50 protein-coding genes and 3 pseudogenes (1 of these 53 running past the window's edge) are annotated in these 57,116 nt (G+C 67.3%); 21 read left to right on the forward strand and 32 right to left on the reverse strand.

The genetic code is table 11. From position 1 onward, the window contains the following. Positions 1-1,488, reverse strand: a 1,488-nt coding sequence (locus tag AC5Y5Z_RS14050; protein WP_499925673.1) for an acyl-CoA carboxylase subunit beta, incomplete at its 3' end; no start/stop codon positions are given. Between the two features lie 113 nt (positions 1,489-1,601). Between AC5Y5Z_RS14050 and AC5Y5Z_RS14055 the strand changes: the two genes are divergently transcribed. From AC5Y5Z_RS14055 to AC5Y5Z_RS14075, 5 genes are read left to right on the forward strand one after another with little or no spacing between them, the layout of a single operon-like run. Beyond that, complete coding sequence (locus AC5Y5Z_RS14055) at positions 1,602-2,621, forward strand: LLM class F420-dependent oxidoreductase (RefSeq protein ID WP_499925675.1); 1,020 nt, start codon at positions 1,602-1,604, stop codon at positions 2,619-2,621. 11 nt (positions 2,622-2,632) lie between these two features. After that, complete coding sequence (locus AC5Y5Z_RS14060; RefSeq protein WP_499925907.1) at positions 2,633-3,853, forward strand: cytochrome P450; 1,221 nt, start codon at positions 2,633-2,635, stop codon at positions 3,851-3,853. 59 nt (positions 3,854-3,912) lie between these two features. Next, a complete protein-coding gene (locus tag AC5Y5Z_RS14065) occupies positions 3,913-4,740 on the forward strand; it encodes an SDR family NAD(P)-dependent oxidoreductase (protein ID WP_499925677.1) in 828 nt (275 codons plus the stop codon). A 3-nt stretch (positions 4,741-4,743) separates the two neighbouring features. Beyond that, positions 4,744-4,887 carry a VOC family protein gene (locus tag AC5Y5Z_RS14070; RefSeq protein ID WP_499925679.1) on the forward strand — a complete coding sequence of 48 codons (144 nt, stop codon included), beginning with the start codon at positions 4,744-4,746 and terminating at the stop codon, positions 4,885-4,887. Beyond that, the gene (locus AC5Y5Z_RS14075) at positions 4,884-5,681 is read left to right on the forward strand and encodes an SDR family NAD(P)-dependent oxidoreductase (RefSeq protein ID WP_463826532.1); all 798 of its coding nucleotides are present in this window, start codon (positions 4,884-4,886) and stop codon (positions 5,679-5,681) included. Before AC5Y5Z_RS14070 ends, AC5Y5Z_RS14075 begins: the two co-directional genes overlap by 4 nt. Before the next feature lie 84 nt (positions 5,682-5,765). Here AC5Y5Z_RS14075 and AC5Y5Z_RS14080 read toward each other — a convergent pair whose 3' ends face one another. Both AC5Y5Z_RS14080 and AC5Y5Z_RS14085 read right to left on the reverse strand, forming a co-directional pair. Beyond that, the gene (locus AC5Y5Z_RS14080) at positions 5,766-6,923 is read right to left on the reverse strand and encodes a Zn-dependent alcohol dehydrogenase (RefSeq protein WP_499925681.1); all 1,158 of its coding nucleotides are present in this window, start codon (positions 6,921-6,923) and stop codon (positions 5,766-5,768) included. Then, positions 6,920-8,149: a cytochrome P450 gene (locus AC5Y5Z_RS14085; RefSeq protein ID WP_499925683.1), complete on the reverse strand. Its 1,230-nt coding sequence runs from the start codon at positions 8,147-8,149 to the stop codon at positions 6,920-6,922. The genes AC5Y5Z_RS14080 and AC5Y5Z_RS14085 overlap by 4 nt, the downstream gene beginning before the upstream one ends. 117 nt (positions 8,150-8,266) lie before the next feature. Between AC5Y5Z_RS14085 and AC5Y5Z_RS14090 the strand changes: the two genes are divergently transcribed. The 4 genes from AC5Y5Z_RS14090 to AC5Y5Z_RS14105 all read left to right on the forward strand — a co-directional run bounded on the left by AC5Y5Z_RS14090 (position 8,267) and on the right by AC5Y5Z_RS14105 (position 11,914). Continuing rightward, complete coding sequence (locus tag AC5Y5Z_RS14090; RefSeq protein WP_499925685.1) at positions 8,267-8,626, forward strand: Rieske (2Fe-2S) protein; 360 nt, start codon at positions 8,267-8,269, stop codon at positions 8,624-8,626. Further along, the gene (locus AC5Y5Z_RS14095) at positions 8,623-9,690 is read left to right on the forward strand and encodes an amidohydrolase family protein (RefSeq protein ID WP_499925687.1); all 1,068 of its coding nucleotides are present in this window, start codon (positions 8,623-8,625) and stop codon (positions 9,688-9,690) included. Before AC5Y5Z_RS14090 ends, AC5Y5Z_RS14095 begins: the two co-directional genes overlap by 4 nt. Continuing rightward, the gene (locus tag AC5Y5Z_RS14100) at positions 9,687-10,874 is read left to right on the forward strand and encodes an amidohydrolase family protein (RefSeq protein ID WP_463826527.1); all 1,188 of its coding nucleotides are present in this window, start codon (positions 9,687-9,689) and stop codon (positions 10,872-10,874) included. Before AC5Y5Z_RS14095 ends, AC5Y5Z_RS14100 begins: the two co-directional genes overlap by 4 nt. Before the next feature lie 80 nt (positions 10,875-10,954). Further along, positions 10,955-11,914 carry an alpha/beta hydrolase gene (locus tag AC5Y5Z_RS14105; RefSeq protein ID WP_463826526.1) on the forward strand — a complete coding sequence of 320 codons (960 nt, stop codon included), beginning with the start codon at positions 10,955-10,957 and terminating at the stop codon, positions 11,912-11,914. Between the two features lie 15 nt (positions 11,915-11,929). On the opposite strand, the gene AC5Y5Z_RS14110 is transcribed toward AC5Y5Z_RS14105, so the two are convergent. Further along, positions 11,930-12,499 (reverse strand): hypothetical protein, encoded by a 570-nt coding sequence (locus AC5Y5Z_RS14110; protein ID WP_499925909.1) that lies wholly within the window; start codon positions 12,497-12,499, stop codon positions 11,930-11,932. Positions 12,500-12,882: 383 nt separating this feature from the next. Next, a complete protein-coding gene (locus tag AC5Y5Z_RS14115) occupies positions 12,883-13,713 on the reverse strand; it encodes an Rv1363c family protein (RefSeq protein ID WP_463826525.1) in 831 nt (276 codons plus the stop codon). A 181-nt stretch (positions 13,714-13,894) separates the two neighbouring features. Between AC5Y5Z_RS14115 and AC5Y5Z_RS14120 the strand changes: the two genes are divergently transcribed. Then, on the forward strand, positions 13,895-15,031 hold the full coding sequence (locus AC5Y5Z_RS14120) for an acyl-CoA dehydrogenase family protein (RefSeq protein WP_499925690.1): 1,137 nt from the start codon (positions 13,895-13,897) through the stop codon (positions 15,029-15,031). Then, complete coding sequence (locus tag AC5Y5Z_RS14125) at positions 15,028-16,260, forward strand: acyl-CoA dehydrogenase family protein (protein WP_499925692.1); 1,233 nt, start codon at positions 15,028-15,030, stop codon at positions 16,258-16,260. The genes AC5Y5Z_RS14120 and AC5Y5Z_RS14125 overlap by 4 nt, the downstream gene beginning before the upstream one ends. A 9-nt stretch (positions 16,261-16,269) precedes the next feature. On the opposite strand, the gene AC5Y5Z_RS14130 is transcribed toward AC5Y5Z_RS14125, so the two are convergent. The 3 genes from AC5Y5Z_RS14130 to AC5Y5Z_RS14140 form a co-directional block, all read right to left on the reverse strand. Further along, positions 16,270-18,213 carry a SpoIIE family protein phosphatase gene (locus AC5Y5Z_RS14130; protein ID WP_499925694.1) on the reverse strand — a complete coding sequence of 648 codons (1,944 nt, stop codon included), beginning with the start codon at positions 18,211-18,213 and terminating at the stop codon, positions 16,270-16,272. A 142-nt stretch (positions 18,214-18,355) separates the two neighbouring features. Beyond that, a complete protein-coding gene (locus AC5Y5Z_RS14135) occupies positions 18,356-18,781 on the reverse strand; it encodes an anti-sigma factor antagonist (RefSeq protein ID WP_463826521.1) in 426 nt (141 codons plus the stop codon). A 139-nt stretch (positions 18,782-18,920) separates the two neighbouring features. Beyond that, positions 18,921-19,949 carry a hotdog fold thioesterase gene (locus tag AC5Y5Z_RS14140; protein ID WP_499925696.1) on the reverse strand — a complete coding sequence of 343 codons (1,029 nt, stop codon included), beginning with the start codon at positions 19,947-19,949 and terminating at the stop codon, positions 18,921-18,923. A gap of 94 nt (positions 19,950-20,043) precedes the next feature. On the opposite strand from AC5Y5Z_RS14140, the gene AC5Y5Z_RS14145 reads away from it, so the two are divergent. The 3 genes from AC5Y5Z_RS14145 to AC5Y5Z_RS14155 are packed head-to-tail and all read left to right on the forward strand — an operon-like array spanning position 20,044 to position 22,859. Then, entirely contained in the window at positions 20,044-20,865 is an 822-nt protein-coding gene (locus AC5Y5Z_RS14145) for a hypothetical protein (RefSeq protein ID WP_499925698.1), read from the forward strand. Continuing rightward, the gene (locus AC5Y5Z_RS14150; RefSeq protein ID WP_499925699.1) at positions 20,866-21,354 is read left to right on the forward strand and encodes a hypothetical protein; all 489 of its coding nucleotides are present in this window, start codon (positions 20,866-20,868) and stop codon (positions 21,352-21,354) included. Between the two features lie 29 nt (positions 21,355-21,383). Continuing rightward, positions 21,384-22,859 (forward strand): 9-bladed beta-propeller domain-containing protein, encoded by a 1,476-nt coding sequence (locus AC5Y5Z_RS14155; RefSeq protein ID WP_499925701.1) that lies wholly within the window; start codon positions 21,384-21,386, stop codon positions 22,857-22,859. Between the two features lie 39 nt (positions 22,860-22,898). On the opposite strand, the gene AC5Y5Z_RS14160 is transcribed toward AC5Y5Z_RS14155, so the two are convergent. From AC5Y5Z_RS14160 to AC5Y5Z_RS14200, 9 genes and pseudogenes are all read right to left on the reverse strand, one after another. Then, positions 22,899-23,672, reverse strand: a complete 774-nt coding sequence (locus AC5Y5Z_RS14160) for an ESX secretion-associated protein EspG (protein WP_463826516.1) — start codon at positions 23,670-23,672, stop codon at positions 22,899-22,901. A 22-nt stretch (positions 23,673-23,694) separates the two neighbouring features. Next, positions 23,695-25,068: a hypothetical protein gene (locus AC5Y5Z_RS14165; protein WP_499925703.1), complete on the reverse strand. Its 1,374-nt coding sequence runs from the start codon at positions 25,066-25,068 to the stop codon at positions 23,695-23,697. Between the two features lie 37 nt (positions 25,069-25,105). Further along, the gene (locus AC5Y5Z_RS14170) at positions 25,106-25,468 is read right to left on the reverse strand and encodes a hypothetical protein (protein ID WP_463826514.1); all 363 of its coding nucleotides are present in this window, start codon (positions 25,466-25,468) and stop codon (positions 25,106-25,108) included. 236 nt (positions 25,469-25,704) lie between these two features. Beyond that, positions 25,705-26,112, reverse strand: coding sequence for a hypothetical protein (locus AC5Y5Z_RS14175; protein WP_463826513.1), 408 nt, complete (start codon positions 26,110-26,112; stop codon positions 25,705-25,707). Continuing rightward, on the reverse strand, positions 26,109-27,623 hold the full coding sequence (locus AC5Y5Z_RS14180) for a hypothetical protein (protein WP_499925706.1): 1,515 nt from the start codon (positions 27,621-27,623) through the stop codon (positions 26,109-26,111). Before AC5Y5Z_RS14180 ends, AC5Y5Z_RS14175 begins: the two co-directional genes overlap by 4 nt. 61 nt (positions 27,624-27,684) lie before the next feature. After that, positions 27,685-28,104, reverse strand: a complete 420-nt coding sequence (locus AC5Y5Z_RS14185; RefSeq protein WP_463826511.1) for a hypothetical protein — start codon at positions 28,102-28,104, stop codon at positions 27,685-27,687. Next, on the reverse strand, positions 28,101-30,650 hold the full coding sequence (locus AC5Y5Z_RS14190) for an alpha/beta hydrolase (RefSeq protein WP_499925910.1): 2,550 nt from the start codon (positions 30,648-30,650) through the stop codon (positions 28,101-28,103). The genes AC5Y5Z_RS14185 and AC5Y5Z_RS14190 overlap by 4 nt, the downstream gene beginning before the upstream one ends. Next, positions 30,593-31,117, reverse strand: a complete 525-nt coding sequence (locus tag AC5Y5Z_RS14195; protein WP_463826830.1) for an SUKH-4 family immunity protein — start codon at positions 31,115-31,117, stop codon at positions 30,593-30,595. The genes AC5Y5Z_RS14190 and AC5Y5Z_RS14195 overlap by 58 nt, the downstream gene beginning before the upstream one ends. Before the next feature lie 124 nt (positions 31,118-31,241). Next, a pseudogene (locus AC5Y5Z_RS14200) lies at positions 31,242-32,435 on the reverse strand (toxin glutamine deamidase domain-containing protein); the annotation flags it as partial. A gap of 145 nt (positions 32,436-32,580) precedes the next feature. Here AC5Y5Z_RS14200 and AC5Y5Z_RS14205 point away from each other — a divergent pair. Further along, a complete protein-coding gene (locus AC5Y5Z_RS14205) occupies positions 32,581-32,952 on the forward strand; it encodes a hypothetical protein (RefSeq protein ID WP_463826829.1) in 372 nt (123 codons plus the stop codon). A 635-nt stretch (positions 32,953-33,587) separates the two neighbouring features. Here the strand turns inward: AC5Y5Z_RS14205 and AC5Y5Z_RS14210 are convergent. The 4 genes and pseudogenes from AC5Y5Z_RS14210 to AC5Y5Z_RS14225 all read right to left on the reverse strand — a co-directional run. Continuing rightward, a pseudogene (locus AC5Y5Z_RS14210) lies at positions 33,588-33,950 on the reverse strand (WXG100-like domain-containing protein); the annotation flags it as partial. Between the two features lie 41 nt (positions 33,951-33,991). Continuing rightward, positions 33,992-34,285: a hypothetical protein gene (locus tag AC5Y5Z_RS14215; RefSeq protein ID WP_499925708.1), complete on the reverse strand. Its 294-nt coding sequence runs from the start codon at positions 34,283-34,285 to the stop codon at positions 33,992-33,994. Between the two features lie 22 nt (positions 34,286-34,307). Beyond that, entirely contained in the window at positions 34,308-34,835 is a 528-nt protein-coding gene (locus tag AC5Y5Z_RS14220) for a YbaB/EbfC family nucleoid-associated protein (protein ID WP_499925710.1), read from the reverse strand. Positions 34,836-34,920: 85 nt separating this feature from the next. Beyond that, positions 34,921-35,238: a WhiB family transcriptional regulator gene (locus AC5Y5Z_RS14225; protein WP_463826508.1), complete on the reverse strand. Its 318-nt coding sequence runs from the start codon at positions 35,236-35,238 to the stop codon at positions 34,921-34,923. A 344-nt stretch (positions 35,239-35,582) separates the two neighbouring features. On the opposite strand from AC5Y5Z_RS14225, the gene AC5Y5Z_RS14230 reads away from it, so the two are divergent. Then, positions 35,583-36,716, forward strand: coding sequence for an FHA domain-containing protein (locus tag AC5Y5Z_RS14230; RefSeq protein ID WP_463826507.1), 1,134 nt, complete (start codon positions 35,583-35,585; stop codon positions 36,714-36,716). A gap of 7 nt (positions 36,717-36,723) precedes the next feature. Here the strand turns inward: AC5Y5Z_RS14230 and AC5Y5Z_RS14235 are convergent, their stop codons facing one another. Continuing rightward, positions 36,724-37,500: a DUF5336 domain-containing protein gene (locus AC5Y5Z_RS14235; RefSeq protein WP_499925713.1), complete on the reverse strand. Its 777-nt coding sequence runs from the start codon at positions 37,498-37,500 to the stop codon at positions 36,724-36,726. A 90-nt stretch (positions 37,501-37,590) separates the two neighbouring features. Further along, entirely contained in the window at positions 37,591-39,300 is a 1,710-nt protein-coding gene (gene eccE, locus AC5Y5Z_RS14240; protein WP_499925714.1) for a type VII secretion protein EccE, read from the reverse strand. A gap of 108 nt (positions 39,301-39,408) precedes the next feature. Between eccE and eccB the strand changes: the two genes are divergently transcribed. Further along, a complete protein-coding gene (gene eccB / locus AC5Y5Z_RS14245; protein ID WP_463826504.1) occupies positions 39,409-40,911 on the forward strand; it encodes a type VII secretion protein EccB in 1,503 nt (500 codons plus the stop codon). Positions 40,912-40,915: 4 nt separating this feature from the next. Here the strand turns inward: eccB and eccD (AC5Y5Z_RS14250) are convergent, their stop codons facing one another. Beyond that, the gene (gene eccD / locus AC5Y5Z_RS14250) at positions 40,916-42,403 is read right to left on the reverse strand and encodes a type VII secretion integral membrane protein EccD (protein WP_499925717.1); all 1,488 of its coding nucleotides are present in this window, start codon (positions 42,401-42,403) and stop codon (positions 40,916-40,918) included. Between the two features lie 113 nt (positions 42,404-42,516). Between eccD (AC5Y5Z_RS14250) and eccCa the strand changes: the two genes are divergently transcribed. The 4 genes and pseudogenes from eccCa to AC5Y5Z_RS14270 all read left to right on the forward strand — a co-directional run. After that, positions 42,517-46,542, forward strand: a complete 4,026-nt coding sequence (gene eccCa / locus AC5Y5Z_RS14255) for a type VII secretion protein EccCa (protein WP_499925719.1) — start codon at positions 42,517-42,519, stop codon at positions 46,540-46,542. Next, positions 46,539-48,014: a type VII secretion integral membrane protein EccD gene (eccD, locus tag AC5Y5Z_RS14260; protein ID WP_499925721.1), complete on the forward strand. Its 1,476-nt coding sequence runs from the start codon at positions 46,539-46,541 to the stop codon at positions 48,012-48,014. The genes eccCa and eccD (AC5Y5Z_RS14260) overlap by 4 nt, the downstream gene beginning before the upstream one ends. Beyond that, positions 48,014-49,423 carry a type VII secretion-associated serine protease mycosin gene (gene mycP, locus AC5Y5Z_RS14265; protein WP_499925723.1) on the forward strand — a complete coding sequence of 470 codons (1,410 nt, stop codon included), beginning with the start codon at positions 48,014-48,016 and terminating at the stop codon, positions 49,421-49,423. Before eccD (AC5Y5Z_RS14260) ends, mycP begins: the two co-directional genes overlap by 1 nt. Before the next feature lie 1,052 nt (positions 49,424-50,475). Further along, a pseudogene (locus AC5Y5Z_RS14270) lies at positions 50,476-51,897 on the forward strand (MinD/ParA family ATP-binding protein); the annotation flags it as partial. 301 nt (positions 51,898-52,198) lie between these two features. On the opposite strand, the gene AC5Y5Z_RS14275 reads toward AC5Y5Z_RS14270, so the two are convergent. The 8 genes from AC5Y5Z_RS14275 to AC5Y5Z_RS14310 form a co-directional block, all read right to left on the reverse strand. Then, the gene (locus AC5Y5Z_RS14275; RefSeq protein WP_463826499.1) at positions 52,199-52,495 is read right to left on the reverse strand and encodes a hypothetical protein; all 297 of its coding nucleotides are present in this window, start codon (positions 52,493-52,495) and stop codon (positions 52,199-52,201) included. 18 nt (positions 52,496-52,513) lie between these two features. Next, positions 52,514-52,783 carry a hypothetical protein gene (locus AC5Y5Z_RS14280; protein ID WP_463826498.1) on the reverse strand — a complete coding sequence of 90 codons (270 nt, stop codon included), beginning with the start codon at positions 52,781-52,783 and terminating at the stop codon, positions 52,514-52,516. 68 nt (positions 52,784-52,851) lie between these two features. After that, positions 52,852-53,670 carry an ESX secretion-associated protein EspG gene (locus AC5Y5Z_RS14285; RefSeq protein ID WP_463826497.1) on the reverse strand — a complete coding sequence of 273 codons (819 nt, stop codon included), beginning with the start codon at positions 53,668-53,670 and terminating at the stop codon, positions 52,852-52,854. Next, positions 53,667-54,740: a PPE domain-containing protein gene (locus tag AC5Y5Z_RS14290; RefSeq protein WP_463826496.1), complete on the reverse strand. Its 1,074-nt coding sequence runs from the start codon at positions 54,738-54,740 to the stop codon at positions 53,667-53,669. The genes AC5Y5Z_RS14285 and AC5Y5Z_RS14290 overlap by 4 nt, the downstream gene beginning before the upstream one ends. 54 nt (positions 54,741-54,794) lie before the next feature. Continuing rightward, on the reverse strand, positions 54,795-55,085 hold the full coding sequence (locus tag AC5Y5Z_RS14295; protein ID WP_499925726.1) for a PE family protein: 291 nt from the start codon (positions 55,083-55,085) through the stop codon (positions 54,795-54,797). 10 nt (positions 55,086-55,095) lie between these two features. Beyond that, complete coding sequence (locus AC5Y5Z_RS14300; protein ID WP_463826494.1) at positions 55,096-56,451, reverse strand: hypothetical protein; 1,356 nt, start codon at positions 56,449-56,451, stop codon at positions 55,096-55,098. 9 nt (positions 56,452-56,460) lie between these two features. Further along, positions 56,461-56,757, reverse strand: coding sequence for a hypothetical protein (locus AC5Y5Z_RS14305; RefSeq protein WP_499925728.1), 297 nt, complete (start codon positions 56,755-56,757; stop codon positions 56,461-56,463). Between the two features lie 148 nt (positions 56,758-56,905). Continuing rightward, positions 56,906-57,116, reverse strand: partial view of a YbaB/EbfC family nucleoid-associated protein gene (locus tag AC5Y5Z_RS14310; protein WP_463826492.1) — the 3' portion only. It continues 140 nt past the right edge of the window; 211 of the gene's 351 nt are visible here — the last part of the coding sequence; the start codon falls outside the window, past its right edge; its stop codon occupies positions 56,906-56,908.

Raw genomic sequence — 57,116 nt, forward strand, 5'->3', positions numbered from 1 at the left:
GATGACGGTGCGCGTTACCGGCTCGGCGACCGCCTGCCGGCTGGACAGGCCGCGCCTTAGGGCATCCAGCAGCGCGTCGCGCGTCTCCCGCGGATCGATCAGCTCGTCGAAGCCCATGTTCTCCGCCGACCGGTAGGAGGCCTGCAATTCGGCCTTGCGCAGCTTGGCGGACAGATCCTCGGCAGCGTGCGAGGCGCGGGTGAGCGCGGCCGCGCTCATGGCGCCCATCGTCGCACCCGGATAGGCGAAAGTGGCTGTCTGCTGGTCGAATCCGAGCAGCGACATCACCATCGAACCGAAGCCGTACGCCTTGCGCAACGTCAGGTGCAACTTGATCGTCGTCGCCGCGGTCTGGGCGGCGAACATCCGCGCACCGCTGCGCAGCACGCCCTGGCTCTCCGAGCGACTACCGGGCAGCATGCCCGGGTTGTCGGCCAGGAAGATGATCGGCAGGTGGAACGAATCAGCCACCAGGATGAAGTGCGCCGCCTTGTCCGCGGCCGCGGCGTCGATGGAACCGGCCAGCACCTGCGGCTGGTTGGCGACGACGGCGACCGGTTGGCCGCCGAGATGGGCCAGCGCGCAGATGATCGCCTTGCCGAACGTCGGTTGAACCTCGAACCAATCGGGCCGGTCGAACACGACGTCGAGCACTGCGCGCATGTCGTAGACGCGGCGGTTGTCGCGGCTGACGATGCTGAGCAACTCCGGTGTCGGTCGCGGTTCACAGGTCTCGTCCGGTTCCAGCGCCGGCGGGTACGACCACGCGCTGGGCGGGAAATACGACAGATAACGCCGGATGTCGTCGAGCACGGACTCGTCGTCCTCGGCGACGTTGTGGATCACCCCGCTGGGCAGCGCGACAGCCGGGCCGCCCAGGTCCTCCTTCGAAATGTCTTCGCCGGTGGACTCTTTGACCACCGGCGGTCCGGCGGTGAAGATGGTGCCGTGTCGGCTCATGATCCGGAAATCGCACACCGGGGCCACCAGAGCGCCGTGTCCCGCCGACGGCCCCAGCACCGCTGCCACCGTCGGGACCCGGCCCGAGCACTGCGTCTGCGCGAGCAGGTCGGTGGGGCTGCGGCCGTAGTGGCCACCGGTCGGCCGGAAGCCGGCGCCGTCCAGCAACATCACCATCGGGACCTTGTTGCGCACCGCCAGTTCGGCGATCCGGTGCCGCTTGGAGTTGCCGCCGGGGCCGATGCTGCCCGCCAGCGTGGTGAAGTCCTCAGCGCCCACCATCACCGGTCGACCGTCGATCAGACCCGATCCGGTGACGATCGCGTCGGCCGCGGTGTCGCCGCCGACCAAAGTACCCAGTTCGCGGAAGGTACCCGGGTCCAGCAGATAGTCGATGCGGGCGCGGGCGTCCAATTTGCCTTTGCCGCGGTGCTTGTCGAGGCGCTCCGGGCCCCCCATGGCCCACGCGTGGCGGCGACGCCGGTCGAGGTCGACGAGGGTCTCTTCCCAATCCTCGGGCTTACCCATCCTGGTCCTCACTCGCCGGGCCGAACCTGTTGAACTGCTCACTGTAGCGGGTCGGTGCCGGCGCGCATCGAACACGTTGACCCTACCGAATCGCTTACTGTAGCTTTTCCATCATGTCGCGTGGGGGCCTCAAGATCGACGGAGGTATCCCGAACAGGCTCGACGACGCGGTCGAGGCCGCCACCGCACTGGAACAACACGGGTTTGCCGGCGGCTGGACGGCCGAGACCAGCCACGACCCGTTCCTGCCGCTGCTGCTGGCCGCCGAGCACACCACGCGTCTGGAACTCGGCACCAACATCGCCGTCGCGTTCGCGCGCAGTCCGATGACCGTGGCCAACCTGGGCTGGGATCTGCAGGCGTACTCGCAGGGCCGGTTCATCCTCGGGCTGGGCACCCAGATCCAGGCCCATATCGAGAAGCGGTTCAGCATGCCTTGGAGCCACCCGGCCCGCCGGATGCGCGAATTCGTCGCGGCGCTGCGAGCCATCTGGTCGGCGTGGAAGGACGGCGAACGGCTGCGGTTCGAAGGCGAGTTCTATACGCACAAGATCATGACCCCGATGTTCACCCCGGAACCCATGCCGCACCCGGCCCCGAAGGTGTTCCTGGCCGCCGTCGGGGAGGCGATGACGGAGATGTGCGGTGAGGTTGCCGACGGCCACCTCGGTCACCCGATGGTCTCCGGGCGCTACCTCACCGAGGTGACGATGCCGACGCTACTGCGCGGTCTGCAACGCGCCGGGCGGGACCGCGCCGACTTCGAAGTCGCGGCCGAAGTGATGGTGGCGACCGGCACCGACGAGGCCGAGCTGGCGACCGCAATCGCGGCTGCGCGCAAGCAGATTGCGTTCTACGGGTCCACACCCGCCTACCGCCGGGTGCTGGACCTGCACGGCTGGGGTGACCTGCACACCGAACTGCACCGGATGTCCAAAGCAGGCGAGTGGGACGCGATGGCCGCACTCGTCGACGATGAAATTCTGAGCACCCTGGCGGTGGTCGCACCGGTCGGCGAAATCGGTGCCGCACTGCGAAGCCGTTGCGAGGGCATCGCCGACCGGGTGTGGCCGATCTTCTACGCCGCTTCCCAAGACTGTATTGCCGCCGCCTGGAAGGAGATTCGCCCGTGAACGCTACGGTCATGGATGAGGCCGCCAAGCTGCTGGCCGATCCGCAAACCTACACCGACGAGCGCCGCCTGCACGCCGCACTGACCCACCTGCGTGCCAGTGCTCCGGTGTCCTGGGTCGAGGTGGAGCACTATCGGCCGTTCTGGGCGATCACCAAACACGCCGACATCATGGACATCGAGCGCGACAACACGCTGTTCACCAACTGGCCGCGCCCGGTCCTGACCACTGCCCAGGGCGACGATCAGCAGGCCGCCATCGGGGTCAAGACGCTGATCCATCTCGACGACCCGCAACACCGCGACGTCCGCGCGATCGGAGCCAACTGGTTTCGCCCGAAAGCCATGCGGGCGTTGAAGGTTCGTGTCGACGAGCTGGCCAAGATCTATGTCGACAAGATGCTGGAAGTGGGGCCGGAATGCGACTTCGTCCAAGAGGTCGCCGTCAACTACCCGCTCTACGTGATCATGTCGCTGCTCGGCATACCCGAGGCCGACTTCCCCCGCATGCTCAAGCTCACCCAGGAGCTGTTCGGCAGCGACGACACCGAGTTCAAACGTGGCACCACCGTCGAAGACCAACTACCCGCGCTGTTGGACATCTTCGGTTACTTCAACGACGTGACCGCTGCGCGCCGCGAGCACCCGACCGAGGACCTGGCATCGGCCATCGCCAATGCCCGGCTCAACGGCGAACCGCTGTCCGACATCGAGACGGTGTCCTACTACCTGATCGTCGCGACCGCCGGGCACGACACCACCAGCGCCACCATCTCCGGCGGGTTGCAGGCGCTGGCCGAGAATCCCGACCAGTTGCAGCGGCTGCGCGACGACCTCTCGCTGATGCCGCAGGCCACCGAGGAGATGATCCGTTGGGTCACCCCGGTCAAGCAGTTCATGCGCACCGCTGCCCGGGACACCGAGGTACGGGGAGTTCCGATCGCCGCGGGCGAGTCGGTGCTGCTGTCGTACGTTTCGGGCAACCGCGACGAAGAGGTTTTCGACGATCCGTTCCGCTTCGACGTCGGTCGGGAGCCGAACAAGCATGTCGCGTTCGGCTACGGGGTGCACTTCTGCATGGGCGCCGCACTGGCCCGCATGGAGGTCAACAGTTTCTTCACCGAGTTGCTGCCCAGGCTCGAATCGATTGAACTGACCGGTGATCCGCAGTATGTGGCCACCACGTTCGTCGGCGGTCTCAAGCACCTGCCGGTGCGCTACTCGCTGCGGTGAGGCGGCTGTGACCGCTGTGTGGCGCACGTCATAGACTCCCAGCGGGAGGACATCAGCCTATGACCCCGAGAACGATCATCATCACCGGCGCCAGCGACGGTATCGGTGCCGCGGCTGCGCGCGAGTTGCGTCGCGGCGGCGCGAACATCGTGGTGATAGGCCGGTCGCAGACTAAGACCGAGGCCGTGGCCGCAGAACTGGACGCGGATCATTTCGTGGTCGATTTCGCCGACCTGGCGCAGGCGCGCGCGCTGGCGGACAAGATCCGCTCCACCTACCCACGCATCGACGTGTTGCTCAATAACGCCGGCTGCATGGGCACCAAGATCCACCTCACCCCGGATGGTTACGAACACACCTATCAGGTGAACTACCTGTCCCCGTTCCTGCTGACCACCCAACTGATGGACGTGCTCGTCGACTCGCGTGCCACCGTCGTCAACACCACCAGCTCGTCGCATCTGCTGATCGTGCGGGCCGGCGTCGCGGACCTGGAGAACACCGCGCAACGCCGCCCCAGCACCGCCTATGCGCTGTCCAAACTGGCTATCGTGTTGTTCACCAGGGAATTACACCGCCGCTACCACAGCCGCGGGCTGTCTGCCGTAACTGTGCACCCCGGTTACGTCAACTCCAATTTCGGCCCGGCGTCGGGATCAAAGGCGCTGGCGTTCTCCAAACGCTACCTGCCGACCGAGCGGTACACCGCAACATCCGAACAGGGCGCCGAGCAACTGATCTGGCTGGCGTCGAGCACCCCCGGCGTGGATTGGACACCGGGCGAATACTATTCGCGGCACAAGATCGCCCGGGTGAACCGCCTGGCCAGAAACACCCGACTGGCCAACGACCTATGGGAGAGCACCATGACCAGGATCGCGACCTAACGCATGCTCGGTGTTCATCACACTGCGATCTGCACCGCGGATGCGGACCTCGCCAGACGGTTCTGGTACGACGGTCTGGGACTCGCCGAACTGTCCGACTATGCGTTCACCGGCGACTGGCCAGACCTGATCGGACCGGCCCGGTGACCGCTCTGGTTACCGGCGGCGGGTCCGGGATCGGACGCGAAGTGGCGGCGCGGTTGCGCGAGGCCGGAGACGACGTCGTCGTCTGGGATCTCGCCGGCGCACCCGAGGCGCCGGATATCGTCTGCGACATCAGCGATTCCGATGCCGTGGCCGCCGCAATGGAACAAACCGTGCGCGAGCACGGCGTGCCGACCCGGGTGGTGACCTCGGCCGGAGTCGGGTCGTCCGGCCTGCTGCTGGAAATGCCGGTTGCGGAATGGCAGCGGGTATTGTCGGTCAACCTCACCGGCACCTGGTACACCATCCGCGCCGCCGCCCAAGCCATGATCGACGCCGAATTGCACGGTTCGATCGTCGTGGTCTCGAGCATCAGCGGCACCCTGGCCGACCGGGACATGGGCGCCTATTGCGTCTCCAAGGCGGGCCTGGACATGCTGGTGAAGGTCGCGGCGGTGGAGTGGGGGGTCCACGGCATCCGCATCAACGCCGTCGGGCCCGGGGTCACCCGGACCCCGATGCTGCCCGATGCCGAAAAGTGGCCTGCCTGGGTCGAGGGCATGTCCAAACGCACCGCCCTGCGGCGCCTGGGTGAACCCGCCGACGTGGCCGAGGCCATTCTCGGGACACTCGAAATGTCCTGGGTGACCGGGCAAGTCATCCACGCCGACGGTGGTCTCTCGTTGCACAGCCCGATCGACGCCTACGGGCAGGTGGAAAAGCTGATGCGGCTCAAGAAACTCAAGGAGCTGCACGAGGCCAAGCAGAAGGCCAAAGCCGCTGACCGCTCAGAGTGAACCACACGACGCTGCACCGGTGTGTCCTGTCACAAAACGCACAGTCGGCGGCGGAGGGGCGGCGGCAGAGGCGGCCCGGCGCGGTCAGGCGATCGCGTAATCGATGATGCCGCGCACGATCTCGCCGTTCAGCAGATCGGCGTAGGCCTGGTTGATGTCGTCAAGACGGTAGCGGCGGGTGATCATCTCGTCGAGCTGGAGCTGTCCGGTCTGGTAGAGCCGGGCCAGCCGGGCGATGTCGGCCTTGGCGTTGCACGAGCCGAAGATGGTGCCCGCCAACGTCTTGTTCATCAGGATGAATTCCTGCAGGTTGATGTTGACCGACTGCTGCAATTGCGAGGTCATCCCGGTCAGCACGCACGTCCCGCCCTTACGGGTGAGCGCCACGGCATCGCGGACATCGTCGGCGGAGATCAACGACGGGCAGACCACCACCGCGTCCGCCATCACCCCATAGGTCAAGTCGCGCACCAGGTCCAGGGCTTCGGCTATCGAGGCGACGCTGTGCGTGGCGCCGAACCGCAACGCCGACTTCTGTTTGAACTCCACCGGGTCGACGGCAACGATGTGCGCGGCGCCGTTGATCCGGGCACCCTGGATCGCTCCGGTGCCGATGCCGCCCGCGCCGATCACCACCACCACATCGCCGCCGCGCACACCGGCCCGGTTGGCGGCCGACCCGTAACCGGTCGGAATGGCGCAGGACAACAGCGCACTCGGCACCAGCGGCAGGTGTGACTCCAGCTTGATCAGCGAATTCACCGACACCACAGTGTGTTCGGCGAACGCGCCGACCTTGGCCAGGTGCCCGAGGGGCCGGCCGTCGGCGGTGTGGTGGCGGAACGTCCCGTCGGTCGGCATGCCCGGTGTCAGGGTGCCGATGCCCTTGTCGCACAGGTATTCCATGCCGGTGGCGCACCAGCGGCACTGCCCGCACACCGCCACGAACGTCAGCACCACATGATCGCCGACATCGTATTCGGTTACCCCGGGCCCGATTTCACGCACCACGCCGGAACCTTCGTGGCCGCCGATCATCGGGAACATGGTGGGCAGGCCCAGTGCCTTCAACACCTCGTTGGGTGCGGACATGTCGCCCTTGAGGATGTGGTCGTCGGAGTGGCACAACCCGGCGGCGGCCAACTGGACCAGCACCTCGCCGGCACGGGGCGCGTCGAGTTCGAACTCCTCGACCGACCAGGGTCCGCCGACATCGTGCAGGATCGCGGCCCGGCTTCTCATGCGGCCGGGCTGAACGTCACGGGCAGCTTGTTGGGGGAGCGGAAGGTGAGCCCGACGATCTTGGACTCCACCCCGGTTCCGTCGTCGTCGACGAACCTCAAGTCCTGCACGCGGTCGAACAGGCTGTTCAGGACCACCCTCGTCTCCAGCCGGGCCAGGTGCATGCCCAGACACATGTGGATTCCGCCGGCAAAGGCGATGTGGGCTTGCCGGGGGCGGGTGATGTCGAAGATGTTCGGGTTGCTCCACCGGGTTTCGTCGCGGTTGGCCGAACCCATGCACGTGTCGATCTGCGCGCCGGCCGGGATCAGCTTGCCGCCGATCTCGACCTCCCGCGTGGTGGTCCGCATGACCGCGGTGAGTGGGGTCTCATACCGCAGTCCTTCTTCCATCGCCATCGGAATCAGGGACCGGTCCCGGTAGACCATCTCCAGCTGCTCGGGATGAGTCAGCAGCAGGTACAGCAGGTTGCCCGACGAGCGGTACGTGGTTTCCAAACCGGCCGGCAACAACAGGCGCAGGAACGCGATGATCGCCTCGTCGGTCAGCCTCTCGCCGTCGATCTCGGCGGCCACCAGGTCGCCGATGATGTCGTTGGTGGGTTTGCGCCGCCGCTGCTCGACCTGGTTGAGGAAGTAGCCGTGCAACTCGGCCGCAGCGGTCAGGCCCGCCATGATGTCGGTCGGGATCGAGATCAGATCGAGGGACAACCGGCGGAACATGTCGAGATCCTCGGGCGGCAGCCCGAGCAGCGAGGAGATGATGCGGGTGGGGAATTCGAAGGTCAGGGCCTTGACCAGGTCCGCTTCGCCGTTGTCTTTGATTTCGTCCACCAGCTGATCGCAGACCGGCCCGATCACCGAGGGTTCCCACCGTTCCAGGGCCGTGGACCGGAATGCCTTGGCCACCAAGTTGCGGTGGTCGTGATGTTCCTTGCCCCCCATCGCCAGGATGGTGTGGCCCATCACCAAACCGATGGTGTCGTCGTATCTGGCCGAGGTGAAGGTCTGGTCGTCGCGGAAGGCGCGGAACACGTCGTCGTACTTGAACAACACCCATTCGTCGCTGGGCCGCAGTTCCTCCGGCATCTGCTCGGGGTCGCCCAGACAGCCGTGCCAGACGGGGTCGGTGCGCCGCATGTATTCGAAGAACGGATACGGACTGGTTTCGCCGGTGAGGTCGAGGGCCACGGGGGCGCCGTCCTGATGGTCGGTGCTGAGCGTCATTGAGAGTCCTCTCTGCGCAACCGAGTGAGCCCGGATGGCGGGCCAGACAGCGGAATGTCGCTATCATAGTATAAATAGCAATCTAGCTGACAGCGGGCGAAGGGCGGTGGTGCCGCGGTGCCGCAACGCCATCTGGTGTGCTCCGTCGAGGAGTTGCCACCCGGCCAGATGAAGCTGGTGAACGTCGGGAAGTTCGGTGTGGGCGTGTACAACGTGCACGGCACGGTGTACGCCATCGTCAACTACTGCTCGCATGAAGGTGCGCCGCTGTGCCTGGGCCCGGTGGGCGGAACCAACGAACCCGCCCCCGACGAGCCCGGCGGGCTGCGTCGGGTGCGCGACGGGGAGATCGTCCGATGTCCTTGGCATAACTGGGAATTCGACATCACCACCGGGCGCAACATTGCCGATCCGAGTCGCCGGATCCGCACCTACCGGGTCGACGTCACCGAGGGGCAGGTGTATCTGACCGCATGAACCAGACCTTCCTGCCGTTCGTGGACGCCAACGTGCAACCGCACTTCCGGTACAACGCCGAACTGCGGCGTTATCTGCCGGACGCCCACAAGCTGCGGTCGATACCCGACGTGGAACAGCAGTGGTATCAGGCGCCCGGTGGCGACTACCGCGCCGACCTCTACGGCGAGCACTACCCGGGCTCGGATCCCGACACCGTCAGCCGGCACCTGTTCGACGAGGGCGGCGCGAGTTACGCGATCCTGAACCCGCTGACCCGCGGAAATATCGCGGACTACCTGCTCAACAGTCGCATCTGCGCCGCAGTCAACGACTGGCTGATCGACCGGTGGCTGGAACCGGACGGCGCTGACCGGTTCCGCGGCACCATCCGGGTGAACCCGGAGGACCCCCGCGGCGCGGTCGCCGAGATCGAGCGCCTGGCCGGTCACCCCAAGCTGGTCCAGGTCGGCGTGCCCATGCAGTCGCGCGAGCCGTTCGGCAAACCGATGTTCGAGCCGATCTGGGAAGCCGCGGCGGCGCACGGGTTACCGGTGGCGGTGCACGTCAACGGCGGCAACGGTGTCGACCATCCGCCCACCTTCGCCGGGCACGCGCACACCTACCCGGGCTATGCGGCGTTCATGCCGCTGAACTACTTCGTGCATCTGGCCGCGCTGATCGTCGAAGGCGTATTCGGCCGGCATCCGGGGCTGAAGTTCGTGTTCGCCGACGGCGGATACGACATCCTGACCCCGCTGATGTGGCGGCTGGACACGTTCTGGCTGTCGATGCGCGACCAGACCCCGTGGGTGGACCGCTACCCGAGCGAATACCTGCCCGACCATGTCCGGTTCTGCTCCTCGGCGTTGGACGGGCCCGTCGATGTCGCCGACGCCGCGCGCTGGATGGATTTCTCCGGCAAGGCCGACCTGGTGATGTACGGCTCCGGATACCCGCACTGGTCGACGACCGCCCCCGCGGCGACGGCCGACGGTCTGGACACCGAGCAACAACGAAAAGTTCTGTGGCGCAACGCCAGTGAGCTATACGGGCTGACCGTGAGTGAAGGAAGCACACCATGACCGTTGTCGAACGCACAGCTGCTTGTCCCGATCGGCAGCAGGAGGCTGGGCAACGGCAGATCGCGGTCACCGTCGTCGATACCGACGTGCACCCGTTGCCGGTGTCCACCGACGTGCTCAAGTCGTACGCGCCGGCCGAATGGGTGGACAAGATCTGGCCGACCGGCAACGCCGTCAGCCCGGTCTCGCACTTCTACGACACCCCGGACTCGTACAAGACGTTTTCGCTGCGGATGGACGCCGCACCGCCCACCGGGGGTGTGGCCGGCAGCGATCCGGACTTCGCCGCTCAACAGCTCCTGGTCGACGCCGGGGTGAGCATCGCCTCGCTGGAGCCGATGTGTGACGCGCAGTTGCCGCAGGCCGAACACGTGCTGAAGTCGACCTACAACGACTGGCTGGCCGACGTCTGGCTGGACAAGGGCAACGCCCACGGCCGGTGGCGCGGGTCGATCAGCGTCAGCGCGCAGACACCCGAGCAGGCCGCCCGGGAGGTCGAGCGGTGGGCGGGTCACCCGTACCTGTCGCAGGTGTTGATGACGCCGCAGACCCGCGGAATCCCGTTCGGCAGCCCGCATTTCGACCCGCTGTACGCGGCGGCGGCACGCGCCGGGCTGCCGGTGGCCACGCACCTGATGGGGCAGACGCCGTTCGAGCTGATCCCGTTGTACCCGGTCGGAAACCCCGCCCACTGGCACGACTTCTTTGCGTCCTGGCCGCTGCTGTATGTGTCGCACCTGATGAGCCTGGTGTTCGACGGCGCGTTCGACCGTCACCCCGACCTGCGGGTGGTGTTCATCGAAGGTGGTTTCACCTGGGCGATGCCGGTGATGTCACGCATGGACCGCATCTGGGCGGCCCGCCGCGGCGATCTGCCGCAGGTGCGCCGACCCCCGTCGGACTATGTGCGCGAGCACGTCCGGTTCACCACCCAGCCGCTGGAAGACGCCGACACCGTCCAGTTTCGCGAATACCTGGAGTTGATGGACCTCGGTGACAACCTGATGTTCTCGACGGATTATCCGCACTGGAGCTACGACTCGCCGATGTATGCGATCAACCGATTTCCGCGTGCGCAGCGCGAGCGCATCATGCGTGGAAACGCAACCGCGCTCTACGGTCTGCCCGCGACCGTCGCGGCGCTGCCCGGCGAGCGGGTGGCTGACGGTGCTGCCCTCGATTGATGCCCTGACCGGGCAGGTCTACCTTGAAGAGGGTTTCCGGCCCGACGGGCCGGAACATCGATTTCGGGAGATATGAGGGCATGACGCAAACGAATGTCACACGGCCGCAGGGTCTTAGCCGGATCGACCCGGCGCTGCGCGAGGCCGCGGAACGGGTGGGTGTCGTCGAGTTCAGTGCCGACAGTCTGTCGGCCGAGCGGGAACAAGCCCACCGGGCGGCCGCCGAGCGGGCGGCCGCGGTCGACACCGCCGGGGTCGACGTCGAAACGCGGACGATTGCCGGTCCGGACGGCGGGCAGCTGGACATCCGCCTCTACCGGGGCGGCGGCACCTCGGCGTTGCCGCTGGTGATCTACGCCCACGGCGGCGGTTTCGTGACGGGCAATCTAGACACCGACCACGCGCACTGCGTGGAGTTGGCCCGCGATTCCGACACCCTGGTCGTGTCGGTCGACTACCGGCTGGCACCGGAACATCCCGCCCCCGCGGCGCTGCAGGACGCCGAGGCGGCGCTGCGCTACGTGGTCGAGCACGCTGCCGAGCTGAACGCCGACGCCACCCGGATCGCGGTGATGGGCCGTGACGCCGGTGCCGCGCTGGTGGCCGGGCTGGCCCAGCGCATGTTCGACGAGGAGGGACCCAAGATTCTGGTGCAGATCCTGCATCAGCCGATGCTGGACTCCGACACCACTCCGTCGCGCCGGGAATTCCAGCGCACGCCCGGCCTCAACGGTCAGGCGGTGAGCCGCGCCTGGGGCCACTACCTCGGCCACGCCACCGCCAACGGTCAGCACGTCCCTGCGCACCGGGCGAATCTGGAAGGGCTGCCGCCGACCTTCGTCAGCTGCGCCGACATCGATCCCTGCCGGGACGAAGCGATCGACTACGCGAACCGGCTGCTGCACGCCTACGTCCCCACCGGGCTGCACGTGATCGCGGCCACGTTCAACGGCTTCGACTCGGTGGCCCCGGATTGGGTTGTCTCCCAGGAGAACCGGGCCCTGCACGCTCAGTCGTTGCGGCGCGCGTTCGCGGTGTGACGACGCGCGCCCGGGTTAGACGGGCGTGAACTTGGTGATCAGCCACTTCCCGTCGATGAGGGCCAGCGTCACCAGTACGCTGCGGGCCGCCACCGATGGCTCGGGGTTGTCCTTGGTCGTAGTGCTCTGATCGACGAAGAGCAGCACGACTGCCGAGGTGGGGCGCAACTCCTGGACCGCCGCGCGCATCACGCGGGCGGTGGTTTTCAGCGCCTTCTGCTTGGACGCCGGCGCCACGAACTGCTGAGTGAACTGGTCGTAGTAGGACAGGAAATCGCCGGACAGGTGGGACCTGGCGCCGGCGAAGTCCTTATCCAGGCTCTCCGGCGAGTACGACAGCACCGCCACCGTTCCCTCCGACGCCGAGTTGATCACCGTGCGCGCCACGCTCTGGCTGGTCAGCTGATCCGGCCGATACTGCTGGAAGTACATCCACGTGGCCAGCCCACCGGAAATCAGCAGCAGCAGCACGAGAATCACCGGGATCGGCTTGACCGTGATCTGCCGGCGCCAGAAGTCGCGCCGCCAGGTGCGCCGGGGCGTGGCTTCCCCGTCGGGAGCCGCGGTGGTTTCGGGCTCGTCGATGTCGGCGTCCGCCTCGGGCACTTCGGCTTCCTCGAGGCCGCTGTAGCCGGTGTCGTCGGCAATGCCGATGTCGTCGTCGTCATCGGAGTCGTCGGCGACGTCGTGGGTGTCGGGGACCGGGTTGGGCGCCTCGGCCTGGTGGATGTCGTCCACCGGCTCGGGGACCTCCTCGTCGGAGGTCTCACCCTCGCTGTGCGACTCGGCGGTCTTGCCCAGGGCGACGGCGAAGGTCGCGTAGTTGGCGCGGGCCTCGACGGTGTCGGCGGCGTCGAGACGCTCCGGCTGTTCGTCCGCCGCGGCGCCCCGCACCACGGTGTCGGGCGTGCCGCCGGATACCTCGGCGTCGTCCTTCTTGGTCAGTTCGACGGCGCCCCTTTCGTCGCTCACGGCACGAACTCCACTTTCGACATCTTGTATTGGCCGTCCTCCTCCATCACCGTCACCCGAAGCCGCCAGGCGCGCGGTTCGTCGGGGTTGCCGCCGGTGGCATTGGTGACACGTGAGGTCGCCGAGACCAGGACCTGCGCGGAATGCCCGTCCATCGACTCGATGGCGGCTGCGTTCACCGATCCTTCGGTGACCACTTTGGACTGCTCGACCACTTTGGTGAAATCGGCCGCCCGCTGCTGGAAGTCATCCCGGAACTCACCGGTGGAATTGTCGATGACCCGCTGCACGTCTTGTTTGGCGCGGTTGAAATCGAGCGAGGTCATGAAGACCACACCCTGCTTGGCCCCGGCGATGAAGGCTGCCTCCTGGCGCCGCTTTTCCGAACTTTCGTGATGCCACCAGGCGAAAAGCCCGCTCAACACGAAAAATCCGAGAATGAGGATGACCGCAGCCCCCTGGAGGATCGTGGACAGCTTCGGCATCCGCACCGAGTTGCGCAACCGGTCCCGCCGCGAGGGCGTGACCGGCTCGGACTCGTTGTAATTCGCCGACTCGTCGTAATCTTCCGGCTCGTATTCGGCCTCGTCGTACTCCTCGGACTCGTCGTAGTCCTCGTATTCGTAATCGCCGTCGTCTTCGTACTCGTCTTCGTACTCGTCGTCGTCGGCGGCGTTGAGCGCTTCACGTCGCAACCGGGCCGCGCGGGCCTTGGCGCGCGCCGCGGCAGCCAGCAGTTCGGCTTCGGCGGCCTCGGCTTCGGCCTCCTCGGCCAAAGCCAGCACATCGGCCTTCGATGTCACCGCATCGTCGTCTAACTCAGCCATTTCGGCGACCGTCCGTCATTATCGACTGAACTCCGGTATCTCTTACGGTATTGCCCATTGCTAACATCGGTGTCGCCAGCGCACCCCGATGAGGACCGATCAGGCGGATGATCCCCCAACCAAACTTGCCTCCCGACTTCCTTCGCGGCGAAGGAACGCCCGGGGAAGTCCGGCCGGCCTCATGACCGCTGTCGACTCTCCCGAAAAGATACTCTTTACCTCCACCACTCAAGCGTTTCTGTCCAAAGAGGCGTCGCTGCGTCACGTCCGCGACCTGCACGGCGCCGGTGAGTCCTTCGATCCGGCCTGGTGGCGGCGAGCCGCCGAACTCGGCTGGACAGGGCTGCTGGTGCCCGAGGAGCTGGGCGGGGGCAGCGCGTCGGGCGACGGCTTCGCAGACTTGGCGATGGTCGCCGAACTGCTCGGGAAAACCGTCGCGCCGGGACCGCTGTACCCGGTCAGCACGGTACTTGCCGGGCTGGTCGAAGCCAGCGATCGGGACAACCACACGGGTCTGATTGACGCGCTGGTGTCCGGTCAAACGGTGGCGTCGTGGGCGGTTGCGGAGCCGCACCGCGGTTGGGTGCCGCAGGATCCGACTGTCGGCTTCGTGCCGGCGGATTCCGGTTACCGCATCGACGGAGTCAAGGATCGGGTGGAGGCCGCCGCGCAGAGCGCGGTGCTGCTGGTAACGGCTCGAAGCGGCGCGGACAGCTCGGTGGTGCGTCAGTTCCTGGTCGGCACCGACGCGCCGGGCGTGCGGATCACCCCGGTGCAGTCGGTCGACATGGTCAAGCAGTACGCGACCGTCGAGTTTGACGGCGTGATCGTCGACGGGTCCGCCGCCGTCGGCAACGCAGCCGAGACGCCGGCGTTGATCGAGCGGCAGAGCCAGATCGCCCAGGTGTTGCAGTGCGCCGAGGTGGTCGGAATCCTGCAGACGGTCTTCGACTTCACCGTGCAGTGGGCGTTGGACCGGCACTCGTTCGGACGTCCGCTGGCGTCCTATCAGGCGCTCAAACACGGCTTCGCCGACATGAAGATGTGGCTCGAGGCGTGCCGTGCCACCACCGCTGCCGCAGTCGCCGACGTGGCTGCGCACGCACCCGATGCTGCGCTCTCAGCCAGCGTCGCCAAGTCCTACGTGGGTGAACTCGCCGGGCCGATCGTGCAGCGCTGCGTGCAGATGCACGGTGGCATCGGCGTCACCTGGGAACACGACCTGCATCTGTATCTGAGACGGGTCACGTTGTACCGCAACATGTTCGGCACACCCGAGGAGCACAACCTCGCGGTGTACAGGATGGCGGGCCGATGACAGCCGAATCAGTCGCCGAATTCGCCGCCCGTGCCCGTGCGTGGCTGGCCGAGAACATGCCGAGCATCGACCCGGAGAATCCACCGGCCGCGCCGCGCGACGACGAACGGTCCTGGCAACGCGCCCGCGAGCTACAGCGGCGGCTGTGGGACGGCGGATTCGCCGGTATCTGTTTCCCCCGCGAGTACGGCGGCCTGGGGTTGCCCTACGACTACCAGCGGGCCTTCGACGTGGAGTCCTACCCCTACGAGATGCCGTTGATCCTCAACGTGCCGACGTTCACCATCTGTTGCGCCACGCTGCTCGACACCGGCAGCGAAGAGCAGAAGAAACACCACATCGCCGGTGCGTTGCGCGGTGACGAGATTCTGGTGCAGTTGCTCTCCGAGCCCAGCGGCGGGTCAGACCTGGCCGGTGTCATCACGCGCGCCGAGCGTCGCGGCGATCGATGGGTGATCACCGGCGCCAAGACGTGGAGCACCAGCGCGTTCGCCGCCGACTACGGGTTGTGCCTGGCCCGCACCGACTGGGAGGTGCCCAAACACGACGGCCTGACCATGTTCCTGGTGCCGATCCAGCACCCGGGAATCACACTGCGGCGCATCACGCAGGTCAATGGGGGCGCGGAGTTCTGCGAAGAGTTTCTGGACGGGGTGGACGTCGGCGCGGACGCCGTGGTCGGCGAGGTGAACGGCGGCTGGGCGGTGGCCTCGCGACAGCTGTACCACGAGCGCCGTGCCGTCGGTCAGGGCTCGGAGTTCGCCAGCGGATCCGGTCATGAGGGCGGCCACACCACGCCGGTGGACTACGTCGATCTGGCGGCCAGGACCGGCCAGGCTGACAACGAACGCATTCAGGAGATGGCTGGCCGGGCGCTGGTGCACCGCGCGGTCGCCGAGCAGCTCATCGAGCACGTCTCCCGCAATGTCCGCGACGGCGGACTGCCGCCGGCCGCCGGATCCCTCATCCGGCTGTTCCATGCCGAGCACGTGATGCTGGAGATGGACATCGCCTTGGCCATTGCCGGCCCGGCGGGTGTGGTGGGGGAGATGGGCGAGGGATTGCAGACCGGATTGCGGTACCTCTCGCGCCAGTCGGTCGCCATCGGTGGCGGCACCACCGAGATGGCCCGCAACGTGATCGGCGAGCGGGTGCTGAACTTTCCGCGGGAATATGCCGCGGACCGCGGCGTGCCGTTCAACCAGGTCCGGCACGGCCGGACCCGCTGAACCGCGCCCTCAGGCGTCGGCGGCGCTGACCGGAATCTGGACCAGCGACAACACGTGGTGTGCGGGGCTGCCCGGCGGCGCCACCAGCACGCAGTCGCCGCCGTGTCTGCGCGCACGTTCGCGCGCGGCGGCCAGCGCACTGACACCCGCCGAGCCGAGGTGGGTGACAGCGCTCAGGTCGATCGTCAATGACGCTATGCCCGAACGGCTTTCGACCGCAATCTGGCGATCCAGGGTGGACGCGGTATGGGAATCGACCTCGCCGCGCACGATGATGCGACCGCCGTCGGCAACCAGCGACACGAACTCGCTGTCCACCACCCGCTGGTAGGACACCCGGCTGACCACCGAGTCGCTGACGAAGTTGGCCGGCCGGGACAGGCGGTGGATGAGGCTGGCGGTGGTGCCGTCGGGACCGTGGACCACGTGCGATTCGGTCACCAGCGCCTCGGCCATGGCCAGGCCGCGCCCGCGGCCGCGTTCGCCCTCGCGGTAGTCCTTCCATTTGCCGCGGTCCGTCACCGCCGCCCGCAGCAGACCGTCACCACCCAGTTCCGCTCTGACTTCGACACCGCCGGAGACTTCGGTGGCGTAGCCGTGTTCGACGGCGTTCTCCACGAATTCGGAGACCGCGTGCACTACGTCGGAGATGTCGTCGGCCTCGGCACCGAGCTCGGCGAGCCACTTGCGCAGCCGGGCCCGGATGCCGCGGGCGGCGTGGATGGTGGCATCGGCGGTGACCTGAAGCGGTGGCGTCGCGGTTCGTCGCTGCGCCGCGAGCAGGGTGACGTCGTCGTTGTAACCCGTTGAGCGCAAGAGCAATTCGAGTGTCTCCGAACAGAGGCGGTCGATGGGCCGCGCGGGTGCGTCGATCACGAACCCGCCGGTGCCGGCGGCGATACTGGCCGCCAATTCCGCGAACTCGGTGGTGCTCGCCGCCAGCGGCCGTCCCGGGCGTTCGATCAGGCCGTCGCTGTAGAGCAGCACCGCGTGCCCGATGTCGATCGGCTCGCTGCGCACCGGAAATCCGTTGCCGCTGCCCAGTGGCCCGCCGCCGGACGGCTCGAGGTAGCGCGAGCCCGCATCGGCTGTCACCACCAGCGGGGGCGGATGGCCGGCGGTGCAGTACTGGAACTCACCGGTGCTGAAGTTCAGGGCGCCGACGCAGATGGTGGCCGACTTCGACCCGGGCACCTGCTCATGGAAGCGGTCCACGGCCTCGAGTGCCTCGGTGATCGAGAGTCCGGCGGTGAGCTGCATCCGCAACGCGGTGCGTAGCTGAGACATCACTGCGGCCGCCTCGACACCGTGGCCCACCACGTCGCCGACCACCAGCACCAGGTGACCACCGAGGGGCAGGGCGTCGAACCAGTCCCCGCCGGCCGCGGTGTCCTCGGCGGCGACGAGGTACTCGGCGGCCACATCGGCGCCGGGCACGATCGGCACGGTCGCCGCCAGCAGTGCCTGCTGCATCACGGTCGCCGAATCGCGGGCGTTGCGGTAGCGCTCCGCGAGTTCCTCGACCCGCGCCTCGGCGGCCAACCGTGCCTCGACCCGTGCCGTAACGTCATCGAAGACCAGTTGCACGCCCTCGATCGGTCCGTCGGGGGAACGTCGCGGCGTGACGAGGAAATCGAAGAAGCGTTCCTCGACGCCGGAACCCTGCAGGTCGACCTGCAGCCGCCACTCGGCCCCGGATTGCGGCTCACCGGTCTGATACACCCGGTCGAACATGTCGAAGATCTGCTGGCTCTCCAGCTCCGGATAGATCTCCCGGGCGGGTTTTCCCACTAGTTGCACCGCTGGATTGAAGGCCCGGAAGGCCGCGTTGACCGCGATGAACCGGTGATCGGGTCCCTCCAGGCCGACGACCATCGCCGGGATGCTCTCGAAGATGCGCCGCACGTCCGCGGCCGCACCCACCGTGTGATCCCAGTCCATTTCGGCCGACATCTTGGCCGTACCTCCCGCGGACCGATGTAGCAAACAAGTCGGGTGCGTCGATGACAGCGTCAAGCAACAGTAATCAGATTAGCAATCCAGGCGATATGCGCCAGGCACCAAAATGTCGCTCGCACTCGGGCGAGCTCGCGCGCTATGCGGCGGAGAGCGCAGCTTCCGTCGTCGGGTGAACGGGCAGCACATTTCCGAACGAGCACGCATCCACGATTCGGGCCACGCCGGGGTTGCTGCTGACCATGCGCAAGGTGATGCCGCGACGCCGCAGGCGTTCTGCTTCGTCGGCCAGCACGGTGAACGCACAGCAGGCCATGAAGTCGAGGCTGTTCACGTCGACGACCAATACTCCCGGCTGCGTGGCGACCGCGGACGCCTCGGCGACCAGTCCGCGCCAGGTGTGTTCGTTGGAAGCATCGACTTCGCCGCCGGCGCGGATCAGCACCGCTGAGCCGCTGCGCACGGTGGTGGCCCGCAACGAGCTATTCGGCTCACCGAGCTGGGACGCCAACCGGTTGCTCAACGGCACCGGAATGGAAAACGATTCGGACGGACCCAGGTTCACAGCGCACCCCCTAGTCGACCGCGCCGGAAAACCCCCCCGAGTGGACGTTGCTGCGCGCCGGAAGAAAGTCTGATGCCTCGTGTATAGCAGAGTGACACGGCTGACGTGGCGAAACGCCGAAACCGGGCCCGGCGGTGTATCAGTCGAGCGTGGGGCCGGGTTCGGTGGGGCGACCGACGATCGCGAAGTTCACCGTGGCGGTGGCCGCCAATTCGCTGTCACTGTCACCGAAGATGTCGATCTGCATAACCAGCGAGCGGCGACCGGCGCGCAGCACAGTGGGTACCGCGCGCGCCGAGCCGTGCCGAATCGGCCGCAGATAGCGGATCACCAGATCGGAGGTCGTCATGGCGGTACCCGGCTGCAGGTATTCCAGCCCCAGTTGTCCGCCTGCCACGTCGGCGAGGGTGGCGATCAGACCGCCCTGCAACGCGCCGGAGGTGTTCACCACCTGGGGGCTGACCGGCATGGTCATCGCGAATCCCCCGCCGGGGGTGGTGGTGGGGCGCAGGCCGATCTGGGCGAACAGTTCGGCCAGCGTGGGCTCGACCGCGTTGTCGGTGGTGTCCCGGACACCCAGGGCGCGACTGCAGAAGTCGTAGAGCTGACCGGAATCGATGGGGGTGCCGTTCAATTCGGTGCCCAGCCAGCGCAACCGGAGGGCGCCGATGACGGTCTGCATGACGATTGCGGCTGCGGCCCCCACGTCGAGCGCCGGGTCGAACAGGCCCTCGGTGATGCCCTGACCGACGATGTCGCGGATCAGTCGGTGCAGCGGGGACAACACGCGGGCGTATTCGCGGGGCCGGGTCTCGGCCAGATGCTGGTTGTAGAGACTGAGCGCCCGGTTGAGGCTGTCCTGGGTGCTGGATTCCGGCTGCGCGGTGACCCGGTCGATGACCAGCTTGAGCGCCGAGGTGCTGTCCAATCCGGTCGTCTCGACGCGCCACATGTCCGCGGCCTGTGCCATGGTCCGATCGAACAGCGCCAGCAGCAGCTCGTCCTTGCTGGCGAAGTGCTGATAGAAAGCGCGCAGCGAGGTCTTGGAGCGGGCGACGACTTCCTGCACGGTGAAGTCGGTGCGGCCGGTTTCGCCCAGGATGTCGACCGCGGTTTTGATGAAGCGGTCGGCGCGCGTGACGTCGGCTTGCTCGGTGGGGCCGGTCATGGGCGGATCCTTCTCCTTGCGGGCCGGGCGGAACGCTGCGAGCGCGCACTGAGAATGACATTACCGTGCGCAGTCCGAGCGCTAGGGTGGACCGGTGATTTCGGGCGGCGCGGACGGCTCGGCGACGGGGGACCGGCGCCGCATCGAGGAAGCCGTCGCGCTGTTGCTGGGTGAGGCACCTGCGGGTTGGGCGCACTTACACCTCGAATTCGATTCGGCCACTTCGGCTGCCACGACTTCGCTGACGACAGGCGAAGGGACGTCGATACCGCTGCCGGTACCTGCCGGGGTGATAGCTGCGCTCAGCGACTATCACCGGCAGAGCGGGACCGCAGGGCGGTTGGTGATCGACTGCGACGCCGACGGGCGGTTGTCGGCGCGGACCGATCCGGTGGCGACCGCAGCCGGGTCACGGCGTTGGCCGCAGTGGGTGCTGGCGACGATCACGTTCGGGTGTCTGGCCGCTGCCGCAGTGGTATTCGCGACGGGCTGGCGGTGGTCGGAGCCGCCGCGCCTGACTGCGCTGGGGGTGCCGCCGCCACCACGCGCGCAACAGGCCTTCGCGGTGGCAACGCAGTGGTATGAAGCCGAGAACAACGGGGATGTAGCGCGGATGCGCGAACTGGCGTGTGTGCACCCCGCGCAATCGGTGACGGACTGGATCAGCACGATCGGCTATTACGGTCAGGATCAGGGACTGGTCTTCACCGACGCGGTCACCAAGTTCCGTGATGACGGGGCGGCGGTATGGGTGCGCATCGCGGTGCGCATCCGTCCGGTCGACGACCGCACCAAGCGGGAAGTGGACGAGGCGCAGACGCACGGCGGTTTCCTCTACGAAGAAATGACCCTGGCCAGCGAAGGCGGCACCTTGAAGGTGTGCGACATCGCACTGCCGCCAAAGGCGGGGGGCTGAGTGTCGATCGACGGTAGGTCGCCGACGGGCAGGCCAGCGCGCCGGATCTCGTTGTGGCTGTGGGTGATTGCGGCCCTGGCGTCAACCGTGGTGTTGGTGATTGCGGTCGTCGGCCGAGACCGCGGCGACCACCCGACATTGCGGCCGAAGACGGTCAGCAACTCGATGACAGAAGCGCAGGCCTACCAGGCCGCCGACACCACGGTGCGGGCCTGGGTACGCGAACGCAGCGCGCGTCATTTCGCCAATCTGCAGGCGCTGACCTGCCCGGACAGTGAGGGAACGGTCACCACCGAACTCAACGACGTCAAGACCAACCAGCCGCTCGGCAAGGAGATGCACGTCGTGGCCACCGGCGCATTCGGCCGCCACGGATCGCTGTGGACCCTGAGCACGCACTTCGACAATGACGTCAGTGTGCAGTTCGTGTTGGGCGTGCGGGACGGCGAGTTACTGGTCTGCCGGATCGCGTCGGCGCCGGTGCCATGATGAACGCTGCAGCGGAAGGAGAGTGACGCGTGTCGGGGTTACCCGCGGGTGGATTTCGGTGGGTGGAGCCGGACGAAGCGCCGCAAGCGCCGCTGCGGCGTTCTCGGCGGCGGTGGTGGCTCGGCGCGGTCTTCGTGGTCGTGCTCGCGACGGTGGCCGGCGTCGTGGCCGTAAAAGTCTGGGCGCCTTGGTCTCCCGACCGGCGTGCTGCTGATGCCCCACCTGCCGCCCCGCCGATCGGCACACCCGAAGACCTGCTGGTGTCGTTCCCCCTGAACCGCCAGCCGGTCCCCGGTTGGCAACTCACCGCGGCAGACATGGGACTGCCTCCCGGCGTCAAGCTGGGCAACCTTTTCACCCGCAACGGCACCAAGGCATACTTCGTGGCCCTGCAGGGCTGTGACAAGAAATGCCGGCATCCGACGGGCTGGATTTACGGGCTGGACGTCACCACCGGTGCCCGGCTCTTTCCGCCGGTGGCGCTGCCCGAATTCTTCGGGGACTGTTACGGCAACGGGCCGGCGGTGGCCGTCTGCACCAGCAGTGTCGTCCAGGGGACCGAGCAGTATGTCCCGCCTCCCGGCGCCTGGGTGATCGATCTCGAGCGTGGTGCGCTGACCTACAGCGGACCAAACACCCTCAACCCCAGGATGGGCGGAGACACCCGGCTGGAGCCGGTGGGGTACAAGTACGGGCCTACCTACCTGCTGGCAGCCAAATACGGCGAAGGGCTGCACGGCGTCGGTCCGCACGCCGAGATGACCTGGTTCCTACCCGGCAGCGGAGAGGTCAGCTTCCCGGCCACCTGGGATCCGGACGTTCCGCCGCTCACCCTTGCCGTGCAGCCGCTGAAGGACGTCCACGACGAGCGCGGCAACCGGGTGTTCTCGATCGCCGACGGCAAAGACATAACACCCACCCCCCCGGCGGGCACCCGGCTCGAAGAGGTCGAGACCTACAACGGCGGGTTCGCCTATCAGTTCGATGCCGGCAAGGTGACCGGCACGCTCATGTATGACACCTCCGGGCGGATGGTCGGACGTCAGCAACCCCAGCGCAGCTACCCGCGGCGAAACGCGGCGATGCTCACCCTTGCCGTCGGTGGTACCTTCCAGATCTACGATGCCGCAGGCAAACTCGTCGCCACCATCCCGTCGCGGAATCTGCACGAGGACTTCACCGTGATCGGAACCAAGCTGTTCATCAGAACAGAAGACAGCGGCTACGGCGACCAGACAGCCTGGCAGCAGTGGGATCTGCTGACCGCTCAACCTGGACGCACCTGCACGATGCAGTTCGGATCCGGCTATGTCGGATCCGACGGTACCGTCGTCATTACCAGGCAGGATGCTTCGGAGGGAATCACATACGCGGCGATCGACACCACGACCTGCCAAACCCTGTGGGAGATTCCGGGCAAGATCTGGCTCTACAAGGTCGGTACCGGTCTGATCGAACACGACATCGACCGGGACGTCGTGATGTCGCTGCATGCGCCGAAGTGAGCCCACCTCAAACTGTTCTGTGTCCAACGGAAGGGCGCTTCAGGTACTGCGTGATTGTCGAAGCCTCGCTACGTCCTCAGCGATCATCGCATCGATGCGATCGGCGAGGTTATCCATTGTCATGGGCGTCAGGTAGTCGAAATCCGGCGCATAGATGTAGTCGCCATCGTCGCTGACGTTGACGCAGGAGACGGTGCTCTTGCTGCGATCGAATCCCCAATCGCGTGCCGGCTGCCAGTGACTCTGAATTCGCGCGAGCCGAAGCACGTGTGAACGGGCAATTGATACCCGTCCGCGCGTGATGTCGCGGGACATAATGACGGGGGCTTCGTCCTTGTCCGCCTTCGGTTCAGCCGGTGGCCGCACCAAGCCGGGAATCACGATCGCCGAATGCTTACCCGGTTGGGTGAGCGCGAGCGAACCTGCGACGGCCGGGCCCAATTCGTAAGGTGCAACCGCAAACACGTCGACGCAGTGTTCCTCGTCATTCTGCGCAGCCACGAAGCCTGATTGGCCGCGACGATGCGCCATCATCCGTCCTCGTCGGGCGCCGACAATGCTCACGACGCACTCCACCCGAATGTCTGCGTTGATATACGAGGTGATCCACGGTGCGAAGTCTTGTAGGTCACCGCCCTCGAGACGTCCGGGGACGGCAGCCAGGTATGACTCGTACTCCTGGTAACTCCCGAAACGGGAGGGTTGCAGCACGACAAAGGGGTGCGGCAAAAAATCTCGGCCGAGCTTGTCGCTAATGGCTTGCAGGTCGACCAGCTCGAGGCGTCCTACCCGGCTCAGCGCCGCGCGCTTCATTTCGCCACTTGGGGTGGACCGGCTAGGACGATTTGGGTGGACTGGCGTCTTTGGATTCCCCGCCGACTACCGGCACCACAGCTTCAGCTTCCCCGATCACGTCTTGGCCGTGCTTCGTCAGCCGCAGGGCTTTATTCGCCTTGTGTGCCTTGTCTGCGCCCGATCCGCCTCGATGACCCGCCGCCGGAGCACCGGCACCTGGTGTACCTCCCGCGCCCACGCCCGCCCGAGACACCTGCGTTGCGGCGACGGGCTTGCTCGACGGCTGCAGTTGGGCGGGCCGCTGGCTCGCGGCCCCGTGCGCGACTCCGGCGCCCCCGCTGCGACCCCCTCCTGATCCTGACGTTTTGGCTCCGGTCAGACCCTTCGGGCCCAGACCCAGTACCCCTTCGGGCAAACCGAGCGAGCCCTTGTGGCCGCTGTTGTTCAGGGCCTGATTGGCGGCATTGCCCGCCTGCCCGGCTGCGTTCTGAGCCTGTTGAGCTGCTCCGTTGGCGGCGTCTCCGACGCCCTTGGCCGCGTCGCCCAGTCCCTGCAGGGGGTTCGGTGAAGAATTCGGGCTGCTGAGCTTGTTTGCAACCGGGGTCACTCGGCTTGGTCCGGCGGGCCTCGGAATATTCGGTGTGCCCAAGCCGCCCGGACTCGGGCCGCCGAGTGGCGCACCGCTTGGCGTACCCGTACCCCCGGGCCCCCCGGGGGCGCCTACTCGAGGTGCGCCTGCCGACATGTCGGGATGACGTCGACTGATCCAATCAATCGGCGGATTGTAGAAGGAGTGAATTGTTTGCTGCGCCGCGCGGTCATAAGAAGCTGACAACAGTTCGTCTGCAGCCTGTTTCTCCGAAATATGCTCATATTGCGCCCGAATCCGGGTATCATTGTCTAATTGTGTCTTGTTGGAAATGAACCAATCCCGCGTTTCCTTGATATCGCGCGAGAACGTGTCCACCAGGGGGCTCATCCGTTCGGTCGCGTCTACCAGGGAATCTAGGTAGTTGAGAGAATTTCGAGCCAACTGAGACATCTGTGCTGCGGTCGCCCCTGATAAGCCTTGCTCCGCTGCGGCTATCGCTTGCTCAAAGGTTCCGCGTAACTGCGCGAGAGCAGAACTCACGTTCGACCAAATGAAGCGATGGCGAACCGCGATGTCCTCCGCGGCGTCCTTGATGCCGTTGTAGCCTTCAAGAAAAGTGTTGATGTGCTCTAGCGGCACGCCCTTAATCGTCCGACCCGCGAGTTGGGTGCTGTCTATATTGTTGAGGTCGTCATATAGAGTTTGCCCGATATACGAATTATGTAAATTCGGAGGCGGGTGATTCGGGTTTATGGGGCCGAGATCGCCGTGATAGCCGTCATCGTGCGGCGTCCAATCCAGAGCGGGAGGATCGCCCGTCACGCGTGCCTCACCGCCTCGCAGAACTGTTCACACAACATCAGGCTTCGTCGGTCTTGAGCAGTTGAGTAAAGGCCGCACTGGAGAAATCACGAAGTGCTGTCGCAAATCCCACGTACTCTGCCAAACGCTGGCGAATCGCATCCCCGGAATCATTGAGTTGACGTGCCGTGGCTTGCGCGGATTGGAAGCTGCCGACAACCCCCTCGTTTATTTTCAACCCGCTCAATGCGGCTACCTGTGCGTTGAGGTCCTCGACAACTCGACCGGTGCTGGCCAGCCAGCTATTCAATGCCGCTCTGTCGACCTCCAGAATGTTCTGCGGCACAGCTTGTTGCCATTGCCGTAGTTGCAGGGTCGGATCTCCCAGCGAGCCTGGCGCGGGCGGTTCGTCAACAGACATGGTTTTCCCCTCCGGTTCCGACGTCGTCCGTCAGCGGCAAATCACTATTCCCCATGCAACCCCGACGCCCCAGCATCACGATGCGGGCTACGCAGAGAAGGCTCCTCCAACGAGCCGCGATCACCTGTCAGAATAGGCCACCCCGAGCGCACTAATCCGCGAAATTTCTGCGGCGGGGCGGTGCCGGCATCCGTGTTCCCATGCCCGTCCCGGGGAAGTTCTGATCAGCTCGCGGCCTACCCGCGGGTGTCAAAATTGCCATCAGCCGCCCGCCGCTGGTCGAACTGCGCGTCCTCGACAGTCCGCTGGCCCACCCGCATCGCGCACAACCGGCGGATCAAGCTGCTGAGCGCGAAATTCCACGCGACCACCCCGACGGTCACGGCGATCAGCGGATAGTAAAACGTCACGCCGCTGTTGAGGGCGGCCAGCACGACCCCCGCCGCGTACGCAGCGGCGAGCAGCAGCACCGGGACCACCTCGGCGGCCAGGTCGGTGACCCGGTACCACCGCGGGGGCGCGATCAGTCGCGGCCGAACTTCCACACCCAACCTGAAGAACCCCGTCACCGCGACAAAGAGCATTACTGCGGCGCCGACGACGAACAGGGCGATGGTGGCGATGGTGTCCGGAGTGCTGCTCATGCGGCAAGGCCGGCCAGGCTCAGTTGGTTCAGTGCGGAATCGAGGTCAGGGTCACCGAACTGGCTGAATACGGCAGCCAGATCGGCCCTTGTCACGGTGTGCGCGGTGGCCGCCGCAAGCAGCTGGTCGCACGCGTCCCGTACGCCCGGGCCGACGACTGCCATCATCGCCTCGACGGTTTCCCCCGGTGTCCAGATCGCCGGCAGTGGGTCGTCGAGTTCGTCGAAGGTGTTGGTCGATCCGCGCCACCAATGGCCCTGCTCCCACCAGAAGCAGAAGCTGAGCAGTCCGTTCTGATTGCGGGTGTTCAGCACCGAATCGTTGACCCAGGCGGGTGCGCCGCCGTACAGGTCCGGCAGCGGTTGTCCCTGCTGGTAGGCCGCCACCAGCAGCGGGGAGTTCCAGCGCCCGCCGGAGAGCACCGCCCGGTCACCGGGCAGCAGGTACAGGGTCGACCCGCTGCGGGCATCGGATTCGTACCAGGCCAAACCCGCCGCGATCCGCGGCCCCCACCGGGAGCGCGCACCGGTGTAGACCGCGGCCAGCACCGCCCACCGGGTCCACGTGACCGGTAGCGGTTCGACGTCGTCGGTTTCGACCGGCAGACGACCGGCTGCCTGATCGGCCGATGCCGCCGCGGACGCCTGCTGCGGAGTGCGGCCCTGCGCGGCCGGCCCGGCCAGGTAGCCGGCCAGCCACACCGGCAACCGGGGCCGGGGATAGGTGGCGATGTCGTCGCGATAGTGGTCCGCTGGCTGCAGTTGACCGTCGGGGAATGGTTGGTCGCCGTAGTCGTACTCGACGCGCAGCCGACCCTGGCTGGTGACGGACAACGTGAGTCGCCACCACGGCCCGGCCGACATCTGTGCGCTCACCTCACGTTGCGCGCGCACCAAATCCAGCACCGGACGTGGCACGGTGACGGGCTGCCACCCCCGGGGCGTGTCGAATGCGCAATCGGCGGTTCCGCCGCGCACCGTCAGGGCGAATACCGCGATGAATTCCCGCCAGTCCGGGGGGCCGAGCGAGGCCAGCTCCCGGGCGATCGGATCGAGCATGCTCGAGGCTTGCCGGCCGATCTCCTCGTTGTGGGCGGCCTGGCTCTCTCGCGGCGGTGAGTCGTCGACCAGGGTGACACTGCGGGCCGCGGGTGCGCCCGAGTGGTCGGCGGCGTTGACTGCTTCAGCGAACCCGGCCATGAACGCGGCGGGGTCCGCATTGGTGTGGGCGAGGGCGCGCTCCCGCTCGGCGAAGCGCTGCCGGGCGACCTGCGGCGGTGTGGCGGATGACGTCTGCTCGATGCGTCCGCTGTCCCCGATCAAGAACACCGCCCGCCCGACCGGCATGTGCAGAAAGCTCGTCGGATCGCTGGTGTCGACATGTACCGGTGCATACACCGACCAACCGGCCTCGAACCGTTCTGCCGTCAAACCGGTTGTCGGATAATCGATTCCCTCGCGACGCACGAACTCGGCGACCGCGGAGATGGCTTGGGCGGCGTCGATGGTCACCGCGCCACTCCTTCCGTGTCGAGGCACTGGGCGGGGATGCGATCCAAATTTCCGTACCCCGTCATTCGGAATCGCCGAACATCTGCCGGATGCCCGCGTGAGCGACCGGGTAGTACCTCTCGATCCGCGTCCTGATCCGGGTCAAGGATTCCTCCTCGGTGGGAAACCCGGTTCCCTCTGACTTGATCAGTGCGGCGAGTTCGGCCCGGTCCGCGAAACGGGTCAGATACTGCCATTCACCGGTTCGGTCGAACAGGCCGTAGACATCGTGCGCTGCGAGCAGCGCGATCATGCAGTTGATTTCACCGGATCTCTTGGAGTTGTAGATCTGTAGCTTGCGGTCGGCCGACCGGTAGAACGCGACGGAACCGAGTATGCCCCCCTCATCGACGCTGTCGTCGAACCCGGCCAGCTCAAAACCCAACTCCGCCAGCACGGGCCCCACAATGAGCTGGACATGCTGCAGAAATCCTTCGGTCATTTGTCACGGCTTTCTACGAGAACCCACGAGTCGCCGACTTGTTTGTAGCCGTACCTCGACGCGTGAGTTTGCAGGAACTCAATCTCCTTGGCCGAGAACGAGTCCGGACGAAGCAGCTGGACATCTTCCACCGACGAAAAGTGCCGGTAGTCGACCAGGTAGTCGATGCGGGCCACCCCGTTCTCCAGCTGTGTCCTCAGGAATTGTTCGTTCACTCGCCAGCCCAGTTCGTTGGCGTCCGGTCGGCTCAGCCCTCGCTCGATGTTCTGCCACGCCTCCGGTCCGGTGTCGTAGAAGATCCCGCCGTCGTGCCGGGCGGCGCCGATGTAACCACCGTCGTAGCCGTCGTACTTGCCTAGCACCACCCGGTCCACGTCGCCGACGCGGTGGGTGGAGAGCTCCGCCATGTGTCGCACCAGGTCCGACGTGAGATTCCCGCTGGCGAACGCGTGATTGAGATCAGCGGCCAGCTGCGCCGCCTGCGGCGGGTAGCTGACGGGATCGCCGATCGCCATGACGCCGGTCGGATGGTGCGGGGCCGGCGGTTCCGAGGGGTGTCCCGCCACGTCTCCGACGGCGGTCGCGGCTTCCAGTCCCCGGCCCCGGTCGTCCAGGGGTGCGACCGGGTTTCCGTTGTGGTCGAGATATCCGACGGCGGTGCTGTCGACCGCGGCCTCACCCCAGTACGGAGGCCACCCGGACCGCTCGAAGTGGTCACCGAAGCGTTCGTAGAGGTGCACCGTGCCGCCCTCGTTGACCGCGACGTAGGCGTGACCACCCATCTCGGGTCCACCCGCCCACCGCGAGGCGAGGATCGCCGCCGACCCGTCGCCGAGGCGCAGCAGCGCGTCGTGCACGTCGGCGTAGCCCGCGAAGTGCGACTCAGAATCCCAGGCCGCGAACAGATCTCGTGCGGGTACCCCGGTTGGGCCCGGTTCGGTCCGCAGCACGACATCGCGGCCATAGCGGTCAGCCAAGAGACCGGCGACGTGGTGCGCGCAACTCGCGTCGCCGCCGGGATGTTCGGGCAGCGAATGCCACCGCGGATCCCAGATCCGCCGGGCCGACTCGGCCGGGTCGGCGTGGTGTTCCAGCGCCCGCATCTCCGCCGGTTCGGCGGTACGCCACCGGCCGGGAGCCGACGAGTCCACTTCGAACCGCTGCAATTCGCGGTGGACCTGGTCGAACAGACCGGCGCCGATGCGGCCGAAGTTGGCCAACGACTCAGTTCGGGTAGTGGCGTGCTGCGAATCGAAGCTGTAGTACGCCGAGTGGGTTGCAGTATTGCGGTCCGGTCCCCGGATCTGATCCATGTAGCGCGGAAACTCCGCGGTAATCCGGTGCGCCCCGAAGGCATGCATCGCAGGATCAAGACCCAGGCCACGACCGAAGGCGCGACCGGATGTTTCCGGCAGGCGCGCGCCCAGTCCGTCGAGCGAGCGCGCACCCAGCATGGTGATGGGGTCGCGAGACGAGGACGCGACGAAAACCCTATCGCCAAGCCCGTATTCGGACACGTGACGCACCGGGCCGGCACCCGGCGACCCGGCCAGGGTGATGCTGCGGGCGTGGCTGCTCAGCTCGCCGCCGTGCCCGGCGAAGCTGGTGGTGGTCGAACCGTAGGAATGGCCGAAGACGTCGTTGGTGGAGAAGTGGCTGCCGTCGGCTGCCAATGCATCGCGCGCGGCGTTGAACGCGGTCAGGTCGCCGCGCAGGATATCGCCACCGGCACGGGCCAGTTCGGGGTGCGCGACATCCCACAAGCCCTTGAATCCCTGCGGTGCGTCGTAACCGATCCACGCGATCGAGGCCACCCGGGCCTGCTCGTTCACCGCCCGCACCGATTCGAAATGGTGCATCGCGTTGGACAGATTGGTGCCGATCTTGTCGATCGTGGTGGAGAAACCGGGCACATGCCAGGACACCGCATCGGCGCGGTGCGGATCGTGACCGACGCTGACCACCATCCGGCCGTCGCCGCCGAACTCGTGCGGGTCGAACGCGAGGATGTGCACTTCCGCGCCGAGTTTGGCGGCTTTGCCCCGTGTCTCGTCCAGAGCTCGGCGAATCTCGTTGTAACGCTCGAGTTCTCGCTTCTCGGGACGGCTGAGGTGCTCGCCCGCGTCTTTGCGGGACTGCAGCTCATGGTGCAGCTGGGACAGCCGGTGATCGTTGGCTTCGGTACGCGCCCACGGGGGGATGCCCTCGGCGTTGCCGATTTCCCGGGAGTACGCGTCGATCAGCGCGCGTTGTTCTTCGCCGCTCAGCTCGCGCCACCACGCGGCATTATCCCGGGCGCGCTGCTCACCAAAGGGCTTGTCGGACAGGTGATGTCGGACCTCACTCGGATGGACCGGCGGAATCCGCTTCCACAGCGCCTCATTCGCGATCCGCTCGGCGTCGGGATGCGAGGCGACGTCGCGCCCGCGGTCACCGGGATCGACATCGTGGTGGTGCGCGTCGGGATGCGTCGTGGCCGACGGGTCGGTCAGAACTCCATCGTGCTCTCCTCCGGCCAGACCCCGTTGCGCTGGCGGCTCACCCATTGCGCGTGCGACGCCGCCACGCTCGACAGGTGGTCCGGGGGCTCGTTCAGGAACGTGCGCTTGTTGACGGTCACCGGGTGTTCCTGCGTGGGCTGCGGGGGATCGGTCAGGGACACGGCCGCCATCTGGTAGGTGATGGTCTCCGGGTCCTCCCGTGTGCGCCGGATCGTGATCCGCCACTGGTGGGGGTAGATCTGGTTGCCGATCGTGCGGCCGTTGCGTTTCGCCTCCGTGTAGTTCTCCGCGATCCAGTCCGGCGCCAGACTCGACTGCACCGTCACGATCCCGGTCTCCGCGTCGATCACCAGGTTCGCGAGGCCCAGTCCCATCCCCGCCTCGGCTTCCTCGGGCGTCAGGATCGCCTGACAGACCCAACCCATCTCGAACGGCCACACCTGATAGGTGCGTCCCGGCTGCACCCGCGCCAGGTAGGCCAGCGCTTGTTCCTTGGTGTCCAGTTGCACCATGTTGGCCTCCTTGCGGTGCGGGTGGGGGACCGAAGTGATCGGGCCGCAGTGGCGTGGACCATAGCGAGGCGGACCGGTCAGTCATCCGCGTAGGCGGATGGTCCGAGGTCGAGCCGTGTTGGGGATCCCACCACACCGGACCCTGGGCGTCGCGCGGATACACCACGACGGTCGCGTGCGACCCTGATATCACCGGCTTGCCGTGGGCGTCGTAGATCGGGACGCCGTTGGCGTCGCGCGCGTGCCACTCGTTGACGACCAGCGCCGATGCGCCGGGGCCCATCTTCTTGATCTGCTCGTGCAGTGCGGCGAACTGATCGCGAATCGGGAGCTTCGAGTCGGCCGGATGCAGTCCGTCGCCGAGCCACGCCTTGGCCCGGGCCGTCCCGCCCGCTTCGCCGCTCTGGTTGTCGATGAGCCCGTTGGGCAGTGTGTCCGGATACCGGGGTGCGGACACCGTCGGGTGCCCGTGGAACGACGCCAGCGCCGACAACGCGCAGTCCAGGCAGTTGTTCGCGCGCCCCGGCACACCCGGTCCGCCGTCATTGACCAGGTCGCCGTAGCGATTGCTGCGCGGGTCGGCCCATATTTCGTGCCCCTGCCGGCCGGGGACTGCCAGCGCGTGCTCGACCGCCGCCTGATGTCCGGGGTGCTCTACCGGAGCGAGTCGCCGCGGCCCGTAGACCCGCTTATCGGCATGGTTGGTGAAGCCGGCGGGGTCCATCGGTCCCGGTCCGGGTGGTGGCGGGTCGTCGCCACCGTGCGGCTCGTCGACGTCGGGACGTCGCGCCGGTGGTTCCGTCAGGGGATCGGGGTGTCCGCCGGCGCGTCCTGGCCCACTGCCGTGGGAGGTGTGGGCCGCTGTCGACCTGGCCGCGGGGTGCGCGCCGTCGGGCAGCACCGCGGAACTGACGGCGGCAGGCATCGGAGCCTGGTCGGGGATCCCGGTCGTATCGCGAGCATGCTCCGAATCTCGCTGTCCGACAGGGTCTCTGGTGTAGTCATTGGAGGCTTCGGTGCGCCCGGTCGCATCGGGATGCGAGCCCCCGGCGAATCGATCCCCAGGCGTCCGGTCGGCGCGTTGCTCGTCACGGCCCGGCTGTGATTGGCCGTCCCGCGCCGTGTCACGGACGTGGTGCCCGTCGCGCGGTGCGGCAATGTCCCGCCGGGGTTGGGCATCGCGGGCCGACGGGCTGTCGCGCGGGGGCTGGGCATCGCGCGTGGCGGGTGTGTCGCGCGCCGGCGCCACGTCATGTGGTGCCACGACTTCGCGTGGTGGCAGCAGGTCATGCGGTGGCACGGAATCCCGCGGTGGCATATCGCGGGCCGGAGCAACATCATGCGCAGGCGGTGAGTCACGGGGCGAGTGCGCGTCGATGTCGCGCACCGGGTGCGTCGACGGCTCGGTGCCCGCGGGGGCATGGCTCGGGTCCGAAATGCCATGCGTAACAACGCTATCCGAGGTGCGGGCGGCAGGCGCGCCAGCCGGATGGCCGGAAGCGGCGGATCCCGCGTCCGGCAGCCCGGACCGGGGGGGTGCGGCCGGTGCGCTCGGCGGCGGGCTGGAACTGTGCGCGGCCGGCGAGCCGGTGTGGGTAGCGGCCACCTGGGGGGTGCTCGGCGGTGCCGGCGCGCTCGGCGACCCGGTCGCGGGCGTGTCGAGGACGCCGGGGTGGTTCACCGGCGGTGCGGTGGCGCTGTGGGCGGTGATGCCGGCGTCGCCGCCGGCCAACCCGGTGGGCACCACCTCATGGGTGTGCGAGCCCGGGTTGAGCGGGACGTCGACATTTCCGGCGGGATGTCCGGCGGGCACCACGGCGCTCTCCGGAGAGTGACCAAGGGCGCCGGTTCCGGGTTCGGCCACCGGCACATGCGGCGGTTCGCCCAGCGAGAGAGGTGTGACGCCCGTCTGCCCGGTCCGGTCGCCGGTGAGCGCACTGGGCTCCGAGATCCCCGGCGCGCCGGTGCGGCGGAGCCCGTCTATGCCACCGAAGACCGCCCCGGCGCCCAGCGCGTCGCCGAGATTCATGTGCCCGGTCATCACCTGTTGGGCCGCGAGCGCACCACCGGCATTGCCCACGAACGAGGCGCCGAAATTCTTCGCGTGGTTACCAAGCGCCGACCCCGCGTCAAAGTCGTTCGCGCCCCGCATGATTGGGCCGATCGCGGCGCCGGATATCGCTCCGGACCCGACATCACCCCAGAACGACCTCGAATCGAATTCGTGCCGGTGCCCCTGAATGCCCTGAATGCCCTGAATGCCCGCATTCATAGCTCCGGACGCCAGGGCGTTGATCGCCGCGCCTTCGAGCGCCCGCACCGCGATCTGGGCGATGACCCGGGCTACTGCTTCTCCCACCACTTTCGCGACTGCCGCACGAATGATCTGGGAAATGACTGCCTCGGCGCCGGCGATCAGTGCCGCCATCTGCGCGGGAGCCGTCCAGTTGATCCAGATCGACGCCAGCAGCGCGGTCAGACTCGCCGCCAGCACAACCAGGTTGGCGATGAACATCTGCTTGGCGAATTCGATCTCAGTGGCCGCCTTTTCGACCGCCTCCGCCAGTTGTCTCATCTGACCTGCGACGTGGTCTATCGACGGTGCATAGGGTTTGAGCCCTTCGATCAGCTTGTCGTGAAACTCGCCGGCCGTGAATCCAGAAAGGGTCGACTGGGTGGCGGCGTCCAGATCAGTCTTGAATCGCGTCAACTCGTCCGCGTAGTGCCGCCACCTGTCAGCCTGCCGCCGACACGCGGTTTCGTCCCCTTCCGGAAACGGCTCGCCGATCAGGTCGCCTACCCACCGCAACCAACCCGGAAGCTCGATACCCACGGCTTACGCGCCCAGCATCAGGCCGGCTCCCGTGCCGGCGGCTAGCCGGCGATCCCGCCATCCACCGCGACGATGGTGTTGGCGGCTTCGGTGAGTGCGGGTGCGACGCTGGCCACCCCCTGCGCGAGATCTTTGGCGTTGCCAAGGGTTCTCGTGCGGTCCGGATCGAACTTCCCGGCAAAAGCCGAACCGATCTTGTCGTGCGACCACGGCGAGTCACCGGACAACTCCGCATTCACGCTGCGCATCAGGGTAGCGAGCCGATTTCCGAGTTCGTCGAATTGTCTGATTCCCGCGCGTGCGGTGGTGTCGTCGTATTCAAACTGTCCTGCCATGTGCGGTGAACTTCCCTTCGGCTCAGTCGTTGTCGTGAATCGTCAGCTGCCAGTCCGGCGGGTCGGCGGCTGGAGCGGCCGTGCGCTGATGGTCCTCGGCGTCGAGCTCTTCGGCCAATGTGCGCCGCTCCCGGGAGCCGGGCGCGGACAGCGGCACCTGCGGCTGCAACGGCTTGAGTTCTTCGACGTCAGTGACGGGCGGGACGCCGAACTGCGCGACCTGTTGCCAAAGGCCGGCCTGGAAGGCATCGGTCTTGGCGCGCATCTGGGCGGCGGCCGCCTGCGCGGCCTGCACGACCGCGGCACCCACCTCGGTGCCACTCGCCTGCGCCAACAGCGTCTCATCGAACTCCACCTGCACCACCACGCCCTGGGCGTTCACCCACACGTGCGCGAGATCGTCTGTGGACCATCCGTCGGCAGTCTCGATCGCCATCCGTTGCGCCGAACGGGCTGCCGCACCCTGAAATTCCTGGAGATTGGACAGCAAGCGGTCCACATCGAGACCTCCGGGATCACTACTCCCGAACAGGCCTGCGAAATTGCTCACGATGTCCCCCAGGTGACCGCTGCTGTGCGGCTAGTGTAAAGGCCCGCCAACTATCAAATGCGCAGCATTTTGCCGCGATCAGGCGTCAGTTCCGGGAGCCGCGGGGCCGGCCACGCCGGCGCGGGCGAACCTGGTAGCCGCCCCGTTCGGCCAGCGCCCGCAACCGGCGCAGGGCGAAGTCGCGCGCGCGCCCGGACTCGGGGATCACCACACCGGCCCACAGCCCCTCCACATTGGGGTCCTGGCATGCTTCGCGGGCGCACAGCCACCGGCGTGGGCAGCTCAGGCACAGGGCCTTGGCTTCCTCGTCGGGTTCGCAGGTTGTCCACCGATCCGGGTCCACGCTGCACACCGGCACGTACTCGTCCAGCGGCGTGGACAACGGTGTAACCGCTGCGGTCATGATTTTCCTCCCGACTCCTGTAACAACCCCTCGATGCGACGACTTTAATCACAAGTCTGGGCATATCGCAACAATTAAAACGTAGCGCCTACTGAGGTAAGCGGTATTTTACGTGTGTACTACAAGACAACCGTGGCATCGAACTGTCCCGAAGCGTAGCGCGGTGTGGCACGGTCTGCATTCAGACCGCCATCGCGAACGCGATTGCACCCGAGAACCGCAGCGATTCGAGGGTCGAACGAGGTTATGTAGCAGGAAAGATGTAGCATCGACCCCCAGTGCTGAAGGAAGGCTGCAGCGACGATGCCCGATTCTTCGGGAGTCCAAGCCGGGGGAGTGGCGCAGTGACACCTGACCAGACCGTGCCCGCGACGGCGCTGGTGGTCCGGCTCGGTGACGAGGAGCACATGCTGGACCCGTCGGCCGGTGTCGCCGTCATCGGTCGAGACGCCTCGGCCACCATTCGTCTCCCCGACGACCGGATCTCCCGGTGGCACCTGCGCCTCGAACCACATCACGATGGCTGGCAGGCGATCGACACCAGCACCAACGGCATGTACCTCGACGGCGTGCGGCGCAGCTCGGTGCAGGTGACCGATACCACCACCATCCATCTGGCCAATCCCCAAGGCTTCCCGGTGACCCTGTCACCCGGTTCGGTGCCCGACACAGCCCGGGACATCACCACCGTGATCGAGCTGCCCGACGCCGACGAAGATCAGTGGTGGGAGGCCGACGATCCCGGCGTGGCGCGCGCGGGTCAGGCCGTCGCGGCGCGGCGCAACGAACTCGAGATCACCCAGCGCGGCCTGGCCAAAGACAAGATCATCAACGCCGGCACGCTGATCGCTTTCGAGAAGGGCCGCAGTTGGCCGCGGCGAGCCACGCTGGCGAAGCTGGAGAAGGCCCTGCAATGGAGCCCGGGCACCATCGCCCGCATTCGCAGCGGCTCGGCGGTGCTGCCCATCGCGGCGCCGGCCACCGTCCCCAGCAAAGTCCCTTCGGGTGCCGAGGAATCCACCGAGGTGCTCACCGACACCGTGCGGGCTCCGTTGCTGGCCGAGGCCGTCGAACTGGCCATGCACACCATCAGCACGGCCACCGCCGAGCTGCCCGACCCGGCCGACCCGGCGTTCGCGCCGAGAGTCACGCAGATCCTCGCCGACCTGCGCAAGCTGGAGAACCTCGCGGCCAATGCGGCCCGCAACACCAAGGGCACCCCGTCGGTGGTACTGGCGTTGAGTACCGTCCGGCGGGCCTACAACGACGTGATGGACCGGGCCGCGCGTTCGCCGAACGCCACGCTGGGCCAGCGCCTGTACGGCGCGCGGCACCGCGCCGAACTCAGCCTGGAAGAAGCTGCGGCTGCCGCGGGCCTGCCGGCTTCGGTCCTGGCCGACGCCGAGGCCGAGCGCCCCGTTCCCGACGATGTCGCGGCCGTGCTCACCACCCTGATCGGGCAGCTCTCCGTCAGCTGAGCAGTTACTACGGCGAGCTGCGGTAGCCGGTCTCGAAGGCCACTGTCTGCTGTTGCGCGGGTTGCGGGGAGTGGCCGACGTTGGGCAGTCCCGAGGACGGCGCGACCGGCGCGGTCGACGACGCACCGGTCGGCGCAGTGGCCGGGCCGCCGAAGAATTCCGCATAGCTGGCGCTCTGCGCGGCCCGCCGCGATTCGGTGGCCGACGCGGGCTGCACCTGATGGGCCTGCCCGGAGCCGTTCTGGTATTCGGCCGCACCGTCGTCCTCGTGCGCATACTGCCCGTAGTACTGCGCCGCGGCCTGCGCATATTGCTCGGCGTAGGCCGCGTACCACGCCTGCTGCGGGTCGGCCTGGGCCGGCTGGTTCAGCACGGCGCCCACCGCGACGGCCGTCTGCGCCGCGTTCAGCACCACCACCACCCACAGCGCCCAACCCGGTTCGACGCCGTCGGGCACCACGACTCCGCGTGATAAGGCGTCCAAGAACCCCATCCCGGCCAGCGCTGCCACCCACTTCGCGGCCGGCGTCTGCCGGGGAAGCAGCCCGAATGCCGCCAACAGGCCGGCCAGGGCGGGAAACCGGACGTCCCAGTCGATGCCACCGACGCCGAGCATCGGCCCGAAACTGACCAGGTAGGAACACAGACCCAGCACCGCGACGGCCAGCGACAGCGCGCGGTGCGACATCTTGGCGCCGGTTTCCGGTTCGGCGACCCACTGCGAGTAATCGCTGGATGCGCCCGGTTGCTCCGGCGCGTGGTAACCGCCCGAGGGGTACGACATGATCACTCCTTTGAACTGCCCCGATCCGGGGTGACCTCGATTTACGCTAGCGCACCGCAGCGGTGCAAAACGGCACCGCGGACCGCGGTTCTAGTCCTCGGCGGCGAAAGACGCTTTCAGGTAACGCATCTCCTCGTCGGTCGCGACCATGGTGACCACCGACGCGCCCGCGCGGGTGCTGACCTGCACTGTGTCGGTCCGCAGATCCAGCAGTTCCAGCGCGACGTCGGCGTTGGCCGTCACGGCAGCCCCGGGAGACATCACCACGATCGCGGTCACGCCGACCCGCACGGACTGCTCGGTCACCCCGTCGAACATCTCCACCGAATAATTGCGGTCGGCTCCGGCCTGCATGGAACCCCGGTTGAAGTCGGCGACCCACAGCAGGTCGTGATCGTCCACCTCGTCAACCATGGTGCGCCACAGCGCCGGACGCCGCGTATGCACCAACACGTGCGCGCCCAGCGCCAGCGACCGCAACACCACCTGCTGGGCCAGGTGCAAGGTGCCGGCGATCTCCACGCGCCGGATCTGCGGACCGAACAGCGCCAGCGCCACCGCCCGGCCGTCCTCGTCGGCTCCGATCACCTGCCCGCAACCGGAGGCCGGTACGCAGAGTGAGGCGAAGTCCCGGTCCGGGTCCGTGCCGGAGTAGGCCCACTTGGCGATCGGCTGCCGCGGCGCTGGCACCGGGAGGCTCGCCGCCAGTGCCGCATACTGCCTGCCCCGCAGATGGGTCAGTCCGCGCAGGTTGATCCGGGCCCTGCCGTGGGTGTCGAAGCGTGCCAATCCGCGGATCGCGACCGGACCGCTCGGATGCTCGCGCCGAAACGACAGGCTCATGGTGGTCGAGTAGCTGGGAATGGTCCACAGCAGTCCGAGTCCCGCCGTGGTCAACATGTCCGGCTTGATCGCGAAACTGCGCAACCGGAACCGGCCTTCGCGGCAGGTCCGCCAGGTTTCTTCCACGGTGACCAGGTCCACCCCGTCGGTGAGCTGATTGGTCGCCTGACCGATCTCGGCGGCTGTCAGCACCCGGGTGCGCAGGCCGCCCTCGGTCAGTCGGTTGGCCACGCGGCGGGTGGCGGTGGTGGCCGCACGCAGGATCCCGTCCCGTCCGCCGCCACGGCGGCGCACCGCGTCGGCACACCGGGAGGGGTCGAACCGGATCGCGATCCACACGTGGCGCTGGGCGATCGCCGGCAGCGGACCCAGCACGGCGTCGTACACCGCGGCCACCTGGCTGTGGCCCTGGGATCGGGCGCCTTGGCTGAGCACGTCGATGGAGTCCAGGGTGATGTCGAACTGCTGCAGACAGTCCACCAGCGCCCGCACCGGCACGGTCTCCCCGGACACCGTGGTGCCCGGCTCCATGATGGTCATGGCCTGCGGGTTCTCTTCGATCTTCAGCAACGACATCAAAGTGCTGCCGTCCCAACGGAATCCGATCAGTGCACCCTCGGCACCGGGGACATCGAAGGGGGCCCCATGATTCGTCCGCCGGGCCCGTTGCCGCCGTTGTCGCCAGAAGCCGGCCCGCAGGGCCAGCAACCGCGGCAACGTGGTGCCGCGCAAGCGCAGCACCACGATCAGCGCCACCGCAAGCCCGGCCAGACTGCCCTGCCAGCCGGGGAGCCCGAGCGCCGGTGCGGTCACCGTCCCAGCGGCGATCAGCAGCTGCAGCACCAGCAGGTCGGGCAACGGCAGGAAGCGCTGCGCGCCGATGTCGATCGTCGACCGCAGTTCGTTCGGCTCCGACGGCGCACCCGGGTCCGGGCGCGTCCCTGCACGACGCGGCACAGTCGGATCCTATCCAGTGTTGCGGGCGGAAATCCGCGCGGCTTTAGCTGGTGACGGCGTTATACGCTATCCACGCTCGGTGCTTGCCCGACGCTGATGGGGGTGAACATGCCTGCGCAAGTGACGACGCGCGCGCAGGTCAACGGCTATCGATTCCTGATTCGCCGACTCGAGCACGCGCTGATCCGCGCCGACTCCCGGATGATCCACGACCCGATGCGCGGGCAGATCCGTTCGCTGCTGGTAGGTCTGGTGATCGCGGTGCTGATCACCGGGGCCGCCGGGGTGCTGGCCTTCTTCAAGCCGTCGCCCAACATCGGCGATGCCCAGATTCTGCTGAGCACCAACGGCGGGTTGTATGTCCGCATCGGCGATCGCCTGCATCCGGTGCTGAATCTGGCCTCCGCGCGGTTGATCACGGGTAAACCGGATCCCGCCAAGTCGGTCAGCGACAAATGGCTCAACAAGTTGCCGCGTGGACCGATGGTCGGAATCATCGGAGCGCCCAACGGAATTCACGCCGGCGCGGACCTGCGCACGTCGCGGTGGACGGTGTGCGACGCGGTCACCACTCCGGACGTGTCCAAGAACGTCGGACTGGCCAGCGTGCAGACCGCGGTCGTCGCCGGTGACCTCACCCTCGACGACGACATCCGCCGGGCATCGACCTCCCAGATGCTGCTCGTCCGCTCCGGGGACACCGTCTACCTCGTCTTCGACGGCGTGCGCGCGGTCATCGATCCCTCGGACTCCGTCGTGATCAACGCCCTGCACCTGCAGCGTGCGCAGGTACGTCCCATCTCGGTCGCGTTGCTGAACACCTTCCCATTGGTTGCGCCGATCCGGTCGGTGACGATCGAGGGCGCGGGCAGCGTCGTCCCGGGTTTCCCCACCTACCCGGTGGGCTCGATCGTCAAAACAGTCGACTCGCGGGGCGAGCAACTCTATGTGGTGCTGGCCGACGGCCTGCAGCCGATCTCATCGGCGGCCGCCGACATCATCCGGTACAGCAATCCCAATGATGTTGCGGCACAAGGGAATCATGAGGTGTCGCCGGCGGTGGTGAGTCAACTGCCAATTGTGCACACGCTGCCGTTGGACCATTACCCGAGTGTGTCGCCGCAGATCGTGGACGCTGAACCCGACCGGGTGGTGTGCATGGCGTGGGAGCGCGGTAACTCCGCCGCCCAGGCAGCAGTGCACCTGCTCATCGGGCATCGCCTCCCGATTCCGGAGGGGGCGCAACCCGTCAGCCTGGCCACCGCCGACGGCAACGGTCCAGGCGTCGACTCGGTGTACATCAAGCCGGGCACCGGTGAGTATGTCCAGACCACCGGCGGCGAGGTGGACAGCCGGGCGATGGGGCAGCTGTTCTACATCTCCGATTCCGGCGTGCGCTATCACCTCAAGGATCTGCCGACGGCCGCGGCGCTGGGCGTCACCGGGGTGCACGACGCGCGCCTCGACGCCGAGGTGCCGCAGTTCGCGCCGTGGCCGGTCGTGGCCCTGCTGCCGGCCGGTCCGGAACTCTCGCAGGAAGCGGCGCTGGTGGCACACGACGGGATGGCCGCCGACCCGCGCGGGTCCAAGGTCGAGCAGCCGAAGTCCTGAGCGATCAGAGCCGCAGTTCGCGAAACACCGCGTACAGTCGCACGATCCAGCAGCACAGCGGGAACACCATCACGATGGCCAGGTACTCCAGAATCTCGACCTGGCGGCGCATCACCGGGGAGAACTCCAACCTGGGCGCGACGATGCCGCAGGCCACGAGCAGCACCATCAGGATCACCAACGCCAGCGTCGCGTCCAATTCCCAACCGTCCAGGCCGACCGCCATCTTGACGATCGTCAGCAACGCGATCGACAGGCCCGCGCCGATCAACGTGGCGGACTGCACCAGATCGTGATGGCTGCGGCCCCGCAAACACAGTACGGTGGCCACGGCGGAAGCGAAAGCTGTTCCCTGCCAATAGAATCCGTTGCTGACGTCGACCGCCAGGTAGCAGCCGACGGTCGCGGTGAGCGCGGCGGCGATCAGGATGCCGGTCAGGTACTGGCTGGCCCGGCGCACCCGCAGGGTCATGCCCTCCTCGGTCGGGATGACCTGTTTGCCGACGGCGTTGACGCCCTCCACGGTGGTCCCACCCTGGGTTTCGATGTCGTCGAGTGGTTCCCCGGCCGTCGGCACCCGGGGCACCGGGAGTTTGGCCAGCAGGATCGTCACCCGGGGGGACAGGTAGACGACGATCACCGACACCGTGGCCAGCACCGCGCCGATCGCGCGGGGCGGCGGATTCCACAGCAGCGCAACCGCGGCGGCCGCGCCACCGATCACCGCGAGCGCGATCACCGCGGTGTGCAGGGTGCGGCCCCGGCCGGTCACCAGCAGGATCAGCAGCGACGCCAGGCCCGTCAGCGCGAAAGCCATCGGCAGCGATGTCACCCCGAAGCCGTCCGGTACCACATACAGCGCGCCGCCGAACAGCAGCGGCGTGGCCACCGCGGCCACCCACTCCGAACGCCCCGAACGGTGCGCGATCACGCACGCGAGGATCACTGTCAGCACCCCGATACCGAGCGCGGTCGCCGGGACATAGATCCGTTCGGCGTGGCGTGGCAGCAGGAATGCGACGGCTGCGGCGGCGGTCAGGCCCACCCCGAAAAAGGTGATCGGCCGCGCATCGCGGGCGGACCAGGCGGTGAACGGATTCCGGGCCTGCTCGTCGGCGTCCGCGACGTCGTCGAACAACATCGGGCGCTGCGGCTGGTCGATCTCCCGGATGGCCAGCAGCTCCCCGTCGTAGATATTGGCCTCGGACAGGGACCGGCTGGGGTCGATCGCGTCGTCTCCGAGGCGCGCCAGGGTCCACTTTCCCTCGGTCGTGTCGAAGACGACCTGTTCGAGTCCGGTGTCCGAGGCGGGGTGCGCGGCGATTTGCTCGTTGGCGATGTCGATGACGTCGTCGATGAACGCGCTGATGCTGGTATTGGCCGGCAGACCGAAGTCCAACCGCAGGTCACCGACCACGAGCGTGACGCGGCTGAGCGTGGGCTCGGCCTCCGATTCGGCGTCTAATTCTGACAGCGACGGCGGTAGAGTCATCGCTGTCGGGCCTCCTGCGGGTGGTGTCACTCGCTGGTGACCATACCTTTGGACGTCTCAAGCCTATTTCGGTAAGCCGGTTAAAAGTTTCGGGAAGTTCGGGGAAAGACCGTTTGAGTACGCAGGGTTTCGTGCGCCGATTGCGGGTGTCGCCACCGCGGATGCCGGGCGGGGAAGTCAACCTGCAGGCGCCGCCGGAGGTGCCCCGGGTGATCCCCGGCAACCTGCTCACGAAGTTGCTGCCGTTGGTGATGATCGTCGCGGTGGTCGGGATGATCGCGCTGATGGTGACCGTCGGGGGCCGGGATCTGACGCGTAATCCGATGTTCCTGATCTTCCCGATGATGATGATCATGTCGATGGCCGGCATGTTCATGGGCGGCGGCGGCCGCACCGGTAAAGCGGCGGCCGAACTCAACGAGGAGCGCAAGGACTACTTCAGCTACCTGGCCAACCTGCGTGACGACGCCGAGCAAACCGGCGAGGGTCAGCGCGCCGCCCTGGAGTGGTCGCACCCCGACCCGCGGGCGCTGGCCGACGTGGCCGGCACCCGGCGGATGTGGGAACGGCGGATCACCGACAACGACTGGTGCCATGTCCGGGTGGGCATCGGCACCCACCGATTGGCCACCCGATTGCTGGCACCGGAAACCGGGCCGCCCGAGGATCTCGAACCGGTGTCGACGGTGGCGCTGCGCCGTTTCGTCAAGACCCACTCGGTGGTGCACGCCCTGCCCACGGCGGTGTCCCTGCGGGCTTTCCCCTCCATCACCTTCGGCGGCGACCGCAAGCTGGCCCGGCAGCTGGTGCGGTCCATGGTGTTGGAGCTGTGTGCCTTCCACGGCCCCGACCAGGTTCAGGTCGCGGTGGTCACCGCCAACCCCGACGGCGAGAACTGGAGTTGGGTCAAGTGGCTGCCACATGCGCAGCACGCCACCGCGCGGGACGGGATGGGCCCGATGCGCCTGCTGTTTCCCAGCCTGGAACTGCTGGAGCGCTCGCTGTCCGCGGACCTGGGGGAGCGGGGCAGATTCAGCCGCAACGCCGAGCCGACCAAGGGTCTGCGACAACTGGTAGTGGTGATCGACGACGGTTACATCACCGGGACCGAGCGCCTGGTCACCGATGCCGGGTTGGACAGTGTCACCCTGCTCGACCTGAACGGCTCGGACGCGGCGGCCAACCGGCGCGGCCTGGCGCTGGTGGTGGACCGGGACGCCGACGGGGAGAGCGTCGGTGCGAGCACCGCGGTCGGCGTCGAACGGTTCGCCACACCGGACACGATCACCGTCGCCGAAGCCGAGGCGACGGCGCGCCGGATCGGCCGCTACCGCCTGGCCAGTGCCGCCCACATCGTGAATCTGGAGGCCGATGCGCGGGCCACCGACCCGGGACTGATGGCGCTGCTGAAGATTCCCGACGCCGCCGAAATCGTGCCTGAGCAGGTCTGGCGCAAACGCTCACCACGGGAACGGCTGCGGGTGCCGATCGGTTACACGCCCAACGGTCAGCCGCTGGAATTGGACATCAAGGAGTCCGCCGAGTCCGGGATGGGCCCGCACGGCCTGTGTATCGGCGCCACCGGTTCGGGCAAGTCGGAGTTCCTGCGCACCCTGGTGTTATCGATGATCACCTCGCACTCACCCGACGTGCTCAATATGGTGCTGGTCGACTTCAAAGGTGGCGCAACGTTTCTCGGACTAGATGGGGTGCCGCACATCGCGGCGATCATCACCAACCTCGAGGACGAACTGATCCTGGTGGACCGGATGCGCGATGCGCTGGCCGGAGAGCTGAACCGCCGTCAGGAGCTGCTGCGATCGGCCGGCAACTTCCCCAACGTCAACGAATACGAACGGGCCAGAGCCGGTGGCGCCGAACTCGAACCGCTCCCGGCACTGTTCATCATCGTCGACGAATTCTCCGAATTGCTCTCCCAGAAGCCGGATTTCGCTGAGCTGTTCGTGATGATCGGCCGACTGGGCCGGTCGCTGCACGTACACCTGCTGCTGGCTTCGCAGCGACTCGAGGAAGGAAAGCTGCGCGGGCTGGATTCGCACCTGTCCTACCGGATCGGCCTGAAGACATTCTCTGCCGGCGAGTCGCGCAGCGTTCTCGGCGTGCCGGACGCCTACCACCTGCCCAGCGTGCCGGGCTCGGCCTTCCTCAAATGCGATGCGTCCGAACCGATTCGGTTCAACACCTGCTATGTCTCCGGGGACTACGTGCGGCCCCGCCGGGCGCAGACCGGTCGCGGCAGGCAGCTGGGCGCGCTGGCGCCGAAACTGTTCACCGCCACCCCGGTCAAGAAGGAGGTGTCGGTCACCCCGACGGCGGATCCGGAAATTGCCGAAGCCAAGCCGATGTCTCCGAGCAAGATCACCCTGCTCGACGTGGTGGTGTCGCGGCTGCGGGGCCACGGCCGGCCGGCCCACGAAGTGTGGCTGCCGCCCCTGGACGAAAGCCCGGCGGTCAACCAGCTGCTGGCGGACGCCAACTGGTCGGCTCCGGAGAATTTGGACGGCCGGTTGTGGCTGCCCGTGGGGGTGGTCGACCGACCCTACGACCAGCGCCGCGACGTGTTGATGGTCGACCTGTCCGGCGCCCAGGGAAACGTCGCGGTGGTCGGCGGGCCGCAGTCGGGTAAGTCCACCGCGCTGCGCACTCTGATCATGTCGGCGGCCGCCACGCACACCCCCGAGCAGGTGCAGTTCTTCTGTCTGGACTTCGGCGGTGGGACGCTGAGCAGTCTGGCCAATCTGCCGCACGTCGGCGGGGTGGCCGGCCGGATGGATGCCGACGCGATCCGTCGCACGGTGGCCGAGGTGTCCGGCGTGCTGCGCGCGCGCGAGTCGCGGTTCCGCGACCTGGGTATCGAGTCGATGCGAGACTTCCGAGCCCGCAAGGCGCATTTGGCGGCCCTGCCGCCGGAGGTCGCCGCCGCCGATCCGTTGAGCCAGGACAGGTTCGGCGATGTGTTCCTGGTGATCGACGGCTGGGCGTCGATCCGAAGCGATTTCGAGATGCTGGAACCAACACTGAATTCGCTTGCAGTGCAAGGTCTTTCATATGGTGTGCATTTGGTCATCTCGGCGACCCGGTGGATGGAGATGCGTTCGGCGGTCAAGGACATGCTCGGCACCCGCATCGAGTTGAAGCTGGGTGATGCGCTGGACAGCGACGTGGGCCGCCGGTTCAACGAGCTGATCCCGGTCGGCCGGCCGGGCCGGGGTATCAGTCACGAGCGGTTGCACATCCTGATTGCGTTGCCGCGGCTGGACTCCAGTTCGGGGGTCGAGGATCTGCCCGAAGGCGTGTCGAGTGCGGTCAACGCGATGCGCGCGCACTATGGCAACCGGCAGGCGCCGCGGGTGCGGATGCTGCCGCACAACCTGGATCGTGCTGCTGTGGTGCGGGCGGCGCGATCGGCCGGAATGCTGGACGCCGCACGTGTCGCCATCGGCATCAACGAAGCCGAATTGGCGCCTGTCGTTTTGGATTTCGAATCCCAGCCGCACCTGGTGGCGTTCGGCGACGTCGAATGCGGCAAGACCAGTCTGCTGTGCAACATCGCGACCGGGCTGATGGAGAACACCACGCCCGACCAGTGCAAGATCGTCCTGGTCGACTACCGCCGCTCGATGCTCGGTGTGGTGGCCAACGAGTACCTGGGGGGATACGCCACCGCATCGCAATCCTGCGCCGAGTTGATGACCGCACTGGCCGCGACCCTCCAGGATCGGCTGCCGCCCAGCGACATCACCCAGCAGCAACTCAGAGAACGCTCGTGGTGGTCGGGCCCGGACATCTTCGTGATGGTCGACGACTACGACCTCGTCGCCACCGGACCGATGAGCAGCCCGCTCAGTCCCCTGGCCGAATTCCTGCCCCAGGCACGCGATATCGGCTTGCGGGTGGCGGTCACCCGCCGGATCGGCGGAGCGGGACGGGCCATGATGGACCAGTTCATCGGACGGCTCAAGGATTTGTCGTGCAACGGATTGGTGATGAGCGGCACCAAGGACGAAGGGGCGCTGTTCGGCTATCGGGCCACCGAGATGCCGCCGGGTCGCGGCATGCTGGTCTCCCGGTCCACCAAGAGTGGCGTGATCCAGCTTTCCAGGATGCCGGACCTGTGACCGGCGTCAGCGAACTCAGACAACTGCGGGTGGTGTCGGCCGCGCCCGAGCACATCCGCGTCTCGGTGTTCGGGGGGCGGACGCAACTGGACATCGCACTGCCACTGGATGTGCCGGTATCGGGGTTCGTCGCGGATCTGGCGCGGCTGATCGGCTCCCGGGACAAGGAACAGGACGGGGACGCGGCGGCCAAGGACGAGCGCCGGACATTCTGGGTGCTGAGCCGATTCGACGGCGGCACGGTGTTACAACCCGCCCAGACGTTGCGCGACGCCGGTGTCGTCAGTGGCGATCTGTTGCGGCTGTCCGCTCGTCGGGCGCTGTCGCCGCCGGTCCTCTACGACGACGTGGTGGACGCCGTCGGGCGGTTGAACAAGACCGCCCACGCCGCCTGGGGAGCGGGATCGGCGCGCTGGATGTCGTTCGTCGGACTGCAGCTCGCAGCGCTGGCCATCACCTACTGCGTGGTGGGCCCGGTCGCCGCGGCCAACCGCAGTGTGATCGTCGTGCTGGCCGCGGCCGTCGCTCTGACGCTGGTCGGCGGGGCCACCCTGGCGCACCGCTCCTACGGCCTGGACGATGTCGCTGGCGCGCTCGGGTGGGCGGCGATCCCGATTACCGTCGGGATCGCCTTCGCGCTGCTGGCCCGGTACGGCGACTACGGGCTGGCCGGTGCCTGCGGGACGGTGCTGGTGTGCTGCCTCGGGTACGACCGGATCATCGGCACCGGCCACTGGGCGTACGTCGCGGTCGGGTTGCTCTTCGGTGTGGTGGGGGTCGCGCTGGCGGTGCGTGCGTCGCACGTCCGCGGCGACATCGTCTTCGTGGTCGCTGCGGTGGCGGCGATCCTGATGTGCCTGAGTGTGCAGCGGCTGACGACGCGGTTGGACCGGTTCGAGACGCCTACCGTGGCCGTCGAAACCAACCGCGAGGACTGGGATTTCCAGAATCCTTTCGAGCCGTCCGCGCCGATGACGGGCGATTCGGGCACCATGATGCCCACAGCCGAGCAGGTGTGGACCAGAGCGAAGTCGGCGGCTGTCACGCGCGCCGCACTGTTGAGTGGGTTCGCCTCCGCGGCAATGGTTTACGTGCTCCTGCTGGTGCGGGGCGGGCCGACAGCGGACTGGCCGGAGTTCGTCTTCGCGCTGGCCGGTGCGGCGGTGTTGGCGTTGCGCAGCCGGGTCTATGCCACTGGGTTCGAGCGTGCTGCGCTGGCCGTGCCCGCAGTAGCCCTGGTGATCGGCACGTGTGTGACGGCGCAAGGCGGAACTCGGCCGATGCCGGAGGTCGCGCTCGGCGTGCTGCTGGCCGTTGCGCTGGGCGGCGCCCTGTCCGGCTTGAAAAAGTCCGGCAGTGGTCCGTTTTCCCGGGTGGCGACGTTGCTGGCCTACCTGGATTACCTGGCCGTGGGTTCGCTGATTCCGCTGGCGCTGTGGGTGGTGGGCGTCTACCAGCGGTTGGGATTCTGATGAGGCGCGGGGCCGCGGTGCTGGGCGCGCTGCTGTTGATCGCGGCGCTGAACCCCGCAGCGGCGCAGGCGATCCGCCCGCCGGTGGTGGAGCCGGGGCCGCCGCCGAACGGACCGCTGGGACCCGTCGAGCCGACAGATCTCAAGGCGATTTGCGGAGTCCCCACCGGGGTGCTGCCCCAGACCGACTTCACCTTGCAGACCAGCGCCGAAGCCATGCTGAACTACCCCGATGCGTGGCGGTTCGCCCGCGGCGCCGGACAGAAGGTCGCCGTGATCGACACCGGCGTGAATCGGCATCCGCGGCTGCCGGCCGTGGAGGGCGGCGGCGACTACGTGTCGAACACCGACGGGCTGCAGGACTGCGACGCGCACGGCACGCTGGTGGCAGGCATCATTGCGGCGGTCCCCAGTCCCGCCGACAGCTTCGCGGGCCTGGCGCCGGAGGCGACCATCCTGTCGATCCGGCAGAACAGCACCGTCTACGGCGTCAGGGAGGGCGGCTCTGGGCAGACCAACGACCCCAACGCCATCTCGCCCGGGTACGGCAACACCCTGACATTGGCCTACGCGATCACCCGCGCGGTCAACCTGGGCGCGACCGTCATCAACCTGTCGGAAGTGGCGTGCGGCCCGGTAGGAGGCGGCCTCGACGACGTCCAACTCGGCCGCGCGGTTCGTTATGCGTTCGAGCGCAACGTGGTGGTGGTGGCCGCGGCGGGCAACTTCAACAGCCAGGGCCTCTGCAAGATCCAAAACGCCATGCCCGATCCGAACATGCCGTTGAAGAGTGGCTGGGATTCGGTGCGGACCGTTGCCAGTCCCGCCTGGTTCAGCGACTACGTGTTGACCGTCGGCGCGCTGACGACATCCGGCGAGCCGGCCGACTTCAGCCTGCGCGGTCCGTGGGTCGGTGTGGCGGCACCGGGGGAACGAATCATCTCGCTGGACTCCAACGGCCCCGGGTTGATCAACGCTGTCATGGGTCAGCAGGGTTTGGCGCCCATCAATGGCACGAGTTTCGCGGCCCCCTTCGTCTCGGGTCTGGTGGCCTTGCTTCGGTCCCGGTTCCCTGAGCTGAACGCCGGCCAGATCATCGATCTGATCAAGCGGACCGCCCACACTCCGGGTGCGGGCCCCAACGAGGCCACCGGATACGGCGTGATCGACCCCGTCGCAGCGTTGACCTATCGGCTGCCGACGCCAAGCGAGATGCCCAACCCCGAAGCGGCGCGGCCTATCGCCGGGCGACCGCGCCGTGACCCGAGCAGTCAACGTGCGCAGATCATCGTGCTGTCGGTCACCGTCGGCGCGGTGGCGTTGGCCGCAGTGGCAGTGGCGCTGTCCGTGGCAAGACGCCGTCGTGAGTTGAGGTCGGCTGACTCCCGGCGCACCGACCTGGCGAATTGACGAATCGCCATTCGTGCGGCGCGCGAAGCTGTGGGAATCTCGACCTGAATTAACCGTTTCGCGCTACGTAGGATTGAGAACGGCGCGGAATCGAATTTGCGAGAGGAAGGGGGAGGACAGTGTCGAAACAATCGCCCAGGCAAACGCCTGCTGACGACGAACGCGGGTCACTGGCGCATCCCCCGTGGCTGACCGGCGAGACCCAGCGGCGGCGCGTGCCGATCGGTCGCGAAGAGCGCGACCGGGACAAGACGAAGCGCAGGGACCCGGCCGAAGACAAGGCGGATGGGAATGGCCACGGCTCGTCGAAGACGGACGTGCCCGCCGTCGAACAACGCACGCCGTCACCGCCCGCGGCCGCCCCGCCGAGGTTTGATCCGGTCCCTGCTTCTGGAACCGAACCGGACGTCGCGCACCCACCCGCCCCCGCGCCGGAGCCGGCCGAGCAGCAGACCAGGCGGGTGGCGGTGCGGCGTGACCGCGTGCAGGCCGGCCGTCCCGGTGAGGCTGCGTCGGACACAGCCGCGGTGCCGACCGAACCGGTGCCCGCACCGCCGCCGACGGATCCAGCGTCCTCGCCGCCCCCCGCAGTGAGTCAGGTTGACGAGTCCGCCCATTTCGGTCGCCATTCCCGGCAAGCTCAGCGGACCGAAGCGCCCGAATCCGCGGCGAGACTCAAACCGTCAGAACCCGAGCCGCCGGTCGAAGTGTCGACGGGGAATGGGTGGGAGCCTGCGCCGTCGACGGAAGCGAGTTTCGAGTCGCCGACTCCTGAGTCGTTGGCACCCGAGGAGCCCAGGCCCGACGAAGCCGGTGCACTCGACGAAATCGAATTGCGGGCCGCAGCGCTACTCGAGCAAATGCAGGCCAAGAGAGCTCAGTTTTCGTCAGCGGCGGCGGAAGAACCGGACGACCGCGTGCCCCCGGCTGACGCTACGGCACGTGTCGAGGAGTGGCTGCCGACGAAAATCCCTGCGCCCGAAGTGGAGTCGCAACAACCGGTTGCCGTCGACGAACCTACGCCCACGGAATGGCACTGGACCGACATGATGGCCGAGGTGTCGGCATCGCAAAGCGATGCGCCCCAGACCGACTCCACAGTCGAGGCGCGACCCGCGGAATCCGACACTGCCGCACCGGCAGCGAATCTAGCTGGCACAGAACCCGATTCGACGGAGCGTCAGCCGGAGTTTCCGCCGTGGCAGATGCCGATTTCCACCACGTCGGGCACTGAGGTGGTCGAAAACACAACAGCGTCAACCGAACCCCCGCCTGCACCGCGGGCGCCGCCGACACCGCCCGCCCGGCCGCGGCGGGGCGCCCTGCCGCCGTTTCCGCCTCCGCTACCGCCCGGCCCCTTTCCGCCGCCGTGGTGGCCCGGTCCTCCGCCGGGTCAGCGCCTCCCGCCGGCCGCGCCCCAACGGCCCGCGAGACCGGTCGCCGGCCCGCCGCCCCGTGCCCCCGGGGGCCCGCCGCCGGCCCGCGGACCTCAACCGCCGGTGGGCCCACCGCCCAGCTATCAGCCTTTCCGCGCGCCGCCGCCCATCGACGAGGCCGAGGTGGCCAATCTGGACCGGTTCGCCCCGCCGTCGGGCTGGCGTCGCGCGGTGCACAAAGCCACGTCCGGGCACGTCAATCCGGGGGCGTCGCGCAAGGAACGTCGGCACGAACATCTCCTTGCCGAGATTCGGCAGCCGATCGTCGGCGACTTCCGCATCGCTGTGCTGTCGATCAAGGGCGGAGTCGGCAAGACCACCACCACGTTCGGGCTGGGTTCAGCACTGGCGACGGTGCGCCACGACCGGGTGATCGCCGTGGACGCCAATCCCGACCGCGGCACGCTGGGCGAACGAGTCGGCGACGCGTCGACCCGCTCCACCGTGCGTGACCTGTTGTCGGATCCGAACATCAACCGCTACGCCGACGTCCGCAATCACACCCTGATGGCCACCAGCCGGTTGGAAGTGCTTGCCAGCGAACAGGATCCAGCTGTTTCAGAGGTGTTCGGCGCCGATGACTACCGACGCACGGTGGAGATTCTGCGGCACTTCTACAACATCATCCTGACCGACTGCGGCACCGGCATCATGCATTCGGCGATGTCGGCGGTGCTGGATCTGGCGCACACCATCGTGCTGGTCAGTTCGCCGGCCATCGACGCCGCACGCAGTGCTTCGGCGACGTTGGACTGGCTTGTGCAGCACGGGCATTCGGGGCTGGTGCGGGAAGCGCACGTGGTGCTCAGTGCCTCCCGGCCCGGGTCGGCGGCCCTCAAACTGGACAAGGTGTACGAGCACTTCCAGACGCGCTGCCGGTCGATTCATCTGATCCCGTTCGACCCTCATCTGGCCGAGGGGGCCGACGTCGACTTCGACCGGCTGCGGCCCGCGACCAGGCAGGCCTACCTGGAGCTTGCCGGGTCGGTATCTGAGAACTTCGGGCGGTTGCGGGGCGGCGCGCCGGAACAGGCATAGCTGTCCCGGCGTGGTGTGTGCGGTCGCCGCGTACTGGCTCAGTCGAAGGCGTGGGCGGAATGGCAGCGCGCCCGTGCCGAGCGATTCAGCCCGGAGGCGATGCGCGATCTCGCCGGCGGACAAACGCCGGAAACTCTGCTGTCCGTTGTTCGCGAATTCGACAACACGAAAGTGCACCTGGGCGCCGTGTGGTCGAGACGTCGTACTTGACCGGAAGTGTGTGGATCCTGTCGCCCGAACGGTGGAAACCCGGACTCGTCGAAGACGAGCCCGGGCCTCAGCCTCTAGACTTGTTCCGGCCTCATCCGAGGATGTTGGCGGCCTGTTGGTTGTCGAGATCCTGTACCAGCTGGTTCTGGTCGACGGCACGAACCTGAGTGGCGTGCAGGTCCTGGATGATCTCGTCCATCTCGTTGGAGAAGCGCACCCGCAGCGCGTTGATCTCCTCCGGTGCGTGCCCGGTGTAGGGCCCTGAGGTCAGCGCGTTGAAGAGACCGTCGATCTCGGTCCGCATGTTCTCCGCATCCGAGGTGATCTGCCGGATGGCGTCCAACGTGCTGAAGTTCGCCTCGAAATTGTATTTGATGCCGTATGCCATGAGTTGTTACCTGACTTTCTACGCGTCGACGTTGCGGTGGTCCTGGATGTATTGCATGGAGCTAGTGGCCAGGGCATCGGTTTGCTGCTGAATGGTGCGAATGTGGTCGAGATGCTCCACCATCCGGCCGTGGAAGTTCTGGGCCTGGTTGCCGTGCCAGTTCAGCCCCACCATCTGCGTGACTTCGTCGTCCATCTTCTTCATCAGCTGGTCGGTGGACTGCAGGTGTTCGAAGATATTCTTGACGTGCGGATCGGCGTCTTCGGTTAATTCAAAAGGATGTGACATACGTTTCTCCCTTTCCGTGTGCCCTCACCAACGAGGACACGGTGGCTCTATTTCGTGGACGTATCGCGCTAAGCCAATGACGCCTCCCATTGGTCCGCCGATAACTCGACAAGTTGACCGATCGCCTGCCCGATCGCGTGGTCCGATCCGGGCTTGAGCGTCGTCCACAGTTGGCCGCTCGGCGAGGCGCTGGGTGCTCCCACCAGCCGGCCTCGTTTGGTGTAGAACACCGCGACGGCAGCCGGCCGACGAGAAATCCGGTCCTGGTCACTGCACAGCGTGTAGTAGACGATCTCGGCGAACGCCATCCGCGACGCCAGTGCCGAGCCCAATAGCATGGCCGTGCGCGGTTCGGCACCCAGGGCACGCACCCGGTCGGCCAGTTGTGCGGCGTCGTGCGTCCCGGTGAGATTGCGGCTGATCGACTCCGTCGGTGCGCCGACCGGAACCAGCTGCGCGGCCTCGGCTCGCGGTAGCGCGCTGAGCAGGGCCCGGGCTGCCCAGGATTGGTCTGCCGCGCCGTCGGCCGGCCGCAGGGTGATCTGATCGCCCACCCGCCGGGCCAGCACACCGATGTTGCCGCAGCGAACCACGCTCACCCGGGCGATCCCGTCGGGCGTCACCAGGCGCATCGCCAATTCCCGCTCCGGCCGGCGCAGCGCGCGTAGCAGTGGGACCAGGTCCGGATCGACGTTGCCGTCCAGGATCAGGCCCCGGGCGGCGAGGCTGCGGGTGGCGGCATCGAACGCCGCGTCCAGTGCGTCGACGGTGCCATAGCGGGGGTGCACTCCCAAGACTGCCGGAAAACCCTGAATCCCGACTCGCGCTCCCACGACCTGCAGTTCGTCATCGGTCAGGGTGAACCCGGACAACACCGCGGTGGTCACAGGCTCACCTCCTGCTCGGCGCCGATGACCGCCGGGGAGACCCACCGGTCAGAGACTTGCTGCAAGGTCCGTTCGGGTTCTTCGGCGAAGCCCTCCGCGTGCTGTGGCTCGGGGGCCGCCAGGTCGTCGAAAATCGCAGTGTTGGGGCCCCAGCTGACGTGCGAGACGGTAAACGGGGCGTCGCTCTGCTGCGCGGCCGGCAGCCACGACTGGCCGCTGTCGGACAGACTTGCACCCGCCTCGCCGGCGCCCTCAAGGGCGCCGGCCTCGCGAAACGATTCGTAAGACTGGCCGCTGCCGTCCCGCCGGCCGGCGCCCATCGGGGCGTAGCCCCCGCCGCCGCGCCCCATCCCGCTGCTGGACGAATCGGCGGAGAAGGTGGTCTTGCGCAGTTGCGCCGGGTCTTTGGACGGGGCGACCGGACTGGCCAGCATCGGTGACAGCTGCCTCGGTGCGCCGCCACCGCCACCGCCGCTGCCGGAACCGCCTTTGGACCTGCCCTCCCTCTCGGACTTCAGCGCGGCGCCATTGGTGATCTGCGGAGGCACCGGCTGCTCCCAGGGCTCGGCGAGTTCGGCGCAGGCTTCCTCGTACCGATTCATCACAGCGGCGGCATCCGCCTGCTGTGCTGACGCGGCCTCGTCGAACTCGGCGAAGCTGCCCTGCAGGATCGCGCCGTTGTAGGCCGACAGCGACGCCATCATGTCCTGGGCCGCCTTGGCTTCCACGGCTTCGGAGACGCTGGGCATGGACAGGATCGCGACGGTGTTGGCCACCGCAGCTTCTTCCGCGCGCCGTCCGTTCGCCGCGGCGCTCAGGCTGGCCGCCTGCAGCCACTTCCCGAAGGCTTCGAGTTTGCGCGCTACGGCTTGGGACGTACTGCTCTCCCAGGCCGCCTGGAAGGATTCGATCAACCGGTCGTAATCGGCCGATACCTTGGCGAACTCGTTGGCTACCCGAATCCATGCGGCGCCGGCTTCGCCGACCGAGGACGGCCCGGGGCCCTCAGTCAGATCCTGCGCAAGCTGCTCGGTGCTGCGCGCTTCCCAGACGACATTGGTGAATCCCATACTCTCGGCCCCCCTTCCAGTGGCTCAGTGCCGCCGCTACAAGCGACGGGTCGGTCAGTCGGCGAGGTCCGCCTCGGCCATCCGGCCGGAGTGCGAACGCAACGCCGCCGACGCCTCGTGGATCGCGTTGGCGCCCTGGTCGGATGCCTTGGTGAAAGACCCCAGCACCTCATTGAGGGTGTGCGCCACCCGCTGCGAGACCTCGTCGCGGCCCGAGGTGACAGCGGTGAGGTTGGGCCGCTCGGCGTCCATCACCCGCTGCATGCGGTTGGCGAGTTCATCGAGTTGCCGGGTGGCTTCGGTCAGCTCGTCAGGTCGGATGGACAGCCGATTGTTGTCGCTCATTTCTGTGCTCCTAAATCCGAAGTTTGATGTCGGGGTCGTCGTCGAGGTGGGCGGTCGGATCGCCGATCACGGCAGGGCTGGCGGTGCCGAGATCGCCAACGATCTCTCCACCCTGATCCGTCGTGTGCAGGAACGCGGCCGAGGTGTGGCTGCCGCCCGCGCCTGCCTTACCCCCCTGGGCGCCGTAGCCGGCAGCACCGGGGGCCATCATGCCCGCGGCGCCCACTCCGGCCGCGCCGGCGGTCGGCCGGGCGGACAGCGAGCGCGCCATGGCCGCGGTGTTGGTGTTGTCGTTCTGCACCATGGGCGAAGACGGCGTGGCCCGGGCCGGGCTCGTGGCGCCGACGCCGCCGCCACCGTGGCCGCCACCGCCGGGGTGAGCACCGACCATCCGGCCGGTGTGCCCCAGCGCTGATGCAGCCGGAGCGCCACCGGTGCCTTGGGCTGCCTGCCCCAGGCTGGAGGCCAGCCCGGTGCCGGCCTGCATCCCGGCCTGCAGCGCTTGAGTGCCCGCCTGCATCCCGATCGTCAGCGGCATCATGCCCATCTGCATCGCCGGACCGATCATGCTCATCCCCACCGACAACATCGGGGCGAGCATCCCCATCGCCATTTGCGGGCCCTGGGCGACGGCGACGGGAGCACCGGTCGCGGTGGTGGCGGCCGCCTGGCTGGTCAGCGTGCTCTCCAGCTCAGTGATGGCTTCGGTGGCCAGCGCGCTGGCTCGCGCACCTGACTCGACCATGTTCGGCGCGGTCCACGGCAACCCGGCCGAGAGTGCCTCGAGCTCGTGCTGGCACTGCTGCAGGATTTCCAGCAGGCGCGCTTGCCCTTGCGCGACGTTGGCGGCGGCGGCGCTGTATTCGCCGCCCAGCGCAGTGCCCTGCGCGGCAACGGCCGCCCCGTTGGCGAGGGTTTCTCCGGTCTTCGCGGCTGCGGCGCCGGCTCCGGCGCCGGACCAGCCCTGGCCGCCGGCACCGCCCATCATCTGGCCCAGCGCCTGCTGCACCCCGCCGGCGGCCTGTTGGAAGGCCTGGCTGATCCCGCCGAACATCTGCGTGGGATTCAGGCCCTGGAACAGGCCCGGGCCCAGGGTGCCGAGCATGTCGGTGACGGGTTTGAGCAGCCCGCCGGCAAAGTTGTTGCCCATGCCGCCGGGAGCTGCGGTGAGGTCAGCAGGGATCGCCTCGTCGGGGAACTGCGGGCCGCCGGGCGGGAGCTGACCCAGATTGAACTGATGCAGAATGTCCTGCACCGGACGGTTGAGCCAGGCCTGCAGGTCGTTCTCCAGCTGGTTGACCACCGGCAGATGGTCGAAGTCCGCGGGATCGACCTGGCCGGGCGGCGCCGGGTCGGTGGTGCCCATGCGCGCCGCCTAGGCTTCGACGGTGCCGTCGACGTTCGACTGAGCGGCGTGCGAAATGTGCGTCGCCGCGCCCAGCAATCCGTGCTTGGCGGCAGTCATCATGCCGCTGGCGACGTTGTTCGCCGTCGACTCGAACATTGCCGGGATCATGTTCGCCACTGCGATCGGGCCCAGCGCCATCGAGAACGAACTCATCTGTGCGGGCGTGACGGCGCCGAACGCCGTGGTGATCGCCGCGCTCGCGGCCTGCTGAGCGTCGGTGAGAACTGCCATGAACTCGGGCTGCATCTCGAATGGCGTCGGCATCTCTTCCCCCCATTTCCCGCTGTCCCCGGTCCGCCAGCGCTGGTCGTTTCACGATAAGCACCCGGGTCAGCTATAAACCGCACGAATTTTAAGCAGACTCTCGTCACGCCCGCGATTCACACGTGTGCAATAAGCGCAGTAAAGGGGGCTAATCCGATTCGACGACGGTGCCGTCACTGCGCACCAGCGGGGCCTTTTGCAGCTCGTCCATGCGGGTGCTGAACTCCTTGAACAAGAAGCTGTAGCGTTCCATGGCCACCTTGGCTGCAGCCTGCGCGGTCTCGACGATGAGTGAAGCCAGCGCATCGGGATCCAACCGGCTGGCGGGGGGTCCCAGCCACAATCCGGTCAAGCTGCCG

It is taken from the genome of Mycobacterium sp. NGS29, assembly GCF_059812965.1.

What these genes read in the sequence shown, in the direction of transcription:
- AC5Y5Z_RS14055 (WP_499925675.1), top strand. Translation starts at nt 1,602, where the DNA reads ATGTCGCGTGGGGGCCTCAAGATCGACGGAGGTATCCCGAACAGGCTC.
- AC5Y5Z_RS14070 (WP_499925679.1), top strand. Translation starts at nt 4,744, where the DNA reads ATGCTCGGTGTTCATCACACTGCGATCTGCACCGCGGATGCGGACCTC.
- AC5Y5Z_RS14140 (WP_499925696.1), bottom strand. Translation starts at nt 19,949, where the DNA reads ATGACCGGCCCCACCGAGCAAGCCGACGTCACGCGCGCCGACCGCTTC.
- AC5Y5Z_RS14100 (WP_463826527.1), top strand. Translation starts at nt 9,687, where the DNA reads ATGACCGTTGTCGAACGCACAGCTGCTTGTCCCGATCGGCAGCAGGAG.
- AC5Y5Z_RS14275 (WP_463826499.1), bottom strand. Translation starts at nt 52,495, where the DNA reads ATGGCATACGGCATCAAATACAATTTCGAGGCGAACTTCAGCACGTTG.
- AC5Y5Z_RS14235 (WP_499925713.1), bottom strand. Translation starts at nt 37,500, where the DNA reads ATGTCGTACCCCTCGGGCGGTTACCACGCGCCGGAGCAACCGGGCGCA.
- AC5Y5Z_RS14170 (WP_463826514.1), bottom strand. Translation starts at nt 25,468, where the DNA reads ATGTCTGTTGACGAACCGCCCGCGCCAGGCTCGCTGGGAGATCCGACC.
- AC5Y5Z_RS14115 (WP_463826525.1), bottom strand. Translation starts at nt 13,713, where the DNA reads ATGGCTGAGTTAGACGACGATGCGGTGACATCGAAGGCCGATGTGCTG.
- AC5Y5Z_RS14305 (WP_499925728.1), bottom strand. Translation starts at nt 56,757, where the DNA reads ATGCCGACGCCATTCGAGATGCAGCCCGAGTTCATGGCAGTTCTCACC.
- eccB (WP_463826504.1), top strand. Translation starts at nt 39,409, where the DNA reads ATGCCTGCGCAAGTGACGACGCGCGCGCAGGTCAACGGCTATCGATTC.
- AC5Y5Z_RS14280 (WP_463826498.1), bottom strand. Translation starts at nt 52,783, where the DNA reads ATGTCACATCCTTTTGAATTAACCGAAGACGCCGATCCGCACGTCAAG.
- mycP (WP_499925723.1), top strand. Translation starts at nt 48,014, where the DNA reads ATGAGGCGCGGGGCCGCGGTGCTGGGCGCGCTGCTGTTGATCGCGGCG.
- AC5Y5Z_RS14060 (WP_499925907.1), top strand. Translation starts at nt 2,633, where the DNA reads ATGGATGAGGCCGCCAAGCTGCTGGCCGATCCGCAAACCTACACCGAC.
- AC5Y5Z_RS14190 (WP_499925910.1), bottom strand. Translation starts at nt 30,650, where the DNA reads ATGGGTGAGCCGCCAGCGCAACGGGGTCTGGCCGGAGGAGAGCACGAT.
- AC5Y5Z_RS14130 (WP_499925694.1), bottom strand. Translation starts at nt 18,213, where the DNA reads ATGTCGGCCGAAATGGACTGGGATCACACGGTGGGTGCGGCCGCGGAC.
- AC5Y5Z_RS14185 (WP_463826511.1), bottom strand. Translation starts at nt 28,104, where the DNA reads ATGACCGAAGGATTTCTGCAGCATGTCCAGCTCATTGTGGGGCCCGTG.
- eccD (WP_499925717.1), bottom strand. Translation starts at nt 42,403, where the DNA reads ATGACTCTACCGCCGTCGCTGTCAGAATTAGACGCCGAATCGGAGGCC.
- AC5Y5Z_RS14160 (WP_463826516.1), bottom strand. Translation starts at nt 23,672, where the DNA reads ATGAAGCGCGCGGCGCTGAGCCGGGTAGGACGCCTCGAGCTGGTCGAC.
- AC5Y5Z_RS14125 (WP_499925692.1), top strand. Translation starts at nt 15,028, where the DNA reads ATGACAGCCGAATCAGTCGCCGAATTCGCCGCCCGTGCCCGTGCGTGG.
- AC5Y5Z_RS14080 (WP_499925681.1), bottom strand. Translation starts at nt 6,923, where the DNA reads ATGAGAAGCCGGGCCGCGATCCTGCACGATGTCGGCGGACCCTGGTCG.
- AC5Y5Z_RS14175 (WP_463826513.1), bottom strand. Translation starts at nt 26,112, where the DNA reads ATGAGCAGCACTCCGGACACCATCGCCACCATCGCCCTGTTCGTCGTC.
- AC5Y5Z_RS14065 (WP_499925677.1), top strand. Translation starts at nt 3,913, where the DNA reads ATGACCCCGAGAACGATCATCATCACCGGCGCCAGCGACGGTATCGGT.
- AC5Y5Z_RS14295 (WP_499925726.1), bottom strand. Translation starts at nt 55,085, where the DNA reads ATGAGCGACAACAATCGGCTGTCCATCCGACCTGACGAGCTGACCGAA.
- AC5Y5Z_RS14300 (WP_463826494.1), bottom strand. Translation starts at nt 56,451, where the DNA reads ATGGGCACCACCGACCCGGCGCCGCCCGGCCAGGTCGATCCCGCGGAC.
- AC5Y5Z_RS14290 (WP_463826496.1), bottom strand. Translation starts at nt 54,740, where the DNA reads ATGGGATTCACCAATGTCGTCTGGGAAGCGCGCAGCACCGAGCAGCTT.
- AC5Y5Z_RS14120 (WP_499925690.1), top strand. Translation starts at nt 13,895, where the DNA reads ATGACCGCTGTCGACTCTCCCGAAAAGATACTCTTTACCTCCACCACT.
- AC5Y5Z_RS14225 (WP_463826508.1), bottom strand. Translation starts at nt 35,238, where the DNA reads ATGACCGCAGCGGTTACACCGTTGTCCACGCCGCTGGACGAGTACGTG.
- AC5Y5Z_RS14095 (WP_499925687.1), top strand. Translation starts at nt 8,623, where the DNA reads ATGAACCAGACCTTCCTGCCGTTCGTGGACGCCAACGTGCAACCGCAC.
- AC5Y5Z_RS14195 (WP_463826830.1), bottom strand. Translation starts at nt 31,117, where the DNA reads ATGGTGCAACTGGACACCAAGGAACAAGCGCTGGCCTACCTGGCGCGG.
- AC5Y5Z_RS14085 (WP_499925683.1), bottom strand. Translation starts at nt 8,149, where the DNA reads ATGACGCTCAGCACCGACCATCAGGACGGCGCCCCCGTGGCCCTCGAC.
- AC5Y5Z_RS14105 (WP_463826526.1), top strand. Translation starts at nt 10,955, where the DNA reads ATGACGCAAACGAATGTCACACGGCCGCAGGGTCTTAGCCGGATCGAC.
- AC5Y5Z_RS14215 (WP_499925708.1), bottom strand. Translation starts at nt 34,285, where the DNA reads ATGGCAGGACAGTTTGAATACGACGACACCACCGCACGCGCGGGAATC.